At 73.2% G+C, this 56,686-nt stretch carries 47 protein-coding genes, 1 tRNA gene and 4 pseudogenes (1 of these 52 cut by a window edge); 24 read left to right on the plus strand and 28 right to left on the minus strand.

The features are described from left to right. The 5 genes from ACSNOB_RS08725 to ACSNOB_RS08745 form a co-directional block, all read right to left on the minus strand. A partial coding sequence (locus ACSNOB_RS08725) for an FAD:protein FMN transferase (protein WP_436686066.1) occupies positions 1-717 on the minus strand: 717 nt, incomplete at its 3' end. A gap of 76 nt (positions 718-793) precedes the next feature. Next, complete coding sequence (locus ACSNOB_RS08730; protein WP_436686067.1) at positions 794-1,384, minus strand: FMN-binding protein; 591 nt, start codon at positions 1,382-1,384, stop codon at positions 794-796. 9 nt (positions 1,385-1,393) lie between these two features. Next, positions 1,394-2,815 carry a ferredoxin reductase family protein gene (locus ACSNOB_RS08735; protein WP_436686068.1) on the minus strand — a complete coding sequence of 474 codons (1,422 nt, stop codon included), beginning with the start codon at positions 2,813-2,815 and terminating at the stop codon, positions 1,394-1,396. After that, positions 2,812-4,191, minus strand: a complete 1,380-nt coding sequence (locus ACSNOB_RS08740; RefSeq protein ID WP_436686069.1) for a DUF1501 domain-containing protein — start codon at positions 4,189-4,191, stop codon at positions 2,812-2,814. Before ACSNOB_RS08740 ends, ACSNOB_RS08735 begins: the two co-directional genes overlap by 4 nt. Positions 4,192-4,199: 8 nt before the next feature. Beyond that, a complete protein-coding gene (locus ACSNOB_RS08745) occupies positions 4,200-6,260 on the minus strand; it encodes a DUF1800 domain-containing protein (protein ID WP_436686070.1) in 2,061 nt (686 codons plus the stop codon). Between the two features lie 451 nt (positions 6,261-6,711). Between ACSNOB_RS08745 and ACSNOB_RS08750 the strand changes: the two genes are divergently transcribed. Further along, on the plus strand, positions 6,712-6,969 hold the full coding sequence (locus tag ACSNOB_RS08750; protein ID WP_091104431.1) for a DUF3040 domain-containing protein: 258 nt from the start codon (positions 6,712-6,714) through the stop codon (positions 6,967-6,969). 33 nt (positions 6,970-7,002) lie between these two features. Here the strand turns inward: ACSNOB_RS08750 and ACSNOB_RS08755 are convergent, their stop codons facing one another. From ACSNOB_RS08755 to ACSNOB_RS08765, 3 genes and pseudogenes are all read right to left on the minus strand, one after another. Beyond that, positions 7,003-7,974 (minus strand): SWIM zinc finger family protein, encoded by a 972-nt coding sequence (locus ACSNOB_RS08755; protein ID WP_436686071.1) that lies wholly within the window; start codon positions 7,972-7,974, stop codon positions 7,003-7,005. Beyond that, positions 7,971-10,601 (minus strand): annotated as a pseudogene (locus ACSNOB_RS08760) (DEAD/DEAH box helicase); the annotation flags it as partial. The gene ACSNOB_RS08755 and the pseudogene ACSNOB_RS08760, both read right to left, overlap by 4 nt. A 101-nt stretch (positions 10,602-10,702) precedes the next feature. After that, positions 10,703-11,162 (minus strand): annotated as a pseudogene (locus tag ACSNOB_RS08765) (ATP-dependent helicase); the annotation flags it as partial. 227 nt (positions 11,163-11,389) lie between these two features. On the opposite strand from ACSNOB_RS08765, the gene ACSNOB_RS08770 reads away from it, so the two are divergent. Both ACSNOB_RS08770 and ACSNOB_RS08775 read left to right on the plus strand, forming a co-directional pair. Beyond that, positions 11,390-13,573 (plus strand): N,N-dimethylformamidase beta subunit family domain-containing protein, encoded by a 2,184-nt coding sequence (locus ACSNOB_RS08770; protein WP_436686072.1) that lies wholly within the window; start codon positions 11,390-11,392, stop codon positions 13,571-13,573. Positions 13,574-13,631: 58 nt separating this feature from the next. Then, positions 13,632-14,504 carry a carbohydrate kinase family protein gene (locus ACSNOB_RS08775; protein WP_436686073.1) on the plus strand — a complete coding sequence of 291 codons (873 nt, stop codon included), beginning with the start codon at positions 13,632-13,634 and terminating at the stop codon, positions 14,502-14,504. A gap of 66 nt (positions 14,505-14,570) precedes the next feature. Here the strand turns inward: ACSNOB_RS08775 and ACSNOB_RS08780 are convergent, their stop codons facing one another. After that, a complete protein-coding gene (locus ACSNOB_RS08780) occupies positions 14,571-15,092 on the minus strand; it encodes a DinB family protein (protein ID WP_436686074.1) in 522 nt (173 codons plus the stop codon). Positions 15,093-15,176: 84 nt separating this feature from the next. Here ACSNOB_RS08780 and ACSNOB_RS08785 point away from each other — a divergent pair, with 84 nt between their 5' ends. Then, positions 15,177-15,383 (plus strand): hypothetical protein, encoded by a 207-nt coding sequence (locus tag ACSNOB_RS08785; RefSeq protein WP_436686075.1) that lies wholly within the window; start codon positions 15,177-15,179, stop codon positions 15,381-15,383. A gap of 6 nt (positions 15,384-15,389) precedes the next feature. On the opposite strand, the gene ACSNOB_RS08790 is transcribed toward ACSNOB_RS08785, so the two are convergent. Beyond that, positions 15,390-16,535 carry a polysaccharide pyruvyl transferase family protein gene (locus ACSNOB_RS08790; protein ID WP_436686076.1) on the minus strand — a complete coding sequence of 382 codons (1,146 nt, stop codon included), beginning with the start codon at positions 16,533-16,535 and terminating at the stop codon, positions 15,390-15,392. A gap of 292 nt (positions 16,536-16,827) precedes the next feature. On the opposite strand from ACSNOB_RS08790, the gene ACSNOB_RS08795 reads away from it, so the two are divergent. Further along, positions 16,828-17,586, plus strand: a complete 759-nt coding sequence (locus ACSNOB_RS08795) for a hypothetical protein (RefSeq protein ID WP_436686077.1) — start codon at positions 16,828-16,830, stop codon at positions 17,584-17,586. A gap of 161 nt (positions 17,587-17,747) precedes the next feature. Here the strand turns inward: ACSNOB_RS08795 and ACSNOB_RS08800 are convergent, their stop codons facing one another. Beyond that, entirely contained in the window at positions 17,748-18,545 is a 798-nt protein-coding gene (locus ACSNOB_RS08800) for an alpha/beta fold hydrolase (protein ID WP_436686078.1), read from the minus strand. A gap of 97 nt (positions 18,546-18,642) precedes the next feature. After that, positions 18,643-20,460 carry a sigma-70 family RNA polymerase sigma factor gene (locus ACSNOB_RS08805; protein WP_436686079.1) on the minus strand — a complete coding sequence of 606 codons (1,818 nt, stop codon included), beginning with the start codon at positions 20,458-20,460 and terminating at the stop codon, positions 18,643-18,645. 138 nt (positions 20,461-20,598) lie between these two features. Between ACSNOB_RS08805 and ACSNOB_RS08810 the strand changes: the two genes are divergently transcribed. From ACSNOB_RS08810 to ACSNOB_RS08820, 3 genes are all read left to right on the plus strand, one after another. Continuing rightward, entirely contained in the window at positions 20,599-21,471 is an 873-nt protein-coding gene (locus ACSNOB_RS08810) for a hypothetical protein (protein WP_436686080.1), read from the plus strand. 329 nt (positions 21,472-21,800) lie between these two features. Beyond that, positions 21,801-22,352 (plus strand): DoxX family protein, encoded by a 552-nt coding sequence (locus ACSNOB_RS08815; RefSeq protein ID WP_436686081.1) that lies wholly within the window; start codon positions 21,801-21,803, stop codon positions 22,350-22,352. Between the two features lie 284 nt (positions 22,353-22,636). Continuing rightward, entirely contained in the window at positions 22,637-23,527 is an 891-nt protein-coding gene (locus tag ACSNOB_RS08820) for a hypothetical protein (RefSeq protein ID WP_436686082.1), read from the plus strand. Between the two features lie 458 nt (positions 23,528-23,985). Here ACSNOB_RS08820 and ACSNOB_RS08825 read toward each other — a convergent pair whose 3' ends face one another. The 3 genes and pseudogenes from ACSNOB_RS08825 to ACSNOB_RS08835 all read right to left on the minus strand — a co-directional run bounded on the left by ACSNOB_RS08825 (position 23,986) and on the right by ACSNOB_RS08835 (position 26,073). After that, positions 23,986-24,435: a DinB family protein gene (locus ACSNOB_RS08825; RefSeq protein WP_436686126.1), complete on the minus strand. Its 450-nt coding sequence runs from the start codon at positions 24,433-24,435 to the stop codon at positions 23,986-23,988. A gap of 138 nt (positions 24,436-24,573) precedes the next feature. Beyond that, positions 24,574-24,969 (minus strand): annotated as a pseudogene (locus tag ACSNOB_RS08830) (DUF2000 domain-containing protein); the annotation flags it as partial. Between the two features lie 45 nt (positions 24,970-25,014). Then, positions 25,015-26,073, minus strand: coding sequence for a Glu/Leu/Phe/Val dehydrogenase dimerization domain-containing protein (locus tag ACSNOB_RS08835; RefSeq protein ID WP_436686083.1), 1,059 nt, complete (start codon positions 26,071-26,073; stop codon positions 25,015-25,017). Positions 26,074-26,183: 110 nt separating this feature from the next. On the opposite strand from ACSNOB_RS08835, the gene ACSNOB_RS08840 reads away from it, so the two are divergent. Continuing rightward, positions 26,184-26,642, plus strand: coding sequence for an Lrp/AsnC family transcriptional regulator (locus tag ACSNOB_RS08840; RefSeq protein ID WP_436686084.1), 459 nt, complete (start codon positions 26,184-26,186; stop codon positions 26,640-26,642). Between the two features lie 1,482 nt (positions 26,643-28,124). On the opposite strand, the gene ACSNOB_RS08845 is transcribed toward ACSNOB_RS08840, so the two are convergent. Beyond that, positions 28,125-29,423 carry an AAA family ATPase gene (locus tag ACSNOB_RS08845; protein ID WP_436686085.1) on the minus strand — a complete coding sequence of 433 codons (1,299 nt, stop codon included), beginning with the start codon at positions 29,421-29,423 and terminating at the stop codon, positions 28,125-28,127. Positions 29,424-30,018: 595 nt separating this feature from the next. On the opposite strand from ACSNOB_RS08845, the gene ACSNOB_RS08850 reads away from it, so the two are divergent. Then, the gene (locus tag ACSNOB_RS08850; protein ID WP_436686086.1) at positions 30,019-30,429 is read left to right on the plus strand and encodes a tyrosine-type recombinase/integrase; all 411 of its coding nucleotides are present in this window, start codon (positions 30,019-30,021) and stop codon (positions 30,427-30,429) included. 65 nt (positions 30,430-30,494) lie between these two features. Here ACSNOB_RS08850 and ACSNOB_RS08855 read toward each other — a convergent pair. The 5 genes from ACSNOB_RS08855 to ACSNOB_RS08875 form a co-directional block, all read right to left on the minus strand. After that, positions 30,495-30,566 (minus strand) — tRNA-Val (locus ACSNOB_RS08855). Positions 30,567-30,646: 80 nt separating this feature from the next. Beyond that, positions 30,647-31,114, minus strand: coding sequence for a peroxiredoxin (locus tag ACSNOB_RS08860; protein WP_091104391.1), 468 nt, complete (start codon positions 31,112-31,114; stop codon positions 30,647-30,649). 81 nt (positions 31,115-31,195) lie between these two features. Next, positions 31,196-31,633 carry a DUF3052 domain-containing protein gene (locus tag ACSNOB_RS08865; RefSeq protein ID WP_393103134.1) on the minus strand — a complete coding sequence of 146 codons (438 nt, stop codon included), beginning with the start codon at positions 31,631-31,633 and terminating at the stop codon, positions 31,196-31,198. A gap of 110 nt (positions 31,634-31,743) precedes the next feature. Beyond that, positions 31,744-34,218, minus strand: coding sequence for a thiamine pyrophosphate-dependent enzyme (locus ACSNOB_RS08870; RefSeq protein WP_436686087.1), 2,475 nt, complete (start codon positions 34,216-34,218; stop codon positions 31,744-31,746). Between the two features lie 51 nt (positions 34,219-34,269). Beyond that, positions 34,270-34,752 carry a MarR family winged helix-turn-helix transcriptional regulator gene (locus tag ACSNOB_RS08875; RefSeq protein WP_436686088.1) on the minus strand — a complete coding sequence of 161 codons (483 nt, stop codon included), beginning with the start codon at positions 34,750-34,752 and terminating at the stop codon, positions 34,270-34,272. A gap of 93 nt (positions 34,753-34,845) precedes the next feature. Here ACSNOB_RS08875 and ACSNOB_RS08880 point away from each other — a divergent pair, with 93 nt between their 5' ends. From ACSNOB_RS08880 to ACSNOB_RS08900, 5 genes are all read left to right on the plus strand, one after another. After that, on the plus strand, positions 34,846-35,433 hold the full coding sequence (locus tag ACSNOB_RS08880; protein WP_393103128.1) for an NADPH-dependent FMN reductase: 588 nt from the start codon (positions 34,846-34,848) through the stop codon (positions 35,431-35,433). 259 nt (positions 35,434-35,692) lie between these two features. Continuing rightward, positions 35,693-36,172, plus strand: a complete 480-nt coding sequence (locus tag ACSNOB_RS08885; RefSeq protein ID WP_436686089.1) for a GbsR/MarR family transcriptional regulator — start codon at positions 35,693-35,695, stop codon at positions 36,170-36,172. Then, entirely contained in the window at positions 36,165-37,076 is a 912-nt protein-coding gene (locus tag ACSNOB_RS08890; protein WP_393103124.1) for an ABC transporter ATP-binding protein, read from the plus strand. Before ACSNOB_RS08885 ends, ACSNOB_RS08890 begins: the two co-directional genes overlap by 8 nt. Continuing rightward, complete coding sequence (locus ACSNOB_RS08895) at positions 37,063-37,860, plus strand: ABC transporter permease subunit (protein ID WP_436686090.1); 798 nt, start codon at positions 37,063-37,065, stop codon at positions 37,858-37,860. Before ACSNOB_RS08890 ends, ACSNOB_RS08895 begins: the two co-directional genes overlap by 14 nt. A gap of 124 nt (positions 37,861-37,984) precedes the next feature. Further along, positions 37,985-39,664: an alkaline phosphatase D family protein gene (locus ACSNOB_RS08900; protein WP_436686091.1), complete on the plus strand. Its 1,680-nt coding sequence runs from the start codon at positions 37,985-37,987 to the stop codon at positions 39,662-39,664. A 40-nt stretch (positions 39,665-39,704) separates the two neighbouring features. Here the strand turns inward: ACSNOB_RS08900 and ACSNOB_RS08905 are convergent, their stop codons facing one another. Both ACSNOB_RS08905 and ACSNOB_RS08910 read right to left on the minus strand, forming a co-directional pair. Continuing rightward, positions 39,705-40,109 (minus strand): YjbQ family protein, encoded by a 405-nt coding sequence (locus tag ACSNOB_RS08905; RefSeq protein WP_436686092.1) that lies wholly within the window; start codon positions 40,107-40,109, stop codon positions 39,705-39,707. A 23-nt stretch (positions 40,110-40,132) separates the two neighbouring features. After that, complete coding sequence (locus tag ACSNOB_RS08910; RefSeq protein WP_436686093.1) at positions 40,133-40,531, minus strand: hypothetical protein; 399 nt, start codon at positions 40,529-40,531, stop codon at positions 40,133-40,135. A 204-nt stretch (positions 40,532-40,735) separates the two neighbouring features. On the opposite strand from ACSNOB_RS08910, the gene aceE reads away from it, so the two are divergent. After that, complete coding sequence (aceE, locus tag ACSNOB_RS08915) at positions 40,736-43,480, plus strand: pyruvate dehydrogenase (acetyl-transferring), homodimeric type (protein ID WP_436686094.1); 2,745 nt, start codon at positions 40,736-40,738, stop codon at positions 43,478-43,480. Here the strand turns inward: aceE and ACSNOB_RS08920 are convergent. Both ACSNOB_RS08920 and ACSNOB_RS08925 read right to left on the minus strand, forming a co-directional pair. Beyond that, the gene (locus ACSNOB_RS08920; protein ID WP_436686095.1) at positions 43,440-44,192 is read right to left on the minus strand and encodes an MBL fold metallo-hydrolase; all 753 of its coding nucleotides are present in this window, start codon (positions 44,190-44,192) and stop codon (positions 43,440-43,442) included. The two genes, aceE and ACSNOB_RS08920, sit on opposite strands and share 41 nt — an antisense overlap. A 171-nt stretch (positions 44,193-44,363) precedes the next feature. Next, complete coding sequence (locus tag ACSNOB_RS08925) at positions 44,364-44,810, minus strand: SRPBCC family protein (RefSeq protein WP_436686096.1); 447 nt, start codon at positions 44,808-44,810, stop codon at positions 44,364-44,366. 186 nt (positions 44,811-44,996) lie between these two features. Between ACSNOB_RS08925 and ACSNOB_RS08930 the strand changes: the two genes are divergently transcribed. Genes ACSNOB_RS08930 through gltX form a run of 3 tightly spaced genes read left to right on the plus strand, consistent with a single transcriptional unit; the run spans position 44,997 to position 49,060 of the window. Continuing rightward, on the plus strand, positions 44,997-46,328 hold the full coding sequence (locus tag ACSNOB_RS08930) for a GH1 family beta-glucosidase (protein ID WP_436686097.1): 1,332 nt from the start codon (positions 44,997-44,999) through the stop codon (positions 46,326-46,328). Continuing rightward, positions 46,325-47,602: an MFS transporter gene (locus ACSNOB_RS08935; protein WP_436686098.1), complete on the plus strand. Its 1,278-nt coding sequence runs from the start codon at positions 46,325-46,327 to the stop codon at positions 47,600-47,602. The genes ACSNOB_RS08930 and ACSNOB_RS08935 overlap by 4 nt, the downstream gene beginning before the upstream one ends. Positions 47,603-47,650: 48 nt before the next feature. Continuing rightward, on the plus strand, positions 47,651-49,060 hold the full coding sequence (gene gltX, locus ACSNOB_RS08940; protein WP_436686100.1) for a glutamate--tRNA ligase: 1,410 nt from the start codon (positions 47,651-47,653) through the stop codon (positions 49,058-49,060). A 225-nt stretch (positions 49,061-49,285) separates the two neighbouring features. On the opposite strand, the gene ACSNOB_RS08945 is transcribed toward gltX, so the two are convergent. Then, on the minus strand, positions 49,286-49,897 hold the full coding sequence (locus ACSNOB_RS08945) for a copper resistance CopC family protein (RefSeq protein ID WP_436686101.1): 612 nt from the start codon (positions 49,895-49,897) through the stop codon (positions 49,286-49,288). 245 nt (positions 49,898-50,142) lie between these two features. Here ACSNOB_RS08945 and ACSNOB_RS08950 point away from each other — a divergent pair, with 245 nt between their 5' ends. Continuing rightward, entirely contained in the window at positions 50,143-50,793 is a 651-nt protein-coding gene (locus ACSNOB_RS08950; RefSeq protein WP_436686102.1) for a hypothetical protein, read from the plus strand. Positions 50,794-50,815: 22 nt separating this feature from the next. Here ACSNOB_RS08950 and ACSNOB_RS08955 read toward each other — a convergent pair whose 3' ends face one another. Next, entirely contained in the window at positions 50,816-51,742 is a 927-nt protein-coding gene (locus ACSNOB_RS08955) for an NADP-dependent oxidoreductase (RefSeq protein ID WP_436686103.1), read from the minus strand. 36 nt (positions 51,743-51,778) lie between these two features. Beyond that, on the minus strand, positions 51,779-52,120 hold the full coding sequence (locus tag ACSNOB_RS08960) for a hypothetical protein (RefSeq protein WP_436686104.1): 342 nt from the start codon (positions 52,118-52,120) through the stop codon (positions 51,779-51,781). A 238-nt stretch (positions 52,121-52,358) separates the two neighbouring features. Here ACSNOB_RS08960 and ACSNOB_RS08965 point away from each other — a divergent pair, with 238 nt between their 5' ends. The 4 genes and pseudogenes from ACSNOB_RS08965 to ACSNOB_RS08980 form a co-directional block, all read left to right on the plus strand. Then, positions 52,359-53,549 carry a sensor histidine kinase gene (locus ACSNOB_RS08965; protein WP_436686105.1) on the plus strand — a complete coding sequence of 397 codons (1,191 nt, stop codon included), beginning with the start codon at positions 52,359-52,361 and terminating at the stop codon, positions 53,547-53,549. A 16-nt stretch (positions 53,550-53,565) separates the two neighbouring features. Continuing rightward, positions 53,566-54,234: a response regulator gene (locus ACSNOB_RS08970; protein WP_436686106.1), complete on the plus strand. Its 669-nt coding sequence runs from the start codon at positions 53,566-53,568 to the stop codon at positions 54,232-54,234. Between the two features lie 25 nt (positions 54,235-54,259). After that, positions 54,260-55,543, plus strand: a pseudogene (locus tag ACSNOB_RS08975) (PucR family transcriptional regulator); the annotation flags it as partial. 78 nt (positions 55,544-55,621) lie between these two features. Continuing rightward, positions 55,622-56,686: the 5' portion of an acyltransferase domain-containing protein gene (locus ACSNOB_RS08980; RefSeq protein ID WP_436686107.1), read on the plus strand. Its footprint extends 105 nt past the window's final position; the window shows 1,065 of its 1,170 coding nt (coding positions 1-1,065); it begins with the start codon at positions 55,622-55,624; its stop codon lies beyond the right edge, outside the window.

Below are 56,686 nucleotides of genomic sequence, written 5' to 3' on the forward strand. Positions count from 1 at the left end.
GGTCAGGGGGAGGGCGGTGGAGTACAGGCAGCGGGCGTCGTCGGTGATGACCGCGTGCTGGTGGCCGGGGAGCTTGTCGAGCCAACCGATGCCGGCGGCGCCCATCGCCATGGCGGCGGTGGCGTACGCGTCGGCCAGGCCGAGGTCGGCGCCGACCACGGTGACCGAGCGCAGCCCCACGGCCGGCGCGCCCCGGCGCGGGTCCCGTACGTGGTGGCCGCGCTCGTAGACGCCGGAGGTGGCCACGGCCAGGTCGGTGCCGGTGAGCACCAGGCAGGTGGACATCGGGTCCCACGGGTGCCGGACGCCGATCCGCCAGGGCCGCCCGGACGACGAGTGGCCGCGTGCCCGCACGTCGCCGCCGGCGTTGAGGCAGTGGTTCGCCGCCCCGGCGGCGAGCAGTCGGTCCGAGGCGACCTGCGCCGCCCAGCCCTTGACGTAGCCGGACGGGTCGAGCCGGCCGGTGGCGTACGCGTCGAAGAAGCCGTCGGTGGCGCCCCACAGGTCGGCGCAGCGCGCCAGCACGTGACGCAGGTCCGCGCCGGCCGCGGAGAGCGGCAGCTCGCCCCGGTCGAAGCGGCACACCTCGCTGTCGGCCCGGTACGTGCTGAACCGCGCGTCCACCTCGCGCAGCCAGGCGAACACGTCCCCCGCCAGCTCGGCCAGCTCGGCGGCGGGCAGGTCGTCGGCGAGGTCCAGGCTGATCGCCGTACCCATCACGTGCTCGACCCGGCGCAGCCCGGGCCGGGCCGCCGGCGGGCACCGGGGTGGCACCGGGGGCGACGCGGGCACGTCAGTTCGCCCGGTCGATCGCGGCCTGCAGCGACTGCTTGTACGAGTTGCTGGTGGCGGTCGCCCCGGAGACGGTGTCCACGTCGGCGCTCTGCTGCTGCACCACCAGCCCGGAGCTGCCGCTGTAGCGGCCGTCGACCTGCTCGCTGCGCTGGTCGGACTGGGCCGTCTCCTCCGGCAGCTCCAGCGCCACCACGTTGACGATCCGGTTCCCGGAGAGGGTGATCTGCACCTGGACGTTGCCGTACTCGTTCTCCACGACCGGGCCGGTCACGGTGCGGGTGGTCGGCGCCGGCGGCGGCTTGCTGCTGGTCCGCGGGGCGGACGGCGCCCGGGTGGTGGCGCTGGGCCGGCTCGACGGCGCCCGGGTGGCGGTGCGGCCGGGACGGGGAGACGCGGTGGAGCCGGTCGGTGCCGGCGCGGCGGAGGCGTCGCCGCCGGTCGGGGCGGGGCCGGCCGGGGCGGGCACGACCGGCGGGCGCTCGGCCGGCAGGTCCTGGGCGACTCCGGTGGCGCCGGGCGAGCCCTTCAGCACCACCATGACGGTGGTGCTGGCCGCCAGGCCGGTGATCGCGAGCAGTGCGCGGCGCATGGGACCTTCCTACAGCTCGAACGTGGCGAGGTGGATCTGCCGGCGGGGCACACCAGCCTGGCGGAGCACCCGGAGCGACTGCTCGACCAGGCCGGGCGGCCCGCAGAGGTAGACGTCGCGACGGGCGACGTCGGGCACCAGCCGGCGCAGCCCGTCCGGGCTCAGCACCTGGCGGGGGCCGGGGTCGTGGCGGGAGCCGACGACGTACCAGATCGAGGTGTCCCGGGCCTGGGCCAGCCAGTCCAGCTCCCGGTGCAGCAGCACGTCGGCCGGGGTGCGGGCGCGGTAGATCAGCGCCGCGCCGGGCGGCAACTCCTCCAGCATCGCCCGGATCGGCGTGATCCCGCTGCCGCCGGCGATCAGCAGTGCCCGCTCCCGGGTCCGGTGCGCGGCGGTGAAGGTGCCCGACGGCCCCTCCGCCCAGACCCGGGTGCCCGGGTCCAGGTCCCGCAGGTCGGCGGTGTGCGCGCCGACGACCTTGACGGTGAGCCGCAGCCAGCGGCCGTTGGCGGCGGCGGAGACCGAGAACGGGTGCGACTGCCACCAGCAGCCCCGGGTGAGGAAGCGCCAGCGGAAGAACTGCCCGCCGAGCAGGTCCAGCCGCTCCAGCCGGTCCCCCGTCAGGTAGATCGAGACCGTGTCCGGGCTCTCCGCGACCACGTCGGCGACCCGCAGCCGGTGCCGCAGGTTGAACGCCAGCGGCGCGGCCACCCGGCCCCAGAGCAGGGCGGCGACCACCAGCGCGTACATGGCGATCCAGCCGGTGCGCACCGGGCCGGGCCGGAACAGCTGCGCGCCGTTGCTGAACTGGTGGCCGAAGCCGAGCAGCAGCACCGCGTAGGTCGACAGGTGCAGGGCGTGCCACAGCTCGTAGGGCAGCGCGGTCCGGATCGCCCGGACGCTGGTGAGGCCGACCAGCACCAGGATGCCGGCGGCGGCGAACGCGGAGACCATGTCCTCGTGGTCGCGCAGCAGCACCCCGGCCTCGGTGAGCACGGAGTTGTCCTCCAGGTCGGCGTACCCGACCAGGATCAGCGACATGTGCGCGAGCACCGCGACCAGCAGGGTGGCGCCGACGTCGCGGTGCCAGCGGGCGATCCGCTCGCCGCCGACCCACCGCTCCAGCACCCGCAGCCGGCTCATCATCAGCACCTGCACGAGCAGCAGGTAGCCGGCCACCAAACCGCTGATCCGGCCGGCGGCGGTGATCGTCGCGGCGGTGCTCTTCAGCGAACCGGCCGGGGTGTCCAGCCACCAGGGCAGCACGCTGGCGAGCAGGCCGGTGACGAGCAGGCCGGCCAGCAGCCGCCGGCCGCCGGGTCCGCGTCGCGGCGGCACCGGCGGGCGTACGTCCGCAGCCGGCCGGCCGCCGCGCCGGGACGGGGTCGTCCCAGCCCGGCGGCCGGCGGCGTGGGTGCGTGGGTACGTCACGCGTACAGCTTCATCGGGGTGTACTTCTGGCGCGGGAAGATCTTGTCCACCTGCGCGTTGGTGAGCCCGAACCGCCCCTGCGCGACGGCCCCGTAGACGTTGAACATGTTGTTGTACTCGGGCACGTCGCCGGAGTCGAGGTCGTTCAGGCCGTTCCAGGTGCCCAGCAGCGAGCCGGCGAGCTTACGGCCGGAGAGCAGGGTGACCACCCCGCCGTGGCCGTGGTCGGTGCCGCCGCCGTTGGACGCGACCCGGCGGCCGAACTCGCTGGACACCATGATGGTCACGTCGGCGGAACGCTCCCCCAGGTCGGTGAAGAACGCCGCCATCGCGTCGGCCAGCTCGTTGAGCCGCCGGTGCAGCTGGCCGCCCTCCCGGCTGCCCTGGTTCTCGTGGGTGTCGTAGCCCCCCATCCCGACGGTGGCGACGCGCACGTTCGCGCCGCCCTTGATGAGCTGGGCGAGCTGCTGGAAGGCGTAGCCGACGCCGCGGTACTCGACGCCCTCGGCCGGCTGGTACGGCTTCGCGGCGAGGCGCTGCGCGGTGGCCAGCGCGCCCAGGCCGTCCTGCACGGCCTCCTGGACGGGGTGGTTGATCCCGGTGAAGAGCCCCTTGATCGCCTTCTCCGTCGCGGCCCGGTAGCGGTCGTCGCCGTTGAGCCGCAGCGAGCCGACGCTGTTGAGGGAGAGCGCGCCGTTGGTGCCGACCAGCGAGCGGGGCAGCGTGCTGCCGATGCCGACGCTGCGGAAGGCGGTGCCCGTGCCGAGCGTGTCGACGAGGCTGTCCAACCAGCCCCGGCCGCCGGTCTCGCTGGGCAGGCCGCCGAGGTTGCAGGCGTCCGCGGCCTGGAAGTGGCTGCGGGACAGCCGCTCGTCCGAGACCGCCGGGATGAACCCGAGGTTGCCGCTCTTGAGCCACGGCTCCAGCGGCTTGAACGCGCTGGTCAGCTTGAAGCCGCGCCCCACCGCCAGGGAGTCGTCGGCGAGCAGCAGGTCGGGGCGGGCCTTGGCGAGCACCGGGTCGTCCGCCGGGGCGACGAGGCTGAGCCCGTCCAGCCCGCCGTAGAGGAAGACGTGGATCAGGGTGCCGGTCTTCGTTGCGGCGAAGGACGCCGAGGTGGTGACGAACTGGGCGGTGGCCAGGGCGGTCGCGGTGGCCGCGGCGCCGGCGACGAAGGTGCGCCGGGTGACGCCGCGACCGTCCTGCTGGGCCTCCTCCAGGTTCTCCAGCCGCCGGTAGCGGTCGGCCTCGGCGGCGTTCTCGGCGGCGACGATGTCGGCCTCCGCCCGCAGCAGCGCCTCGGCCGGGTTGTCGGCCAGCCGCCGCAGGTCGGGGCATTCGGGGTGCAGGGGGAACGTGTGCACAGTCTTCTCCATCGGGTGCCTCACCGGAGGTGGTGCTGGGGGGAAGCGAGGATCGCCCGCGCGACGGCGGTGACGGCCCCGTTGAACGTGGCGTCGACCTTGGTGCCGGCCGACACGCCGGCCACGCCGAGGATCAGCGACCGTTCCCGGGCGCTCAGCTTCTGGCCCACCAGCCGCAGGGCCAGCGCGTCCACGTACGCCCCGGCGGTCGCCGGCGGCCGGGGCACCAGCTTCTCCGGGCGGGTGTACGTGAAGGTGGTGCGGTTGCCGGCGGCCAGGTCGCCCGCCTCGTTCCAGCCGTTGACCATCGTGCCGGCGGAGGTCCAGGCGACGTAGACGTCCGGGTAGCCGTCCGGGGTGGGCTGGCCCATCGGGTACTGGCCCAGCTCGCGCATCTTGTCGTGGATCTGCCGCAGCCCCCGGGCGTACGGGGTGCGCTTGTTGTCGCCGTTGTCGTGCTTCGGCGAGGCGTCCGGCGCGACGCCCAGGGCGCGGTACGTGGCGACGAGGTACTCCATCGGCCGGCGCACCTTCTGCCCCACCGCGGCCCAGAACTCCGAGGAGCTGAACAGCGTCATCAGCAGCGGCTTGATCATGCCCTTGTTGGTGGTGTACGTCCTGGCCAACCGGTCCACGAGGGACTTCGGCGGGGTGTCCGAGACGAACCGGGTGGCGAGGCTCTGCGCCACGTACTTCGCGGTCGACGGGTGCAGCGCGATGTACGTCAGGTACGCGTCGATGGCCGCCTCGGCCTTCTTCGGGTCCTTCGAGTTGTTCGCGTGCGTGAAGCCGAGGATCTTCACCTTCCCGACGTAGTGCCGCTCGGGGCGGAACACGTACCTGCCGTCGTTGACGCCGCGGCCGGTCTGCAACAGGGCCGCCTGCCGGACGTCCTTCTCGGTGTAGCCGCCGTCGACGCCGACCGAGTACAGCTCCAGGTTCTCGCGGGCCAGGTTCTCGTTGACCGCGTCGGCGCGGGAGTCGTTCTGGTTCAGGTAGAGCAGCAGCGCCGGGTGCCGGTTCGCGGCGAGCAGCATCTCGGGGTAGCTGCCGAGGGCGTGCGCCCGCACGACGTCCCGGTCGAAGGAGGCGCGGTACACCTCGCCGCCGTCGAAGTCCGCGGCGACGTGCAGGAAGTCGTTCCAGAAGTCGACCATCACCTCGAAGAGCTGCCGGTTCGACCAGATCTGCCGGGCGATGGTGGCGTCCACCATCTCCTTCTCCGGCTGCGCGCCGCGCTCGTTGAGCTGGTCGCGCTGCTCGCGCAGCTGGGCCGTGCTCAGCTTCAGCGTCGGCAGCTCGGCGAGCTTCAGCTCGGCCTTGGTCGGGGCGATCTTCTCGGGGTCGAGCTGCCAGCGCAGCCAGCCGTCGATGCCGCGCTCCCTGATGTCGGCGACGACCTGCGGGGTGGCGCCGAAGGTGGCCCGCCGGGCGAGGTGCAGGACCGGGTCCTTGGCGAGCACGGTCCTGACCGTCACCTTGGTCTCCGCGGCGGCGGCGGCCGGCCCGGAGAAGGTGCGGCCACCGGCCGGGTTGTTCTTCTTCAGCGCCTCGCCGGCCCGGGAGCCCATGTAGCTCTCGTTCTGCTCGGTGTACGTGCGCACCGTGCTCGGCTGCTGCCCACCCGGGCGGGCGGGGGTGCCGTCGGTGACCGTGGTGCCGGTGGCGTCGCCGGCCACCACGTCGTCGCCGAAGAGGCCGCGGATCTGCGGGGTCATGGCCAGGGCCGCGCCACCGGCGACCACGGCGGCGGTGCCGCCGAACGCCGCGAGGGCCCTGCGCCGGCCGACCCCGCGGCCCGGCTCGTCGTCGTCCAGGTTGGGCAGTCCGGCGCCGGCCGACGGCACGGCGGGCTGGCGGGCGAAGCCGTCGGGGCCGACCCACTGCGGGCCACGCGGGGCGGGGTGGCCGGCGTGGGCGTACGGCGGCGTCCGCGGGTCGACCGGGCGCTGGGCGGGGGCGTCGTAGCTGCACGGCGTGGGGGGATAGGTGTCGCGGTATCCGTCGGCGGCGGGGTGTGGGCGCCCGTCCCAGCCGCGGTCGTCCCGCGGTCGACGTGGTGGCACATTCTGGTCGGCCATGTACCAAATCCGTTTCTGACGCGCCGCGACGACTGCGACCGGGCAAGGGGGGTGCAGGTGCGGCGACTCGTGCCTGAGGGGGTTTACGGGAAGGTAGCCAAGGCCCCAGGTGCCATCAAGCAGCGTCGAAGGCGGCCACCAGGGCACTTAAGACGGCCCTCAGCGCGGGTCGGCGGGCGCCGATTTCCGCCCGCCACGGCACGGACCTCCCGAGCAGGGCGTACGCGACACGCAGGGGGCCGGACGTAACGTTTTCCGGCCAGCCGACGCTTTCCGCCGCGTTCAGCGGCACAGGCAAATTTAAGGTCCGGATAAGCCTGCGCTGAGGCGTCCGTTCCCCGGTCCGGGTACGCCGCCCCCGGCCCACCGCAAAGTAGCAGCAGGCGGGGAGCGTGAGCCGCCGCCGCAGCGGGTATGCCGCCGAACCGCTGAACACGTGAGGGGAAGGCACATGCTCAGCAAAGAGGATCAGCGCAGGTTCGAGCAGATCACCCGTCAGCTCCGGGAGAGCGACCCGGCGTTCTTCGCCCGACTCGACCACCGGGCCCGGGCCCGCCGCGGCCGGTGGCTGATGCTGTTGACCATCGTGCTGTGGGCCTCGCTCCCGGCGATGACCGTGCTTGCCGGGCGACTGGCCGGGGCCGTCTGCGCGGTGGTCCTGGTGGCCAACGCCGCACTCATGTGGCGGTTCCGCCGCCGCTGGCTGTGACCGGCGCCGACCGGCCCGCCGCGCCGGCTGCCCTCACCGGCCGAGGAGCCGGTACGCCCGGCGCAGCCGCTCGACCAGACCGGGCCCGCCGATGGCGGGGGCCGGCGCGCCGAGCTGTCGCAGCAGCAGGTCCGGTCCGGTCGCGAGGCTGGGTGGCCGGTCGGGCAGTGGGACGGGCGGCAGCCAGAACCGGTCGACCGCCTCGGCCAGGGGTGCCGGTGGCAGGCCGGCGAGTGCCCGCGCGGCCCCGACCGGCGGGACGTCCACACCGTCGCGGCCGTCACTCTCCACGGTGGACGGCGCGTCGCCGGCGTCGCCGTGCCCGATCGTGGACAGACCGCCACCGGGGCCGTCCGCCCGCACCGCGGCCGGGCCCGTCGGCTCGCCGGCCCGCAGGGCGCGCAGCCGGTCGAGCAGCTCGGCGCGGCCCCGGCCCCGCCAGTGCAGCAGCTGGAACGGGTCGGCGTCGAACGCCTCGGCCAGCAGGTAGAAGGTGGCCGCCAGGTGCTTGCACGGGACGGCGAAGTCGGGGCAGCTGCACCGCTGGCGCAGTTCCGCCACCCCGCCGGGGAAGAGCGGCGCGCCGGCCGCCGCGAACATCTCCTCCAGTTCCGGGGGCAGGTCGCCGGCGAGCAGCCGGGCGCTGAAGAACGCCTGCGCCGCCAGCTCCGCCTCGACGCGGGACCAGAGTTCCGGCGGGAACGGGGGCAGCGCGATGCTCACCTCGTAGGGCTGCGCGCGTGAGCCCTGCACCACGGCGGTGACGGTGCCGGGGGTGACGTCCAGGCTGATCACCTGGCCGGCCCGCGCGTACGACCGGCCACGGGTGAGCCGGGTGCCGAGGGCGAAGGACTCCAGCACCTCCAGGAACCGCCGCGACCACCAGGACCGGCCGATGGCGCCCCGGGTGCTGCGGGCCCGCAGCCCGCCGTCGACCCGGCGCGGCCGACCGTAGTCGGCGAACCGGCCGCCCGTCTCGCCGCCGCCCTCGGGCTGCCCGCTCACTCCACCACCGCCCCCGCGTCCAGGGTGAACAGCTCGCGCAGCTGCGCGGTCGACAGCTCGGTGACCCACTGTTCGCCGGTGCCGACGACCGAGGCGGCCAGGCTCCGCTTGTCGGCGATGAGCGCCGCCACCTTCTCCTCCACCGTGCCGGCGCAGACGAACTTGCGGACCTGCACCCGGCGCCGCTGACCGATCCGGAACGCGCGGTCGGTGGCCTGGTCCTCGACGGCCGGGTTCCACCACCGGTCGACGTGCACCACGTGGTTGGCCTCGGTGAGGGTCAGCCCGGTGCCGCCGGCCTTGAGCGACAACACGAAGATCGCCGGCCCCCCGGGGGACTGGAACCGGGTGACCATCGCGTCCCGGTCGGCCTTGCCGACGCCGCCGTGCAGGAAGAGCACCTCCCGGCCGAACCGGGCCGACAGGTGACCACGCAGCATGCCGCCGAACTCGGCGTACTGGGTGAACAGCAGGGCCCGCTCCCCCGCCGCCAGGACCTCGTCCAGGATCTCCTCCAGCCGGGCCAGCTTGCCGGAGCGGCCGTCCAGCGCCGAGCCGTCGCGCAGCAGCTGGGCCGGGTGGTTGCAGACCTGCTTGAGCCGGGTCATGGTGGCCAGCACCAGCCCGCGCCGCTCGATCCCGTCGCTGGACTCGATCCGCGCCAGCATGTCGTCGACCACCGCCCGGTAGAGCGAGGCCTGCTCGGCGGTGAGGTTGCAGAGCACCTCCATCTCCAGCTTCTCCGGCAGGTCGGAGATGATCGAGGAGTCGGTCTTGAGTCGGCGCAGCACGAACGGGCCGGTGATCCGGCGCAGCCGCTCGGCCGCCTCGGCGTCGCCGTGCCGCTCGATCGGCTCGGCGTACTTCTTCTTGAACGTCGCCGCCGGGCCCAGCAGGCCCGGGTTGGCGAACTGCATGATCGACCAGAGGTCGGCCAGGCGGTTCTCCACCGGCGTGCCGGTGACCGCGATCCGGTGCCGGGCGGGCAGCGCGCGGACCGCCTCGGCCTGGCGGGTGGCGGCGTTCTTGATCGCCTGTGCCTCGTCGACGACGACCCGGTGCCAGTCGATGCCGGCCAGGTCCACCGCGTCCCGGGCGGCCACCGAGTAGGTGGTGAGGACGAGGTCCGCGTCGTGCACGGCCGTGGTGAACGCCGCCCCCCGCGCCCGTTCCGCGCCGTGGTGCACGTGTACGCGCAGCTCCGGCGCGAACCGGGCCGCCTCCCGCTGCCAGTTGCCCACCAGCGACATCGGGCAGACCAGCAGCGTCGGGCCGGCGTCCGGCGGGTCCCCGGCGAGCAGGGCGAGCAGTTGCACCGTCTTGCCGAGCCCCATGTCGTCGGCGAGCACCCCGCCCAGCCCCAGGGACTGCAGGAACGCCAGCCAGGCCAGCCCTCGCCGCTGGTACGGCCGCAGCGTGCCGCGGAACGCCGGCGGCGGGTCGAGTGGGGTGAGCCGCCGCTCCACCGCCCCGGCGAGCAGGTCGCCCAGCGCGCCGTCGGCGCTCACCTCCAGCACGGGCAGGGCGTCCGGCTGCCCGCCGTCGGCCAGGCCGAGGCGGAGCAGGTCCGCGACGGTCAGCTCGCCGGAGGAGCGGAGCAGCCGCAGGCCCGCCGCGAGTCGCTTCGGGTCCAGCTCCACCCACCGCCCGCGCAGCCGGACCAGCGGGGTCTTCAGCGCGGCCAGCGACGCCAGTTCCTCGGCGGTCAGCGGCTGGTCGCCGAGGGCCACCTCCCAGCGGTAGTCGACCAGGGCGTCCAGCCCGACCCCGCCGTCGGCGGCGACGGTGCCGGGCGCGGTCCGGCTGCGGGCCTGCAACCGGGCGCCCAGCCGCGACGACGGGCGCCGCCACCAGGACGGCAACAGCACGGCGAACCCGGCGGCGTGCAGCACCGGAGCGCCCTCGCGGAGGAACCGGTGCGCGCCCTCGACGTCCAGCTCCAACGCCTCCGGCGTCGCGGTGCGCAGGGCGGTGTCCAGCTCGGGCCAGAGCCGGCTGGCGCGGCCCAGCTCGGCGAGGAGGGTCTCCTGCGGGTCGGTTCCCCGGCCGGCCAGCCCGGCGACGGTCTCCGGTGCCCGCCACACCTGCCCGGCGTCCACGTGCAGGCTCGGCTCGTCGGCGGCCTGGAGCCCGAACTCGACCCGCCACGAACCGCTCGTCGCGACCGTCGCCGCCGGGTCGGTCGGCACCAGGAGGACCGGCTCGACGATCTCGTCGGCGGGCGGCTCGACCAGGCGGAAGCTCGCCCGCACCGCGCCGCCGGCCGCGTCGCGCTGCCAGGCGTCCAGCTCGGCGCGGAGGGTGTCGAGCGCGGCCGGCTCCGCGGTGAAGTCCCGGACCGGTCCGGTGAGCGCGGCCAGCCACGCCGGCACGGCGCCGTTCGGGCGTACGCCGCGGGCCAGCGCGGTCTCCGCCAGGGCCGCCCGGACCGCGGCGTCGGTGAGCGCGTCGAGCGCGTCGGCGACCAGCGCGCCCGGCCCGGCGTCGGTGCCCGGCCCGGCGTCGGCGGCGCGCGGGTGTCCCGGCTCGGTGGCGGCGGCGCGCGCGGCCGGCGGCAGGGCCAGCGCGAGCGCCCGCGCCCAGGCGGCGTCCGTGCCGGTCAGCAGGGGCCGCCACACCGCCCGGGCGGCGACCCGCACCCGCCGGTCGTCCACGGTGGACCAGTCGTCGTCCCGCGCCGCGCGACGCGGCGTCCCTGCGGCGGAAGGGCCCGTTGACGTCGGGGCGGCGAGGCCGGGCAGGACCCGACCCCGCGCCGCCAGGTCGACCGCGAAGTCGGCCAGCTCGGCGAGATGGCGCAGGGTCGCGCCCGGCACGACGGCCGACCCGTCGAGGCCGCGCAGCAGGGGCAGGGCGGCGTCCGGGGCGTACCGGAGGACGGGAACGCGCCACCCGGCGAGGGTGACGGGCCCGCGGACCGGCTCGGCGACGGCGGTGCGGACCAGCTCCGGGGAGTCCAGCGGCGAGCCGGCCCGGGTGGGGAGGGTGAGCAGCGCCGTGCCCAGATCGGCCGGCTCGCCGGCCCCGGCCAGCGCGGCGGCCAGCGTCGCGTGGTCGGCGGCGAACGGGTGCGGCCGCTCCCGGGGCGCCCGGCCGGGGCGGCGCGGCGCGCGGGCCGGCAGCGTGCTGTCCTCGGCCCAGACGGCGAGCCCGACGCCCCACCGCCACACCCCGTGGACGACCAGCACGCGTCCCCCTCCTCGCGACGACCCGGCGAGGATATCCGGCTGGGCGCGCCGGCCCCGACGAGCACACCGCGCCCGACCGGACGGAGCGCCGGACGGGGGAGGTCATCCGATCGGTCGATCTTCGCCGCTGCGCGAACGGCTTTCGCCTCCCTCCCCGGCCCGGGTCCTCGGGGACCCGCCCCGGCGGCTAGATTTCGCTGGCTCGATCACCGGGAAGGTTCTTCACAATGTCACTGCGCGTCGCCCGCCGGGTCACCCGGCGTCGTGTCCTGGCCTCGGGCGGTGCGCTGGCGGCGGCCACCACCGTGCCCGCGGTCCTCACGTCCCCCGCCCCGCCCGCGCGGGCCGCGGGCCCCGACTACGACCCGGAGCAGCGCTTCATCCAGCTCGTGGGCGGCGGCAACGGGGTCATCTTCGCCGTCCAGGCCGACGGGGCGCTGCTCTGGTACCGGCACTGGGGATGGCAGACCGGCGTGACGGGGTGGGCCAGCGGCTCCGGCCGCAAGATCGGGTCGGGCTGGCACCAGTTCCGCACGGTGCTCGGCAGCGCGGACGGCTCCCTCTACGGGGTGCGCGCGGACGGCACGATCCACTACTACCGCTACGTCTGCACCAACTACACGACCGGGGCCGGCTACTGGAGCGGCAGCAGGCAGATCGGCAGCGGCTTCCAGAAGTTCCCCCGCATCTTCGGCTTCGGCGGCACGGTCTACGGGGTCGACGCCGAGGGCGACCTGTACGGCTACCAGTACACCCCGTCGACGGGGAAGTGGACCGGCGGCAGCCGGATCACCCGAGGCTTCAAGAGCTTCCAGGGCGTGGCCGACGGCTCCGGGGTGATCTACGCGTACCGGCACGGGAACATCTACTGGTACCGGCACCTGGGCGCCGGAAAGTGGGCGACCGGCTCCGGCCTGCGGATCGGCGGCGGCTTCGGCGAGCTGACCATCAACGGGTTGGTCTGCACCGGGCAGGGCACCCTCTACGGCGTGCAGCCGAGCGACCCGACCCGGCGCGCCACCGGCAACCTGGTCACCTACCGGATCATCAACTGGGCCGCGGCGGGCACCGACAAGCGGGCGAGTTGGGCCAACGGCGGCGCCGGCCGCTCGGTCGGCGGCGGCTTCACGCTGCAGAGCCAGGCCGCCCTCCAGGGGTACGCGCGGACGCCGACCGTGACCGCCGGTTCGACCGCGCGGATCGCCGTCTCCACCACCTTCCCGACTTTCACCGCCTCGGTCGTCCGGGTGGCGCCCAGCGAGGGCGCGCCGGAGGTCGTGCAGGCCCCGACCGGCGTGACGGGCAGGCTCCAGGTGCTGCCGAGCGGCTACCTGCAGTCGGGCTGCGACTGGTCGGACACCCTGACGCTGTCGATCCCGGTGAGCTGGCCGTCGGGCCTGTACGCCGCCCGGCTGGAGGGCCCGCAGAAGCTGCGCCGGCACGTGCCGTTCGTGGTGAAGCCGGCGGCGCCCCGGCACGAGATCGCGATGGTGCTGCCCACGAACACGTACCACGCGTACAACACGTGGGGCGGGCACTACCAGTACTGCGGCGACATGGCGGGGTCGCGCACCTTCTCGCTGCGCCGGCCGTCGACCGAGCTGAACGTCGAGGCGACCGGCAACCTGGAGCACACCCTCTGGTCCGACGTGCTGCTGATGCGTTGGATGACGCGGCAGGGGCTGGAGTTCGACTGCTACGACGACACCGACCTGCACGTCTCCGGCAGCTGGCTGACCCGGTACCGGGTGCTGGTGCTCGGCAGCCATCCCGAGTACTTCTCGGAGGAGATGCGCCAGCACCTCGCCGACTACCTCGCCGGCGGCGGCCGGGTCATCTACGCGGGCGGCAACGGGCTCTACGAGCGGGTGCGGTTCAGCGAGGACCGCAGCGCCGTCACGTTCCGCACCCCCGAGGGGCGACGGGACACCTACAACTCGCTGGGCCTGCCGGCCTCGCAACTGGTCGGGGTCAACTACACCAGCGCGAGCTGGTTCACCTTCGCCCCGTACGCCGTCCTGCGCGACCACAAGCTGCTGGCCGGCACCGGCCTGACGGTGGGCAGCCGCTTCGGCCTCACCGGCTACAACGGCGCGGCCAGCGGCTGGGAGACCGACGCCATGCTGGGTCTGGACGGCGAAGCCGAGCAGACCGACATCATCGCCCGGGGGCAGAACACCGGCGGTGGTGCGGCCATGGTGCTGGTGGAGAAGCCCAACGGCGGCTTCGTCTTCAGCGCGTCCTCGATCAGCTTCGCCGGGGCGCTGGCGACCGACGCGGCCATGTCCCGGCTGTTCCGCAACGTCTTCGACCTGGCGTTGGCCGACGGCCCGGCGGTCCGCCGGACGACGGCGCCGCGGCAGCGCACCGCCCCCGCGCCCGAGCAACTCGAACCCCAGCCGCTGGAGTGACCGCCGTCGCACATCGGCGGCGGCGCCGGGCCGACCCCGCACCGGCTAGGGTCGACGCGTGTACGACCTCCTCGTGATTGGCGGCCTCGGCGTCGACGTGCGGGTGCGGGTGCCCGCGATTCCGCTGCCCGCCGCGGACTCCGTCACCGTCGACCCGATCGAGCTGCGGATCGGCAACACCGGCTCCGGGATCGCGCTCGCCGGGCACGCGCTCGGGCTGCGGGTCGCGGTGGTCGACGTCCTCGGCGCGGACCCGGCCGGGGACGTGGTCCGGGCGGCGCTGGCCCGCACCGGTGTGCACAGCGTGCTGGGCGACGCCCCGGCCGGCACCCGACGATCGGTGAACATGGTCGACCCGGCCGGCCGGCGGATGTCGCTCTACGACCCGCGTCCCTGGCGGGGGCCGGCCCCGTTCGCGGCGGCCGAGCTGGCCGCGCTGGTCCGCCGGGCGGCGCACGTGCATCTGTCGATCATGGACTGGGTGCCTCCCCTGCTGCCCGCCCTGCGGGCCGGGCTCGCCGACGGCGCCGCCCTCTCCACCGACCTGCACGACTGGGACGGCGAGAACCCGTACCACCGCCCCTTCGCCGAGGCGGCCGATCTGGTCTTCGTCAGCGGGGTCCGGCTGGGCGGGGGCGCGGGCGCGCTCGCCGCCGCGCTGGCGCCCCGCACGGTGCTGGTGACCCACGGGGCGGACGGCGCCGACCTGCACACCGGCGAGGGCGGCCCGACCCGGGTGCCCGCCGCCGAGGCGCCCGCGCCGGTCGTCGACACCAACGGCGCCGGGGACGCGTTCGCGGCGGGCGTGATCGCCGCCCGGCTGCGCGGTGCGCCGCTGGCCGACGCGGCGGCGTACGCGGCCCGGGTCGCCGCGGCGGCCTGCACCCACGACGGCATGGAGTACCCGCCCGGCCTGCTGCCGCGCGCCTGACGCGACGGGGCGAGCACGACCGGCCTCCGTGCGCCGGGCGACGCGGTCGACGGCCCGGGGCGCCGGTCAGACGGCGCCGGTGGCCCCGTCGGTCAACTCGCGGAGGATGTCGGCGTGCCCGACGTGCCGGGCGGTTTCCTCGATCATGTGCACCAGGATCCAGCGCAGCGACACCTCGCCGAGCTGCGGGTGCGGGACGACGTGGTCGAGGTCGAACCGCCCGGCGACCTCCCGGGACCGGGCGCAGGCCCGCTCGTACGCCCCCGCGAGCCGCTCGACGGTGTCCTCCGCGGTGAGCGCGAAGCTGGCCACCGCGTCCTCCTCGGAGGTGAGGTGGACGTCGCCGGGGCCGGGGGCGAGCAGGCACGGGAACCAGTTCCGCTCCACCAGGGTCAGGTGCTTGACGAGACCGGCGAGGGTGGTGGCCGTGGGCAGCAGCCGGCGCGCCGCGTCGGCGTCGGACAGGCCGCGCAGTTTGCGCAGCAGCACGCCGCGGTGGAAGTCGAGGAACGATTCGAGCACGGCCCGCTCGTCAGCCGCACGAGCCAGCACCGGGCCGAGCGTGGGGTCGATCGGTATCTCCGCCATCCGCGGAACCTAGTCCTCCGGACGCCCCACCCGCTGCCCCGCTATCCGCTGCGGCGCCGGGCCGGGCGGGGCAGGATGGGGCGCATGGCATCAACGGCAGAAATCCCGCTGGTGGGTGGCGCGGCCGACGGCGAGACCGTCACCGTCGAGCTGGACCCGAACGGCCGCCCGCCGCTGACCCACCACCACGTCGGCCCGGAAGGGCTGGCCGGGGCGGAGATCTACGAGCTGGAGTCCGTGGATGCCGGCGCCGACCGGTGGCGCTACTGCTGGCGCGGGCCGGCGGTCTGAGCGTGCTCAGCCCACCCGGCTCAGGCTGCGGGCGCGGAGGCTCTCCAGCACCGCGCGGGTGACCTGCGAGGTCCCCCGGGCCTGTTCGCACACGTCGGCGACCCGTCGGGCGGTGGCCTCGGCCCGCTTCTCCCGCTCGTCCCAGAGCCGGTCGACCTCGGCCAGCAGGGGGCCTTCGACCTCCCGTTCCACGCCGCGCAGCGCCGGCACGCCGAGGCGCTGGGCCAGGTCGAAGACCTTGCCGGCGTACGGCAGCGGCAGGAACGGCGTGCCGACCATCGCGGCGAAGATCAGGAAGTGCAGCCGCATGCCGACGGCCAGGTCGAAGTGGCGCATCAGTCCGAGCACCTGCTGAGGCGAGTAGGTGCCGTGCAGGATCCGGCCCCGCTCGGCGGCGATCATGTGCGACAGCACCCCGTGCGAGTGCCGGATGTCGTCGCGCTCCATCGGGACGAAGAGCACGTACGCGTCGATCCGTTGCACCAGGAAGTCGCCGATCTGGGCCAGCAGACGGTGGTAGCCGTCGACGTCGAGCCGCTCGGCGGCCCGGCCCGGCTCCCGTACGCTCATCCCGACCAGCCGCTTCCCGGCCGGCACCCCCTCCTCGCGGAGCAGTTCCGCCGGGAAGTCCTCGGGTTCGAGCAGGAACGCCGGGTCCGCGGTGACCGTGATCGGGTTCAGCAGCCCCGCCTCCTCCAGCAGCATCCGGGACTCCTGGTCCCGCACGGTCACCTGGGCCGCGCTGGCCAGGGTCTCCCGCACCATGCCGGTGTCGACGCTCTCGCTGAGCGGCCCGACCCCCACCGCGTACGTCAGCAGCGGCAGCCCACGCTCCTGGGCGACCCGGACCACCCGCAGGTAGCGGCGGGCCTCCCGGTCGTAGAGGATGCCGCCGCCGCCCAGGATCAGCACGTCGAGCTGGGCCAGGACCAGCGCGGAGTCGGTGCGGCTGATGCCCTCCCAGGGCACCGCCTCCACGTCCGGGTGGGCGAGTCGGGTGTGTTCCGGGTTGCGGGAGAAGACGATGATCCGCCCGTTCGGCTCCTGCTCCCGCAGGTCGGCCAGGAGACCGGTCAGGATCGCCTCGTCGCCGAGGTTGCGCCCCCCGTACGAGCCGAGCACGCCGATCGTCAGTCCGCCGCCATGCGTCATCCGTCGCTCCTCCCCAGGTGCGTCCGGGGCCGGTTTCCCGCTGCGCCGGGGAACACTCCTGGCCGCGGCTCACCCGGGCGGGGTGAGGCGCCTCGTCGCCAGTGTCGGGGGCGACCTCTCCGGGGCCACCGCCCGTCGGCCGCCGACCAACGGGTCAGAGACCACGACAATCTCGTCGGGGACGAACCCGGCGTAGATGGACAGATTGGGCAATCCAAATGCTGACGCCCCGAACGCCCGAGGGTTCTCAGGGCGGCGAAAATCGGGTGGCGCCACCCGTTAGGGTCCAGGCATGCGTCGACTGATCCCCGCCCTCGTGGTCGCCCTCGCCGTGCTCGTGGCCGGCTGCGGCACCGACTCCAGCCGCTCCACCACGAACGCCTCGGCCCCCGCCGCGACCGCGGCCGATCCGGTCGGCGTCCTCCGGCAGGGCATGGACCGGAGCCTCTCCGGCACGCTGACCATGGAGGCATCGGTCAAGGCCGGCCCCACGTCGATCAAGCTCCGCGGCCAGGTCGACCCTGTCGCCCGCGCGCTGCACATCACCGGCAACGCCCCCGAGCCGATGGAGGCTCGGCTGATCGGCGACGCCGCCTACATCAAGTCCGGCACCCAGGACGGCGGCAAGCCGTGGATGAAGATCGACCTCACCAAGCTGAGGCCGGGCAGCTCGCTGCGCCAGTCCTTCGACTTCAAGTCGCAGACCGGCGTCGTCGGTGGCATCGTCTCCGCCGAGCAGGTGGGCGACGGCCGTTACCGGGGCATCACCGACCTGGAGAAGGCGGCCCAGGCCGCCAGCGCCGAGAGCGGGATGCGCGACGGCATCGAGTCGTCCGCCAAGCTGGCGAAGGACCCGAAGGCCATCCCGTTCGAGGCGACGGTCGACGCCGACGGCCGGGTCACCGCGCTGTCCTACACCATCGCCACGAAGAACCTGGGTGATCTCGTCACCGAGCTGCGGATGAGCGGCTTCGGTGAGCCGGTGTCGGTGACCGCGCCGCCCGCCGGCCAGACCGAGGAGGCCAGCGAAGAGGCGTACGCCATCCTCTGACGGACGACGTCACCGTCGCTGCCGGGGCCGCGTCTCCGATCGTCGGGACGGCGTCGCGCGGGTGGGGGGCGGCAGGGCCCGAACCGCGCGTGGCCGAGCCGCGCCCCGCCGCGCCCCGGCCCCGTCCGGCACCCGGACGCGCCCCGGTCCGCCGTCCCGCGTCAGCCGGGCGCCCGCGCCGGGTGGGTCAGGAACGGCAGGACCGCGGCCGGCAGCGCCGGCGACGCCACGATGTCGTAGTGGGTGAGCCCCGGCAGCACGGCCAGTCGGGAGGCCGGACGGTCGGTGCCGTCCCAGCCGGCGTCCCGGTGGCCGCCGCCGAGCAGCCCGAAGAACTCCACCATGTGCGCGGTGGTGACCGAGTCACCGTCGGCGAAGGCGAGCAGGGTGGGTGTCGCGAGGGCGGCCACCTCGGCCGACCAGTCGTAGTCGCGCCGCAGCAACTCGCCCGTCTTCGCCCAGAGCGTCGGCCAGCCCTCGGGCCGGGGCGCGACGCGGGCGTAGAGCTCGTACGGCGGGGTGCCGCGCATCCGCTCGCCCGCCTCCTCGTCGGGCTCCGGCATCCCCGCCAGCACCTCGGGATACCAGCCCCGCCGCCGGCACGGCGCGGAGACCACGACCAGCCGGCGCACCAGCGCCGGATGCTGGATGGCGGTACGCAGCGCCACGCCGCCGCCGAGCGAGTAGCCCAGGACGTCGGCCTCCACCAGGCCGAGCCGGGTGATCAGCGCCGCGACGTCGTCGGCCATCGACTCGTAGCGCAGCGGCCGGTCGACGTCGGCCGTGCGCCCGTGCCCCTGGAGGTCGACCGCGACCACCCGCCGCCGCGCGGCCAGCGCCGGCAGGATGGCCCCGAACATCTCCACCGCGCCGAAGCCACCGTGCAGCAGCACCAGGGGGCGGCCCGTGCCGTGCTCCTCGTACCACAGGCGCAGCCCGTTGACCTCCGCGTAGCTCACCCTCTCATCCAACCCCGGCGGCACGGCCTTCGCCGCTCCCTCGGGGGACGAGGCGCGCTGCCGCCGCCCGGGGTGGATCGGAGCGCGCTCCGTCTCGCTATCCCGGCCGGACGCACGGGTCGGTGATCGGGTAGGTCGCGCTCTGCGCCGTGCGGCCGTCCGCTGCGGTCGCCCGTACCGACCAGGTCAGCGCCGCCGCGCGCAGCCGCCCGACGGTCGCCCGGGCCGCCGATCCGTCCGCCGTCATGGCCCGGACCGACGTCCTGCCCCCGGTGGGTGTCCAGCGGACCTCGGCGGCACGGAGCGTGGCACTGCCGGTGGCCCGCACCACGAGGCTGTACGTCTCCGCGCCGCACCGGACCCGTGCCGTGGCGGAGACCGTGAACGGCGCGGCGACCTGCGGTGTGGCGGTCGGCCGGGGAACCGTCGGTGGCCTGGAGGTCGTCGGCGCGGCGCCTCCCGGCACGGCACCGGATGCCTCCGGCGCGGCCGGCGCACCGGTCCGGGCGACCCCGTCGCCGCCCGCCGGGACGGCTGCGGTCCCGGACGTCGGGTCGGTGGCGCCGGGCGGCACCGGCGCGGCGGTGGTGCGGGAGCCGGCTTCCGTGGCGGTGACGGACGGCAGCGGCGCGGCGGCGGGTGCCGCCGGATCGCCGGCCGGTGCTCCACGCGTCTCGGACACCGGTCGGCCGGAGCCGTCCCGCGCGGCGGTCTGGCGGCCGGGGGACAGTGCCCAGGTGCCGAGCACGGCGAGAAGGACCAGCAGAGCCGCAGTCGCGCCCATCCGCCGACGCCGCCGGTCGCGGGCCACCGCCGAGGTGGTCCGCACGCCGTGCGGCGCACGGCCCGATGCCACCGCCGCACCGCCTCGCATCGCCGCCCCACGCCGCATCGCCGCGCCGCCCGGGGCCGCCGCCCCGTCCGGGGCCGCCGATTCGCCCAGGGCCGCCGCGCCGTCCGGGGGCACCGATTCGCCGGCCGCTGTGGACCCGCCGACCGGGTTGTCCGCCGGGCTGGCATCCGCCGAGCCTGGCGATTCGTCGGCCGCTGCCACAGGGCCAGCCGTGACCGCGCCCGCCGGATCGGCCGCCGGGTCGGCCGTGACCGCGCCCGCCGGGTCGGCCAGGACGTCGGTCGCCCAGACCTCGGCCAGTCTCGGCCACACCGTGTCGGCGACGACCAGGAAAGCCGGCGCCGGGTACGCCGACAGCAGCGCGGACGGGCTGAGCTGTTCCCGCCGGAGCAGCCCGCACACCGCGCAACTCTCGATGTGCCGCGAGACCCGCTTGCGCAGGGTCGGCGTGAGCCGGCCCTGCCAGCCGTCGACCAGGCCGGCGAGGGTGGGGCAGTCCCGGGCCCCGGTGCGGGCCACCAGCAGCGCCCCCAGCGCCCGTTCGAGCTGCGAACGCGCGCGCGACAGCCGGGCGTGCGCGTGGTTCGTGGGCACCCCGAGGGCCGCGCCGATGTCGGCGGACGACAGGTCGTGGCGGATGGCCAGGTGGACCACCTCACGGTCGCCCGGGTTCAGCGCGGCGACCGCCGCGTGCACCAGGTCGCGTACCTGCTCGGCGTTGACGGCCGTGGCCGGGTCGGCGGTGTCGGCCACCGGCTCGCCGGCCTCCTCCAGCGGCAGGGAGCGGGACCGCTCGCGGAGCTGGCGGAGGCATTCGTTGCGCACGATGGCGTACAACCAGGAGCGCAGCCGATCGGGCTCCCGGAGCTGGTGGATGCGCTGACCGGCGGTGAGGAACGCGTCGTGGACGGCGTCCGCGGCGGCGTCCGGCTCGCGCAGCATGGTCCGGGCGTACGTGTACAGCCGGTCGGCGTACCGCCGGTACATGCCCTCCAGCCCGACCCGCTCGCCGCGACGCAGCGCCTCGACCAGTGTGGTGTCGTCCTGTCCCGCCGTGTCCATCCGTGTCCCTCGCTGCTCGTCGACCGGTCCAGTAAAACGGCGGAATTTTTTTTCCTCGGGCTTTCTGTTGGCATCCCGACCCGACCGCGCTCCTACCGGTGTCATCGCAACGAGCAACCCCCAGGAAGGGAAGACACCATGCGAGAAGGATCGAGGGGCACCCGGTGGTCGCGTCGGACGGCCGCCGTGGGCGGGGCCACGCTGAGCGCGCTCGTGCTCGGCCAGCTGGCCCTCGCCGGGCCGGTGGCGGCGGTGCCCGGCCTGAGCATCAAGACCACGACCGGCCCCAGCAACAGCAGCGCGAAGTCGCAGAACGCGACCTGCCCGGCCGGCACCAAGGTCATCGGCGGTGGCGGCGCGATCACCGGTTCCGGCCTCGGGCAGGTCGGCATGGACATCATGCGGCCGCTGATCGGTGGGGACGCGTACTCGGTCACCGGACGCGAGGACGAGAACGGCGTCGCCGGCAACTGGGCGGTCACGGCGAACGCGATCTGCGCGACGCCGCCGGCCGGCCTGGTGATGGTGTCCGGCAGTTCGGCGCCGAGCTTCGGCACCTCGAACTGGTTCGAGAAGTCATGCCCGGTGGGCAAGCACGCCATCGGGGTCGGCGGCGCGGTCGTCGGGGCGCCGAACAGCGAGGTCGTCCTGGAGGACCTGCGCATCCACCAGAACAGCGTCGTGGTGGCGGGTGCCGAGGACGGCACCGGCTTCGACGACACGTGGTGGCTGGACGCCACCGCGATCTGCGCCGACCCGCTCCCCGGTGAGCAGCGCGTGATCGACGACAGCGTCTACAGCTCCGCCGCCACCCGCTCGATCACGGCCAGCTGCCCGACCGGCACGCGCGTGCACGGCGTGGGCGGCGAGATCCTCGGCGGCGACGGGGAGGTGCGCCTGACCCAGATGCGGGCCACCACGTCGACCACCGTGACCGTCTCCGCCGCGGAGGACGAGGACGGCTTCAGCAGCAACTGGAAGGTGCGCGCGTACGCCGTCTGCGCGAGCTGACCCGCCGGCCCGGCCAGCGGCACGACGAACGCGGACGCGGGGGGCGCCGATCGACCGGCGCCCGCCGGCGCGTGCTGGTCCGGCTCCGCTCCGCGGCGGTGTGGGCCGCTGGTGTCCTCGGTGGGAGTGTTCGCGGCAGGGGCGACCCCATGACCTGTCCCAGCCCGCGACAACGGAACGGAAGCACGTTTGCGCAGGTGTGCCGCGTCTCCCGTGTCCCGCGGTGTCCCAGGGACGGCGCACGCCTCCACGCGCCGATGGTCGACTGACTCCCGTCAGCAGGCAGGACGGAAGAAAGGCAGTCGCAGGACATGAACTCTCACGTCGAGGTGAACCTGGTCGAGCACAGGGAGCGGCGGGCGCGGGCTCGTGGAGCGAGGTTCACCCTCAACGGCATCCTCTGGCTGGTGCAGGTGCTTGCCGGCTTCTTCTTCGCCGGCAGCGGTTTCGGCAAGGTGCTGATGTACGACGAGGCCCTGTATGCGGCGGCTCCCCAGGCCGTGGCTTGGTACGCGGCGGTGCCGCAGGTGCTCATCGTCCTCGTCGGAGCCTGTGAGGTCCTCGGGGGCGTCGGCCTGATCCTGCCGACGATGACGCGGGTCAAGCCGAAGCTGACGCCGCTCGCCGCCGCCGGCCTGACGTTGACGATGGTCCTCGCAGCCGGCTTCCACCTCACGCGCGACGAGTACGCGCTGGTGCCCGCCAATCTCGTGCTGGGCGGGGTTGCGGCGTTCATCGCGGTCGGGCGGTGGAACCGCAGGCCCGTCGCACCCGCGCCCGTCACCACCTCGGGGATTCTCGGGTCGGCGGCGGTCCTGGGCGTGCTGGCCGTCACGGTGTTCGCGCCGACCTGGTACACGATGACGAACGTGCGGTTCTGACCGCACGGGCCCGCGCGCCAACGGGCGAGGCGATCGGTTCGCCTGCCCGATTCGAGCCGACCTCACGCGACTGTTCCAGGCCACGATCATGTGCGACGACGACACCCCGGACATGGCGGGCCGCCGGTCATCCGGCGGCCCGCTCGCGTACCCGCCACGTTGGTGCCGATGGCGGCCGAAGCGGGCGCCGTCCGTCCACGCGGCGTCGCCGCCTGACCGTGCGTACGGTGGTCGTCGTCGAATCGCTCTCGCCTGTCGCCGCGCTGGTTGGCAGAATCGTGGCGGTGCGCGAGCGGGTCGAGGCCAATCTGCCGTTCCGCTGGGACCTGGCGACGCCCGACCAACTCGGCTCGATGCTGGCGGGGACGGCCGAGCCGAACCTGTGGTTCGTCGATGACCTGGTGGAGTGCGGCGGCAAGACTCTGGCCCGCAGCGGCAACGGCGACCTGTTGTTCGTCGGCAGGTCTCTGGACTCGATGTTCGACCTTCTCAGCGGCGCGTTGGCGGGTGTCTCCACCGAGCAGCGCCTGGCGCGGCTACCGTTCTCGTTCGCGCGGCGGCCGATCGGGACAGGACGGCACAGGTGGCGGCTCCCGGCTCTGACAGCCGGGCAGCGAGCGGCGGCACGTCGTGTCCTGACGGAGCTGGGTGTGACGCCGCAGGCCCTGGCCCGTCGCACCCGTCCCGTGGTCTTCGTGGACGTGGTCTGGGAGGGCTCGACGTTCACGGAGTTGTTCAACCTGCTGCACGAATGGATCACCGAGGCTCGCGAGCCCTGGGACGTCGTCCGGCGCAAGCTCCGCTTCATCGGTGTCACCCAGCGTCTCCACACGAGCCCCAAGACCTGGCGGTGGCAGCAGCACGCCGGATGGACCCGCTGCCTCCCGGCCAGGGCGGTGGTGAACGTCTCCCTCGACCGCATCGTGTGGTCGTATCTCGGCGACCACCAGACGAAGCTCACCCGATCCTTCCGGCCCGACCGCTGGCACCTGCCCGACGACGGCCCGGACCGTGCGGCCGGGACGCGCCAGGCACTTGCCGAGGCGGTCGCCCTGGTGAGGTACGGCCGCAGCCCTCTCGGACGTCGCGCTCTCGCCCGAGCGATCGACGGCGAGCCCGCGCTGGCCGAGCCCTGGCTGCGCTCCCTGGCCCGCCAACTGAACACCCCGACCTGACGGATGACCGCCGTCCCCGCGCGACCGCGGCGCGATCGTCCTCCGACATTCCGGGCGCCCGACACCTCTCGCCACCCGGTCGACGCGGTGATCGGCGACCCTCCTCAGGGGACTTCTCCACTGCCGAGGCGGTCGTAGCCCCCGCGCATGGATCTTGAGAGGACCGTCGATCTCGGCGACGCGACCGTCCTGTCCACATGTCTCGACGACCACGCGGACGCCGTCGAGCGAGAGCTGCACATCACCGTCCAGCGGGGTCGTCTCGGCCTGCTCGAATGCGTCCTGCGCCACGATCCCGGGCAGTGCAGCCCGGACCGCTGTTCGACTGGTTGTCGAGCGGGGACGTGCCGTTGGAGGCACGCATGGTGTCGGCCATCCGTTGGTCGGTACTCGGCGTACGGACCAGCACGGCGCGGAAAATCATCGGTCAGGCCAGCGCGCCGATCGTGATGGAGCGGCTACATGCCGATGGTTCCGTCGATGCGTTCGCGGAGCAGGTCGGCGTGTCCGTTGTGGCGGGCGTACTCCTCGATCAGGTGGACGAGGACCCAGCGCAGCGAGACGGTACCGCGCCAGCTGTCGTGGCCCTCGACGTCGAGACTGTCGGCGTTGGCGATGAACGTGTCGGCGAATGTGATCTCGTCGTGCCAGGCCCGACGGGCCGCCGCGACGACGGCGGGATCGGCTACGGCGTTGTCGAAGTCGCCGTCGGGGTGGGTTGGGGACGAGAACAGCGGGGGTGCGTGCTGCCCGGCCAGGACCTGGCGGAACCAGCGGCGCTCCACGTCGGCGAGGTGGCGGATCAGACCCAGCAGCGACAGCGTCGATGGTGGCACCGTTCGGCGAGCCAGGTCATCCCCGACGTCCGAGCACTTCAACTTCAGCGTATTGCGCTGGGCTCGCAGCATGTCGTGCAGCAGCTGCCGTTCACTGCCGTTGGCGGGTGCGCTGAACCGGCGGTCATCGGCGGTGGGGAACAGCCCGGCTCTCCTGTGGGTGGCGTCCGGCTGTGCGGTGACCGGCGCGTCGGCGGCGTAGAGGGAGAATCGCTTCGTCAGGGCGGTGATTCGGTTGCGTGGGCCGAACACCGCGACGGCGAGGTAGTGGATCTCGTCCGCGGGTGTCGCGGCGAGCGCGGCCAGGTAGTCGTCGTGCGTGCGGGCCCGTCGGGCGACCTCGTTGAAGGCCACGGTGATCAGGTCGCCGTCGGCGCGCACCGTTCGATGCAGTTCGCGGAGCTGGTCGGCGGTGGCGCTCAGGATCGGCACCGGGTGGGGGTTCAGCCCGGCGTGCGGCTCGCCGGAGCCGTCCTTGGCCTCGGCCGCCGGGGGACGGGGCAGCCGGCCGCCGAGGCTCAACGCGAGCACTGCCGCGGCGTTGGCCGCCCATGCGGCTGGTAGGTCGGCACGGATGACGATCACGAGTTTGGTTGCCGGGGTCATGTGGGGGGGTGCTCCAGGGGGATCGGAGGTCGGTGGTGGCTGTGGTCAGTGGTGGGCGCTACAGATGCGTTGGCGGGCCTGGGAGCGGGCGGCGTCGGCCGGGGTCGTGCCGGTGACGCCGGCGGTGCGCAGGATGTCGGTGAGGCTGTCGGCGATGCCGTGGACCCGGACGGTGGCCTGGGTGGAGGTCTCGTGATGTAGTTCGACGGCGGTGGCGTGGATGATGCCGCCGGCACTCACGATGATGTCCGGGGCCCAGAGGATGCCACGCTGGTGCAGCAGGTCAGCGGTGGCCGGGGTGTCGAGTTGGTTGTTGGCCGGTCCGGCGATCGCGGCGCAGCGCAGTTCCGACACCGTGTGCGGGGTGAGCAGGCCGCCGAGGGCGGCGGGGACGAGCACATCCACGTCGGCGGTCAGGCAGTCCCGCGGGCTGGCCCAGGCCGCGCCGGCGGCGCCGGCGAGCGCACGTCGACTGTCGTCGACGTCGCTTGCCACCAGCGTCGCGCGGGCGTCGGCGAGCATCCGCAGCACGTGGCCGCCGACGCGGCCAAGGCCGAGCACGGCGAAGCTGCGTGTGGACAGATCGGACGATCCGAACCGCTCGGCGCACAGCGCGTGCAGTGCGGCGAGGACGCCGACGGCGGTGTGCTCGGAGGAGTCGCCGCTGCCACCGGCGCCAACCGGTCGGCAGAACGCGTACGGCGTCCGCTCGGCGATCGTCACCATGTCGTCCGGGCCGGTGCCCACGTCCGGGCCCGTCGCGTAGGTGCCGGTCAGGCCGGCGATGACGTCGCCCACATCGTGCAGTACCGCCCGACGGGCGGCGCCGTCCAGTGTCACGCCGGGGGGCAGTGCGACGACGGTCTTACCGCCACCGTTGGGCAGCCCGGCCAGCGCGCACTTGTCCGACATCGCGGCCGAGAGCCGTAGCGCGTCGTCCAGGCCGTCGCGCCAGTGTGGGTAGTGCGCCAGCCGGCATCCGCCGATGGCCTGGCCGAGCGCGGTGGAGTGCACCGCGACGACGATCGGCAGGCCGGATCGTGCGCCCCGCCTGACGACGACGTGTTCGTGCATGGACTCGGTGTCGATGTTGGTCGCGGCCATGATGGCTTCCCCTTCGCCTGCCCGTCAGATCGGGACCGAGATTAGACACCTGAGCGGCAGCGACTGACTCTCACCGAACGTCGTTCGGGGAAAATGGCAAGATCTTGGCCATGGACGAACTTGATGCGGCGATCATCCAGCATCTGCAGACACATGCGCGGCAGACCAACCGCGAACTGGCCCGCGCCGTCGGCATCGCGCCGTCGACCTGCCTCGAGCGTGTGCGGGCGCTGAGGGATCGAGGCGTGATCACCGGCTACCATGCCGAGATCAGCCTGACCGCCCTCAACCGAGGCGTTCAGGCACTACTGCACGTGCAGGTCCGGCCGCTGAGCCGCACCGTCATCGACGGCTTCAAGAAGTACGCGATGGGGCTGCCCGAGGTGCTGTCGGTGTTCGTGGTCGCGGGCGGCGACGACTTCCTCGTCCACGTCGCCGTGCCCGGCGTGGACAGCCTGCACACCTTCCTCATGGACAAGTTCAGCGGACGCCGCGAGATCGTCGGCTTCCGCAGCTCGGTGATCTATCAACACGTCCGGAAACAGGTCGTCGAACCACTCGATCCGTGAGCAACGAAGCGCAATCCCGACCAGCGGATCTGCCTGTTCAGGTGGTGGTGGGCGCGGCAGGTTTCGAACCTGCGACCCCTCGCTTGTAAGTTCCATGACGCTCTGTCCAGAGAGGTCCACTGGCATCCATCACCAGGAGAGATCGACACCTACCACCGCTCCCGACCCGCCCTAAACGTCAGTGAACGGGACGAGAACTGAGACGGATGCCCAGCGAGCTACGAGAGCGGCTAGGCAGCGAGGAACCGACGCCCAACACGGCGAGCGCAGGCGCAGTGCAGTAACGGGCTGGTAGCACGCCGCTGTGACCGTCGATCGTCATGGAGGCTGCCTCTACGCTGCCACGAAGTGTGAGCCAACGATCAACGGAGGACCATGAGCGGCCTCTACGTAGACCCTGACGGCTTGAACGGCCTCTACAACCTGCTTCACCGCGCGTCCGGCGATGCCGCTGCCACTCTGGGCTACGCTACCCGGCTGGTTGGCGCACATTGGTAGCTACCAACCACCGGGGAAGCTACCGCCGATGTCAAGCGGATAACCGGCAACGCCAGCGCCAGCAGGGTCACCACGATGACGGGGGACTGCCAGCCGGCTGCGCGTAGGGCAATCAAGTAGCAGACGTTGCGGGAGCTAGCAAGTCTCTTAACTCCCGAGCCCAGGAGTTTGCCCGAACATCGTGCGGCATTGCCGCACGAAGAGCGCCCTCAAGAATCGTCACATCAGTTGCTGCTTTGGCGCACGTTCCCACGACGTGTCTAAGTGCCACCCCGGCCGCTGCCAGAAGGTCCCGTCCGCGGTAATACGGTGAGGATCCGCGAGGACAAGTCGGCGGCGACTTCAGACGAGTGGCGCCAGTCGCGTACGCCACCAGGACGGACTGTGGCGGATCATGGGAGGCCGTGGCACTTAGAGCGGCGCAGTAGCCGTTAAGGTTCAGTTCAAGGCTCCGCTGATTGATCTTTGACGCTAGATCAACCTGGTCGAAAGCAAGACCCCACGAATAGCAGTAGTTGGCAGCTCGCAGCCGGGACACTGGCTCCACAATGGCGAACAACTTCGCCGTCAGGGCCGAGATTCCTCCAAAATCCTCGATCTTGGTCTGGCTTCCAAGTTCTGTCATCAGCCGACGGAAAGCATCGGTCTGGGATGCCATAGCTTCCAGGTCTGCATTCTCATAAGCGAAGAGCGGAAGGCCTTCGGCCTCCCGGGCGGCAACTTCATCGTCGAAGTCCCGGTCGACCACACAAACGAAGCGAGGAGTTCTCCAGTTGTGAAGTTGCCTTGCGACCTCTATCGCCTGCCTACGACTGCCAGCCGGGAAGTAGGAAAACGTGGACTCGAAAATATTTTCTAGCGACTGCCTATCGCTTGGCCCTTCAACAACTACCACTGGCCGTCGGTCCGCTTGGCGGTGAAGACGAATCCTATCCGCTAGTCGGTCATAGCTCTGCAGGGAGCGCTGTGCGGGAATTGCCATTCTCACACCCCCAACTCCCTGACCAGATCCCATCTCCCATTCACAATTCCTGATGAGTGAGTAGCAAATACGACCTGAAGGTCTGCGATCTTCGCGACCTCCGATATGTCGGTCAGGAAGGCATGTTTCCAGGCCGCATGTAGAGAGATTTCGGGTTCGTCAATAAGCACCATCGAGCCTGGCTGGGCAGAAAACAATAGCATTGTGAACAAGGCAAGGATATGCTGCTCACCGGAAGAAAGTGAAGTTACTGGAATATGAGAGCCGTCCACCGTGGAAGAGAAAGCAAGGGCGCCAGATTTATCCAGGCTTAGCTTTTTATCCAAGAATTTGTCATTAACGATCCGCCTAAGCGCCGTCAACTTATCATTCACTTCACGGAACGGTTCTAGCTTGCGCGCCCAGTCGTTGAGGAATACCGTCAGGATGCGCCGTTCTGTTGCGTCCGTGCCACTGGAAGGGAACTCGACCTCGACGGCCCCTCCCGAAAGCCCACTTCTATGCAGCTCGGCGTGTCGTTCCGCGATTTCTTCGTACCGCTTCTTGAGTTCGACCTCTGGAATGGTCTTTCTCGATCGCTTCAGCACTCGAGCCGCAAAGCTTTGGTCTGCCGCCTGTGACTCCAGCAGCGAAGCGCGCCTCGCGTCGGATACCTGCAGCTTTACCTGTTCTATATACTCGTTGATTCGCGACGGCGCTTGCGGCGGAGGTTCTTCGGCACGATTTTGAACGGGCAGGGTATCCAACCGCTTGGTATCAATCAGGATTGGATTGCGATCACCAATAAGCGACTTGAGCCAGTCGATGTCGCCCAGTTCATCATCCAGGTTGAATGGTGTATCGTCAGAGAGATACCTCAAATTTCGGCCAGGATTGAGGTGTGAAGGTAGCCGTTCACCCGTCCTTCGGTTTATCCAGCCCGAAGCGGTGCGGAACCAGTAGCGGGGGTGGTCGAACGGCTCCGTCCGGTAAAAGATGAGGGGTATTGCGATCTTGCCGATCCTGCCGCCTTTCGGGCCCAACCCTTCTAGGAGGATCTGCTCTTGACCCTCGTCATCGTCCTCCTTGCTGATTGCAAGTCGTCGCTGATTCGAGAATGTAATCTCTAGGCTCTCGAAAGGCATTGCCTTCAAGGTGTGAAAATTCGGCGTAAGCGCGGCTTGCAATAGCCGAAGAATGTGAGTTTTTCCGACGCCGTTAGGCCCCGCAATGATGGTTACCGGACCATCTGAACAGAAGTCAATTACGTGGCTGGCTTTATGAAAAAGGCCCTCGACTGCAAATTTCGTTATGTGCCCCACGCCGCTCCCTGCCTGACGCAATGGAAGGGTTAGGTTACACGGAATTGCCAGTAGGTGGGAGTCGTAAATCCGACACAACATTCGTACCTACAGCTGTTTCCATCCCGTTTGCCACCAACCCACACACCGTTGGAGCGGGCCAGGGCCAGGGCCAGGGCCGAGCGTCCTACTGGACGTACGACCTTGCCGCCCTGGCCCTGGTCTGCTCGGCTTGCCTGGGTCGGTGGCGGTAGGGATGCATCCCATCCCTACCGTCCGCGGACCGGGCTCTCCGACAGGCGCCCGCACTCACGGGTGCACAGGGGCGATCGATACCTCAACTGAGACCAGCCCGCCCCGCCCGCCTGGCCGCCTCGTCCCTCGGGCGCCGGCCCTCTGCCCCATCGTGCCGCCATGGCTTTCTGCAGGGCACGGCGAGATCCTGCACGGGTGCGACGACCCGCATGCCTGCGGCGCTCGCCTGCACAAGACCGCGCCGTGCCCGCCAGGCTGCAAGCGGCACCAGCGAGCCTGCCCACCGCCGTGCCCACCGAGCTGCACCCGGCACGCCAGCAAGTGTCCTCAGCGCCACGGTGGCGGCCTGAAGGAGGTTGACGTGAAGTCTCGGGCCGGGCGGCGCGCCATCGGCATCCCGACGCCCCTGCTCGAAGCGCTCAAGCAGCACAAGGCGACACAGGAGAAGGAACGTGAGACAGCCGCGCAACTCTGGGAGGAAGGCGGTTGGGTCTTCACGCAGCCCAACGGCAGGCCGATCGACCCGCGCGCCGATCACGACGCATGGAAAGCGCTGCTGAAGGAAGCGCACGTGCGGGACGCCCGGTTGCACGACGCCCGACACACCGCCGCGACCATGCTCCTGGTCCTCGGCGTGCCAACCCGCGCCGTCATGGAGGTCATGGGCTGGTCCCAGATGGCCATGACGACGCGCTACCAGCACTTAGCCCCTGAGATTACGGCAGGCATCGCCGAGCAGGTCGCCGGGCTGCTCTGGAACAGGACGAACTGAGACGACAACTGAGACGAAGCGGGGCGCCGGTCATCCGGCGCCCCGCTCGCATGCTGTTCAGAGTGTGGGCGCGGCAGGTTTCGAACCTGCGACCCCTCGCTTGTAAGGCGAGTGCTCTCCCACTGAGCTACGCGCCCGGAACGCCCGTACGGCGGGCCGGAGGCTGGCTAGCTTACCCTGCCACCCCTCGACCCGGTCGTACGGCGTGCCCGGTTGGTCAGGCCGCGACGGCCTCGGCCAGCGCCTTGCGCCAGCCCTGCTGGTCGCGGGCCTCCCCCGGCATGTTCATCTCGGCGAAGCGCACCACGCCCGCCTTGTCGATGACGAAGGTGCCCCGGTTGGCGATGCCGGCGACGTCGTTGAAGACGCCGTACGCCTGGGCGACCGCGCCGTGCGGCCAGAAGTCGGCCAGCAGCGGGAACTGGTAGCCCTCCCGGTCGGCCCAGATCTTGTGGGCGTAGACCGAGTCGACGCTGACGGTCAGCACCTGGACGTCGTCGTTGACGTACTCGTTGAGGTTGTCCCGCACCTCGCACAGCTCACCCTGACAGATGCCGGTGAAGGCCAGCGGGTAGAAGACCAGCAGCACGGTGCGCTTGCCACGGAAGTCCGAGAGCCGGACCTCCTGGTTGTTCTGGTCCTTGAGCACGAAGTCCGGCGCCTCGGCGCCAACCTCGATCGGCATGCGAGCTCCTCAGGAATGGGATCAGGTGGGCATCAGCCTGCCACACCCGGCGGCGGGCGCCGCCAGGTGCCGCCGGACGGCCTACTTCTTGCCCTTGGCCCCGCGACGCAGGACGAGGCGGGCGCCGCTCCAGTCCCGGCCGGCGTTGACGGTCGAGGTCTGCTGGAGGCCCGCGGTGGGCGCGGACTCGGCGATGTCGCTCGGCTCGACGTGCCCCTCGCGCCCGGCCTTGGGCGTGAGCAGCCACACGACACCGTTGTCGGCCAGCGGGCCGAGGGCGTCGACGAGGAGCTCGAAGAGATCACCGTCGCCGTCGCGGTACCAGACCAGCACCGCGTCGACCACCTCGTCGGTGTCCTCGTCGACCAGCTCTCCACAGCGGTCGGTCAGGGCGTCCCGGAGATCCTGGTCGACGTCGTCGTCGTACCCCATCTCCATGACGACCATCCCCGGCTCGATCCCGAACCGGTCCGCCAGGCTGCGTACCCCGTCGGCGGCCTGACCAGCGGTCGCGCTCACTGTCGCGTGCCTCCTCATCTCATCCCTGCCGGCGGCGTCGTGCGACGCCGTCAGGCAAGTCCACACAGTTGTGGCTCCCCGCGCAAGTGGCGCACCGGGTGGAACGGAATTTACCGTGCCAGGAGCGTACGGGCACCCTGGGTAATTGCTTCCTCGGAGACCAGAACCTGACGCGCCGCCGGGCCTAATGGTACAAACGAGTCAACTCCGGCCACTCGCCGCGCGGCGCCGACATATCCGGCGTCGACCAGGGCGGCGATCACGCCCTCGCCGACCCCGCCCGACCTGCGGGTCTCGTCCACCACCAGCACCCGGCCGGTCGCCGCGGCCTCCCGGATGATGTCGGCCACCGGCAGCGGGGCGAGCCAGCGCAGGTCCACCACGCGGGTGCCGATCCCCTCGTCGGCGAGGGCCGCCGCCGCGCGGAGGGACATCCGCACCCCGTTACCGAACGTGATGATCGTGACGTCCTCGGCGGAGCCGACCCCGTAGACCCGGGCCCGGCCGATCGGCACGTGCCCGCCGGTCCACGCGCCGGGCTCGGCGTAGGGGGCCAGCCACTCGCCGTCACCGTCGGCGTAGAGGTCACGGGTGTGGTAGAGCGCGATCGGCTCCAGGAAGACACAGACGCTGCCGTCCACCGCCGCGCTGGCCAGGCAGGTGCGCAGCATGGGCGCCGCGTCGTCCGGCCGTGCCGGCACCGCGATCACCAGGCCGGGCACGTCCCGGAGCACGGCCACCGAGTTGTCGTTGTGGAAGTGCCCGCCGAAGCCCTCCTGGTACGCCAGCCCGGCCACCCGCACCACCATCGGGTTGCGGAACGCCCCCTGCGAGAAGAACTGCATGGTGGCCGCCTCGCCACGCACCTGGTCCTCGGCGTTGTGCAGGTACGCCAGGTACTGGATCTCCGGCACCGGCAGCATCCCGGCCAGCCCGGCACCGAGCCCGAGCCCGAGGATCGAGGTCTCGTCGAGCAGGGTGTCGAAGACCCGGGCGGCGCCGAACCGGTCCCGCAGCCCCTTGGTCACCCCGTACACGCCGCCCTTCACCCCGACGTCCTCGCCGAACACGGCCATCTGCGGGTGGTCGAGCATCCCGTCGGCGAGCGCGGCGTTGATGCTCTGCGCCAGGGTCAGCGGGCCGGTCAGCTCGGGCGGCTTCCCGCCGAACGCCTCCGCCCGGGCGCCGGCGCCGGGGCCGCTGGCCCGGGCCGCCGCGTCGGCCACCGCCCGGGCGACCCGCACCGGCCGCCGCGGGGCCAGCGGCGCCACCACCTCGGCCGGGGCGGCCAGCTTCGGCTCGTCCAGCACCTCCTCGGCGATCCGGCGCACCTGCCAGCCGACCTCGTCGTAACGGGCCAGCAACTCCTCGCCGGTGGCGACGCCCGCCCCGACCAGCAGCCGCGCGGTGCCGACCAGCGGGTCCCGGTCCAGGTCGGCGGCGATCTCCCCGGCGCCGCGGTACGCGGTCTCGGCGTCCGCGCCGGCGTGCCCCATCAGCCGCACCGTCGACAGGTGCAGCACGGCGGGGCGCCGGTGCCGGCGCACCCAGGCCGCCGCCTCGGCCGCCACCTCGTACACCCGCACCAGGTCGCCGCCGTCGGCGGCGAAGTAGCGGATCCCCGGCTTCGCCCGCAGCGTGGTCTCCACCCACCCCTGCGGGGAGCGGACGCTGATGCCCAGGCCGTTGTCCTCGCAGACGAAGAGCACCGGGATGCGCAGGCCGGTGTGGTCGTACCAGCCGGCGGTGTTGAACGCCGCGGTGGCGCTGGCGTGGTTGACGGAGGCGTCGCCGAACGAGCAGACCACGATGGCGTCCGGCGGCCAGGACGCGTGCGCCGCGCCCCCACCGCTGCCGGCGCGCACGCCGTCGCCGGCCCGCCGGCCGGCGGTGTCCAACCGGCGCAGCCGTTCCACCGCCAGCCCCATCCCGACGGCGCGGGGCAGGTGCGAGGCGATGGTGGAGGTGGTCGGGACGACCGCCAGGTCGGCCCGGCCGAAGACCTTGTGCCGCCCGCCGGCGATCGGCTCCCGGCTGGACGCGACCATCCCCCGCAGCACGTCGCGGGCCGCCTCGGCGTACCCCGGCGGGAGCGGCCGGTCCGCGGCGGGGCCGGTCGGCTCGTCCGCCCGGACGGCGTCGCCGGGAGCGGGTGGGCCGGCGGCGGGCCCGGCGTCGACGGGGTGGTCGGCGGGGACGGACGTGGTGGCCTGGCCGGCCGGCTCCGGCCCGGTCGCCTCGGCGGCCTGACCGGCCCGGACGCAGTAGAAGGCGCCCGAGCGGTAGTGCAGCAGGGCCGGGTCGCCGGCGCGCAGGGCGGCGGCGACCGCGGCGTTGCCCTCGTGGCCGGCGGAGCCGATCGTGTAGAACCCCTCGCCGAAGCTGCGCAGCCAGCGCCCGGCGAGGTCTAGCTGGCGGCTGGTCAGCTGGGCGTCGAAGAGGTCCAGCACCCGCGCGCCGGTGAGCGTCGCGTCGTCGGTGACCGGCCGCGCCGGGTCACGCCGCTGCTGCGGGGCGGCCAGCGCGGCCAGCGCCTCCCGGAACCGGTCGTCGAGATCTTGCGGGGTGGTCACGTCGGACAGCATTACCGACGAGCGCCCGGCTCGCCCACTCGGACACGAACCACGCGGGGCGGGTCAGTCCTCGCCGCACGACTCGGGGCAGCCGCCGTCGGAGACCTTCCACACCAGCTCGCGCAGGCTGCCCAGCTCCTCGTCGGTGAGCCCGGCGAGCAGTCGGGAGTCCGACATGACCTCGCGGACCCTCGCCCGGACCCGCCGGCCCTCCTCGGTCACCACCAGCGTCTTCTGCCGCCGGTCCGCCGGGTCGATGCGCCGCTCCACCAGCCCGGCATGCTCCAGCTTGTCGACCAGGGCGGTCACGTTGGACCGGTCGCAGTTCAGCACCTCGGCGAGATCCCGGGCCGGCAGCGGTCGGTCCGGGTCCAGCTCGTGCAGGGCCCGGGCGGCCGCGGGGGTGAGCCCCAACTGGCCGATCTCCAGGCCCTGGTGGTGCCGCATCGCCGAGGCGATGTGCATGATCCGGCGCACCACGTCGCCCGCCAGCCCGGAGCGGTCGCCCGGGTCGAGCCGGGCGGAGGAAACAGTGCGCTGCGCCATGACGTACATCCTACTTGCGGTTCAATAGTTGATAAGCTCTACTATTGAGCAGCTCACGCAAGTAGCGGTGGGCATCCGACGGAGGAGATCCACATGTCCGACCTTTCGGTCCTCGCCATCTCGGGCAGCCTGCGCGACGCGTCGTTCAACACGGCGCTGATCCGGGCCGCGCAGCGCCTCGCCCCCGAAGGGCTGACCATCGAGCAGTACGACGGCCTCGGCGCCATCCCGCCGTTCAGCGAGGACATCGAGGCCGAGCCGCCGGCGGCCGTGGTCGACCTCCGCGAGCGGATCGCGGCGGTGGACGCGCTGCTGATCGCCACCCCGGAGTACAACTACGGCGTGCCGGGCGTGCTGAAGAACGCCCTCGACTGGGCGTCCCGGCCGAGCTTCCCGATCACCTCGTGGGTGTCGCCCCTGGCGCACAAGCCGGTGGCCATCATGGGCGCGGCGCCGACCGGCATGGGCACCGTGCGGGCCCAGCTCCAGCTCCGGCAGCTCTTCCTCTGGACCGACTCGGCCGTGCTCAGCAAGCCGGAGGTCATCGTGACGAACGCGCACGAGAAGCTCGCTCTCGACGGCACCGTCCGGGACGAGACCACGGAGACGCTGCTGCGCGGCCTGCTCGACGCCCTGGCCACCAAGGTTCGGGTGACCCAACTCGCCCTCGCCACCCCCTGACCCTCGGCCGACCGGGCGATCGTGGGGTGGGCGGCGCCGGTCGCGCCGGTGCCCCCGGCGGGGCGTCGCTCCGCCCGACCCCACGATCGCCGAGGGCTCACCTCCCCACCAGCCCACGGCACCACCGGCCAGGGCCGGGGATACCGCGCGGCCCCGAGCACCACCGGCCAACGCGGATGTCGCTCCCCGGGCTTTCCATCCGCCGTCGACGCGCGTACTCTTCGTTCAGAACTTACTGAACGTTCGAAACGAGGAGCTGATGACGGAACTCTCCGCCCAGCGCCGCTACGCCGAGGACGCCGCCGTCGTGCTGAGCGGGCTCGGCCTGCCGCCGGCGTACGGGAAGCTGCTCGGCTGGCTGCTGATCTGCGACCCGCCGGGCCAGACCAGCAGCCAGCTCGCCGAGGGGCTCGGGCTGTCCAAGGGCTCGGTCAGCACCGGCATGCGGCTGCTGGAGAGCAGCGGCCTGGCCCGGCGGGTGCCGGCGCCGGGCCATCGGGGCCACGCGTACGAGGTCAGGCCCGACGCGATCATCCGGATCGCCGCCGACGCCGCCAAGTTCCGGGTGTTCCGCGAACTGATGGAGCAGGGGCTCGCCGTCATCGGCGGCGAGGAAGCGCCCGGCAGCGAGCGGCTGCGGGTGATGCGCGACTTCTACGCGTTCATCGAACGCGAGATGCCCAGGCTCGTCGAACGCTTCGAGTCCGAGTACACGGGGAAGGGAGAGGGCGATGGCTGACGCTGCCATCGAGACGGCGGACCTGGTCAAGACGTACGGCCGCAACCGGGGCCTGACCGGGCTGGACCTGCGGGTCGAGCGCGGCGAGGTGTACGGGTTCCTCGGCCCCAACGGGGCCGGCAAGTCCACCACGATCCGGCTGCTGCTCGACCTGATCCGCCCGACCAGCGGCCGGATCAGCGTGCTCGGCGCCGACCCCCGCCGCGACGGGGTCGCGCTGCGCCGCCGGGTCGGCTACCTGGCCGGCGACTTCGTGGTCGACGGCCGGCAGACCGCCGGCGAGCTGCTCACCTACCTGGGCAACCTGCGCGGCGGGGTGCCGCGGGCCCGGATCGACGAGCTGGCCGCCCGGCTCGACCTGGACCTCGGCCGGCGGATCAAGGGGCTCAGCAAGGGCAACCGGCAGAAGGTCGGCGTCGTGCAGGCGTTCATGCACGACCCGGAACTGCTCGTCCTCGACGAGCCGACCAGCGGCCTGGACCCGTTCCTCCAGCAGGAGTTCCTCGCCATGGTCCGGGAGGCGCGGGCCGACGGGCGGACGGTCTTCATGTCCTCGCACGTGATGAGCGAGGTGCAGCAGACCGCCGACCGGGTCGGCATCATCCGCGAGGGCCGGCTGGTCACCGTGGCCCGGGTCGAGGAGCTGCGCGAACAGGCCGTCCGCCGGGTCGAGATCAGCTTCGCGGACCCGGTCACGGCGGCGGAGTTCGCCGCCCTGCCCGGCGTCAGCGAGGTCGCCGTCACCGGGACCACGCTGCGGTGCCGGCTGGACGGGCGGGCCGACGCGCTGGTCAAGGCCGCCGCCGGGCACACCGTGGTCGGGCTGCTCTCCGAGGAGCCCGACCTGGAGGAGTTGTTCTTCGGCTACTACTCGCGGGAGGAGTCCGTCCGTGCTGCTGCGTGACCCGTTCACCAAGGCGCTGCACGACGCGCGCCGGTCGCTGATCGGCTGGACCGTGGCGATCGTCGCCGTCGGCGCGATGTACGCCTCGTTCTGGCCGACGATGCAGACCCCCGAGATGACCAAGGCGCTGGAGGCGTATCCGGAGGGGGTGCTGGAGGCGTTCAACTACAGCGACCTGACCAGCGCCGCCGGCTACCTCGGCAGCGCCGTCTACGGGCTGCTGGTGCCGCTGCTGGTCGCCGTCTTCGCCATCGCGGCGGGAGCCCGGGCGGTGGCCGGCGACGAGGAGGCCGGCACGCTGGACCTGGTGCTCGCCCACCCGGTCGGCCGGGCACGGCTCGCCCTGCTGCGCTTCGCCGCGGTGGCGGCCGGCATCGTCGCGATCGCCGTCCTGCTCGGCCTGGCCATGGTGGGGCTGAGCGGACCCGCCGAGTTCGACGGGATCGGCGCCGACGGATTCGCCGCGATGACCCTGCACCTCGCCCTGTTCGGGCTGGCCTTCGCCGCACTCGCCTTCGCGGTCGGGGCGGCCACCGGCCGGCGGGCCGCCGCGCTCGGCGCCGGGGCCGGCGTCGCCGTGCTCGGCTACCTGGCCAACTCGGTCTTCCCCCAGGTCGAGGGGCTCACCTGGGCGCGGGAGCTCTCCCCGTTCCACTGGTACCTGGGGGGCTCGCCGCTGGTCGACGGCGTGCAGCCGGTCGGCGCGCTGCTGCTGCTCGGCGTCACCGCCCTGCTCGTCGCGGTCGGCACCGCCGCGTTCACCCGGCGGGATCTCGCCGTCTGAGTGCTGCGGAGGGGCCCCTTGTTCGGCTGTTGGCGGCGGCGAGGGGCCCTTCCCGTCATCTGGCGGTCACCCACGCTCGGGACGCTCCCCAGGTCGGCGAGAACCGGACTCTGGGGAGGATTTCGTGGCACTGTCCCGACGCACCATCCTGTTCACCGGCGCGGCCGTCGGCGCCGCCGGTGCCGTCGCCGCGCTGCCGGCGGCGGCCGGCGCCGAGCCCCTCGGCCCGGCGCCGACGTCGTCCGCCGGCACCCGGCGGCTGCCGTACCCGTTCACCCTCGGGGTGGCCTCCGGCGACCCGGACCACGACGGCTTCGTGCTCTGGACCCGACTGGCGCCGCAGCCGCTGGCCGAGGACGGCCTCGGCGGGATGCCCGACCGGGTCGTCCCGGTGCAGTGGCAGCTCGCCGCCGACGAGCGGTTCCGGCACGTCGTCCGGCGGGGCGTGGCGTGGGCCCGGCCGGGGTCGGCACACAGCGTGCACGTCGAACTGGACGGGCTGCTGCCCGGCCGGGAGTACTTCTACCGCTTCCGCGCCGAGGGTCACCTGTCGCCGGTGGGCCGCACCCGCACCGCGCCCGCGCCGTGGAGCCTGCCGGCCACCCTCGCCATGGGCTTCGCCTCCTGCTCCCAGTACGAGCACGGTTGGTTCACCGCCTACCGCCGGCTGGCCGAGACCGAGCCGGAGCTGATCCTGCACCTCGGCGACTACCAGTACGAGTACGCGAAGGACACGTACAACGTCCCGGGCGGCAACCCCCGCGACCACGAGGGCCCGGAGACCCGGACGCTGGCCAACTACCGGCAGCGGCACGCGCAGTACAAGACCGACGCGGACCTGCAGGCCGCGCACGCCGTCGCGCCGTGGGTGGTGGTCTTCGACGACCACGAGGTGGAGAACAACTGGGCCGACGAGACGCCCGAGGCGCCGGACCCGGACTTCGCCGCGCGGCGGGCGGCGGCGTTTCAGGCGTACTACGAGAACATGCCGCTGCGACGGACCTCGGTCCCGCGCGGCGTCGACATGCAGCTCTACCGGCGGGTGCGCTGGGGCCGGCTGGCCACCTTCCACATGCTCGACACCCGGCAGTACCGCGACGACCAGGCCTGCGGCGACGGCTACCGCAACTGCGCGGCGGCCGCCGACCCGGCCCGGTCGATCACCGGCGCCGAGCAGGAGGCGTGGCTGCTGGACGGCTTCCGCCGCTCCGACGCCCGCTGGGACATCCTCGGCCAGCAGGTGTTCTTCGCCCAGCGGGACAACAACTCCGGGCCGCTGACCGTCACCAGCATGGACGCCTGGGACGGGTACGTCGCCTCCCGGGACCGGATCACCCGGGGCTGGCTGGCCGCCGGGGTGCGCAACCCGGTGGTGCTCACCGGCGACGTGCACGCGCACTGGGCCAGCGACCTGAAGCTGGACTACGCCGACCCGACCTCCCGGACGGTCGGCAGCGAACTGGTCTGCTCCTCGATCACGTCCGGCGGGGACGGCGCGGACTCGGCGACCGGCTCGCACCCCTGGCTGGCGTTCAACCCGCACCTGCGGTTCCAGAACAACCTGCGCGGCTACGTCCGCACCACGATCACCCCGGGCCGGCTCACCGCCGACTTCGACGTGCTGCCGTACGTCAGCCGGCCGGGCGCACCGGCGCACACCCGGGCCACCTTCGTGATCGAGGACCGGGTGCCCGGCCTGCACCTGACGGCGGACAATCCGCTGCCGGCGGCCGCCGCGCGAAGCGCCGCCCCGGGGACCGACCCGGGCCGCCGGACGGTCGAGGCGGAGACCGTCCGCCCCTGACCCCGCCCGACCGCTCCCGCCCCGACCCGGGCGGGGGCGGTCAGCCGGGCAGGAACGAGAGGCGGACCCTGCGGGTGGGGTTGTCGCCGTTGGGGTCGACCAGGCAGAGCGACTGCCAGGTGCCCAGCGCCAGCCGCCCGTCGATCACGGGCAGCGTCGCGTACGGGGGCACGAACGCCGGCAGCACGTGGTCGCGCCCGTGCCCGCGCGAACCGTGCCGGTGCCGCCAGCGGTCGTCGGTGGGCAGCAGGTCGTCCAGCGCGGCGAGCAGGTCGTCGTCGGAGCCGGAGCCGGTCTCGATGAGCGCGAGCCCGGCCGTGGCGTGGGGGACGAAGACGTGCAGCAGGCCGTCGCCCTGCCCGGCGACGAACCGCTCGGCCTCGGCCGTGATGTCCCGGACGGTCGGCCGGGAGCCGGTCTGGACCGTGATCACCTCACTGCGCATACGACGCATTCTGCCCGAGCGGGTCAGCAGCCGCCGCCGGAGTCACCGCCGCCACCGCCGGAGTCCCCGCCACCGGACCAGCCGCCGCCGGAGTCCCCGCCGCTCCACCAGCGGGAGCCGGAACGCTCGGTGTCCGAGTCGTGGTCGCGGCCGCCGTAGCCGGCCCCCACGTCCCCGGTGACTCCCACCGTCGCCGCCTCCGCCCGCGCGGACCCGACGCCCACTCTCCGTGACCGGTCGCGGGCCGACGCCTGCCGGGCCCCGCGCAGCACCGCACCGCCGAGCACGGCCAGCAGAGCCCCGGACAGAAGGATCGTGAGGAGGGCGGCACGCCCCTCGCGCATTCCGAGCCCGCCGCCGGCCATCCCGGCGAATCCGGCCACCACCATGGCCGCGCCGACCAGCGCCATCCGCCTGTTCATGGCGGCAGCCTAGAAGGGCGGGGCAAGGGGGTGTCCGCCCGCCGTCCGGCCCACCGGGGACTGGCCGGATCACCGGTCGCAGAAAGTTACTGACGGGTACCTGTGTTCAGCGTCGCGTCTCGGGGCGGTGGGCGTGACGGGGGATGCCACCAGGGGGCAGGATGGCGCTAGAGACCTATCCCACACAGAACCGAGGGAACGCCTGTGGCTACGGAACGCAAGCGCCCGGTGATCACCGCTGGTCTGCCGAGCCAGCTTCCGGACATCGACCCTGAAGAGACCAGCGAATGGGTCGAGTCACTCGACGGTGTCATCGACGAGCGCGGGAACAAGCGCGCCCGCTACGTCATGCTGCGCCTGCTGGAGCGGGCCCGCGAGCGCCAGGTCGGGGTGCCGTCCCTGACCACCACCGACTACATCAACACCATCCCGCCGGAGCGCGAGCCGTGGTTCCCGGGTGACGAGCACGTGGAGCGGCGGATCCGGGCGTACGTCCGGTGGAACGCGGCCATGCTGGTGCACCGGGCGCAGCGCCCCGAGATCGGCGTCGGCGGGCACATCTCCACCTTCGCCAGCTCGGCCTCCCTCTACGAGGTGGGCTTCAACCACTTCTTCCGGGGCAAGGACCACCCGGGCGGCGGCGACCACATCTTCTACCAGGGCCACGCCTCCCCCGGCATGTACGCGCGGGCGTTCCTCGAGGGTCGGCTGACCGAGCACCAGCTCGACGGGTTCCGCCAGGAGCTGTCCCACCCGGGCGGCGGCCTGCCGTCGTACCCGCACCCGCGGCTGATGCCGGACTTCTGGGAGTTTCCCACCGTCTCGATGGGGCTGGGCGGGCTCAACGCGATCTACCAGGCGCGGTTCAACCGTTACCTGCACCACCGGGGCATCAAGGACACCTCGGACCAGCACGTGTGGGCGTACCTCGGCGACGGCGAGATGGACGAGCCGGAGACGCTCGGCGCGATCGGCGTGGCCGCCCGCGAGGAGCTGGACAACCTCACCTTCGTGATCAACTGCAACCTCCAGCGGCTCGACGGGCCGGTGCGCGGCAACGGCAAGGTCATGCAGGAGCTGGAGGCGTTCTTCCGGGGCGCCGGCTGGAACGTCATCAAGGTGGTCTGGGGCCGTGAGTGGGACCCGCTGCTGGCGGCGGACACCGACGGCGCGCTGGTCAACCTGATGAACACCACGCCCGACGGCGACTACCAGACCTACAAGGCGGAGTCCGGGGCGTACGTCCGGGAGCACTTCTTCGGCCGCGACCCGCGGACCCGCAAGATGGTCGAGCACCTCAGCGACGACGAGATCTGGAACCTCAAGCGGGGCGGGCACGACTACCGCAAGCTCTACGCGGCCTACAAGGCGGCGATGGAGCACACCGGCCAGCCGACCGTGATCCTGGCCAAGACGATCAAGGGCTGGACGCTGGGCTCGCACTTCGAGGGCCGCAACGCCACGCACCAGATGAAGAAGCTGACGCTGGAGGACCTGAAGACCTTCCGCGACCGGCTCTTCCTGGACATCCCGGACAAGGTGCTGGAGGACAACCCCTACCTGCCGCCGTACTACACGCCGGGCGAGAAGTCCGACGAGATCGCCTACCTCAAGGAGCGGCGTCAGCAGCTCGGCGGCTACCTGCCGTCGCGCCGGCCGGGCAGCAAGCGGCTGACCATCCCGGGCCCGGAGCGCTTCGCCGACGTCAAGCGCGGCTCGGGCAAGCAGAAGGTGGCCACCACCATGGCCTTCGTCCGCCTGCTCAAGGACGTGATGAAGGACAAGGAGTTCGGCAAGCGCTGGGTGCCGATCATCCCGGACGAGGCCCGCACCTTCGGCATGGACTCGCTCTTCCCGACGCAGAAGATCTACTCGCCGCACGGCCAGCGCTACACCGCCGTCGACCGGGAGCTGTTCCTGTCGTACAAGGAGGCCATCGGCGGGCAGATCCTGCACGAGGGCATCAACGAGGCCGGCTCGGTCGCCTCGTTCACCGCGGCCGGCTCCTCGTACGCCACGCACGACGAGCCGATGATCCCGATGTACATCTTCTATTCGATGTTCGGGTTCCAGCGCACCGCCGACGGGCTGTGGGCCGCCGCCGACCAGATGGCGCGGGGCTTCCTGCTGGGCGCGACCGCCGGCCGGACCACGCTCAACGGCGAGGGGCTCCAGCACGAGGACGGCCACTCGCACCTGATCGCCGCCACCAACCCGGCGGTGGTCGCGTACGACCCGGCGTTCGCCTTCGAGATCGCGCACATCCTCGAGGACGGCCTGCACCGGATGTACGGCGACAAGCAGGAGAACGTCTTCTACTACCTGACCGTCTACAACGAGCCGATCCTGCAGCCGGCCGAGCCGGAGGGCGTGGACGTCGAAGGGCTGCTCAAGGGCATCTACCGCTACTCCCCCGCCCCGTCGGTGGGCGGCGACGCCCCGAAGGCCAACCTGCTCGCCTCGGGCACCGGCATGCAGTGGGCGCTCAAGGCCCAGCAGTTGCTGGCCCAGGACTGGGGCGTGGCGGCCGACGTCTGGTCGGTGACCTCGTGGACCGAGCTGCGCCGCGACGCGGTGGAGTGCGAGGAGCACAACCTGCTCAACCCGGGCGCGGAGCAGCGGGTGCCGTACATCCAGCGGAAGCTGGCCGACGCCGACGGGCCGAAGGTCGCGGTCAGCGACTGGATGCGCGCGGTGCCGGACCTGATCGCCCGCTGGGTGCCCGGGGACTACACCTCGCTCGGCACGGACGGGTTCGGCATGTCCGACACCCGGCACGCCCTGCGCCGGCACTTCCACGTCGACGCCGAGTCGGTGGTGGTCGCGACGCTGCGGCAGCTCGCCCTGCGCGGCGCGGTGCCGGCGAACGTCCCCGCCGAGGCGGCCAAGAAGTACGCCATCGAGGACGTCAACGCCGCCCCGGTCGGCGAGACCGGCGGCGACAGCTAGGTCGCGTCCGGGACGCAACGGCGAGGGTGTCGGCGGTGGCCCGTAGCCGGTCCCCGGCGCCGGACAGCACCGGCTCGCCGTGCCCGAAGCAGGCCACGTCGGAGTCGAGCGCGGCGAGCCGACGAAACGCCGCGGCGGTGCGGGCCCGGTCGAGGTGGAACACGCCGAAGATGACCTCACCGCCGTACTCGGCGGCCACGTCGCCGGTGAACAGGACGCGGTGGCGGGGCAGGTACAACGCGATGCTGCCATCGGTGTGCCCGGGCACGGCGAGCACCTGCGCGCCGTCGCCGAAGTCCAGTACGTCACCGTCGGAGACCTCCCGGTCCACCCGCACTGGCGGGGCCGGCGGGAGTCCGGCGGCGACCTGAGCGTGCAGGCCGCGTTCGAATTCGGTGAAGTTCGGCGGCGGGCCGGGCCGCTCGCCGCGCAGCACCGGCGCGTCCTGTCTGTGCGCGACGACCTCCACGTCACCCCACGCGGCCACCTCCGCCGCCGCGCCGGCGTGGTCGTCGTGGAAGTGGGTGAGGACCAGGCGGCGCAGGTCGGTCGGGGCGAGGCCGAGGCCGCGCAGGGCCGCCTCGATCGCCGGCCCGGACCCGGCGGGGCCGGCATCGACCAGGGTCACGCCGTCCTCGCCGGTCCAGAGGTACGCCTGGTAGCGGCCGAGCATGAGTCGGTACAGGCGGCGACGGAGTCGTTCACTGCTCATCGAAGCAGCGTAGGGAACACGGGAGGCGACCTCGACGATCGTCTGCCGACGGCAGAACGCTGGCACCCCGGCGGTGAGCCGGCGTGCGGCGGCGAGTCGGTGGTGGCCCGGAGTCCCTGGCGGGGACACCGGGCCACCACCGTCGCGCGGGCGACGCCAGGACCGGCCCGGTCAGCCGACGGCGGCCAGGTCGGTCAGCCGGGCGAGCGAGTCCTCCAGGTCGGCGCCGACCCTGCGCAGGCCGAGGCGGAGCAGGGCGGCCTTCACCGGACCGGCGGGCCAGCGCACGACGATGAGCCGCACGATCGTCCCGCCCTCCCCCTCGTCCGCGGTGAGCTGGACGTAGATCTCGGTGCGCGCCTCCGCCCGGGCACCGGCGCCCTTCGCGCGTTCGCGCCAACCGATCAGGGTCGGCTCCTGGTAGGCGATCACCTCGGCCTCATGCGCCGCGCCACGTCCGGCCTGGACCAGTTGTCGGCGCCCGAAGCCCTCTCCCGAGAGCACCTCGGCCGCACGGACCCCCGCCAGCCAGGCCGGCAACTGCTCGGCCCGCTGCACGACGTCCCAGACCGCTTCCACTGGCGCCATCACGTGCGCACTGCGTTCCACGAGGATCATTTCCGTCTTTCCTCCAGTGAGGACATCCCACGATATCGGCACTCTATGCGCAAATTCGGACGTACCAGGACGGGTTTGGAAAAGACACGCCGAAATCCATTGCGCCGCGGCGTCGTACGGCCTATGGCGCATCGCCCCACCGACCCCTAGAGTCGCGAGCACGATTCGCGTACGCCGGGAGGGCGCATGTCGACCGCAGCGATGCCCGAGTTCCCCGCCGGATTCCGCTGGGGAGTGTCCACCTCCGCCTACCAGATCGAGGGCGGCACCGACGCCGACGGGCGTGGACCGTCCATCTGGGACACCTTCGCCCACGCCCCCGGCCGGATCGCCGACGGCAGCACCGGCGACGTGGCCTGCGACCACTACCACCGACACGCCGAGGACGTCGCGCTGCTGGCCGGGCTGGGCGTCTCGGCGTACCGCTTCTCGATCGCCTGGCCGAGGGTGCGGCCCACCGGCGACGGTCCGGTCAACGCCGCCGGGCTGGACTTCTACGACCGGCTGGTAGACGACCTGCTCGCCCACGGAGTCGACCCGGTCGCCACCCTCTTCCACTGGGACCTGCCCCAGCCCCTCGAGGACGCCGGCGGCTGGCTGAACCGGGACACCGCCCACCGCTTCGCCGAGTACGCCGACGCCACCGCGGCCCGCCTCGGCGACCGGGTCAAGCTCTGGATCACCCTGAACGAGCCGTTCATCCACATGAGCCTCGGCCACGCCACGGGCGAGCACGCCCCCGGCCGGACGCTGCTCTTCGACGCCTTCCCGGTCGCCCACCACCAGCTCCTCGGCCACGGCCTCGCCGTCGCCGCGCTGCGGGCGCGCGGCACGAGCCCGGTCGCGATCGCGAACAACTACTCGCCCGTGCGGCTCGCGGGGGACACCGACGCCGACCGGGCGGCGGGCGCGGCGTACGAGGCGCTGCACAACCGGCTCTTCACCGATCCGCTGCTCGGCCGGGGCTACCCCGCCGGGCTCGGCTTCGACGAGGCCGTGGTGCGCGCCGGCGACCTGGACCTCGTCGCCGCCCCGATCGACGTGCTGGGGGTCAACTACTACAACCCGACCGGCGTACGCGCCCCGGCGGAGGGCTCGCCCCTGCCGTTCGAGCTGGTGCCGCTGGAGGGATACCCGCGCACCGCCTTCGACTGGCCGGTCGCCCCGGACGGGCTGCGGGAGCTGCTCGGCTGGCTGCGCCGCACGTACGGCGACGACCTGCCGCCGATCCAGGTCACCGAGAGCGGCTGCGCGTACGACGACGTGCCCGACGCCGACGGCCGGGTGCACGACCCGGAGCGCGTCGCCTACCTCGACGGGCACCTGCGCGCCGTGCGCGCCGCCATCGACGACGGGGTGGACGTGACCGGCTACTTCGTCTGGTCGCTGCTGGACAACTGGGAGTGGGCCGAGGGCTTCACCAAGCGCTTCGGCCTGGTGCACGTCGACTTCGACACGCAAACCCGTACCCCCAAGTCCTCGTACGCCTGGTTCCGTGACCTAATCAACCGGTCGTGACCACCGTCGACCCGACGCCCGCGTCGCTGCCGGCGGCGCTCGCCGAACCGACCGTGCCGGTCCGGCGGAGCTGGATCGCGCTGGTCTTCGCCGCGAACCTCGGGGTGTGGATGGCGTTCTTCACGCCGATCCAGGTGCTGCTGCCGCAGCAGGTGGAGCGGATCGCGCCGGCCGACAAGGAGGCCATGCTCGCCGTGGTCACCGGCCTCGGCGCGCTCGCCGCGGTGCTCGCCAATCCCCTGGCCGGGGCGCTGTCGGACCGGACCTGCCCGCGGCTGGGCGGGCGGGAGTTCGGCCGGCGGCACGTCTGGACCGCGGGCGGGGCGGTGCTCGGCGCGGCGGCCCTGGTGCTGCTGGCGCAGCAGCGGAGCGTCGCCGGGGTCGCGCTCGGCTGGGTCGCCGCACAGGTCTGCTTCAACGCGATGCTGGCCAGCCTCACCGCCGCCGTGCCGGACCGGGTGCCGGTCGCCCAGCGGGGCGGCGTCTCCGGCTGGGTCGGCATCCCCCAGGCCCTGGGGCTCGTGCTCGGCGTGGTGCTGGTGACCGCCGTGGTGCGCGGCACCGCCGCCGGCTACGCCACGGTGGCGCTGGCGGTGCTGCTGCTGGCCCTGCCGTTCGCGCTGCTCACCGCCGACGACCCGCTGCCCCGGGTGCACCGGCCGGCGCTGCGGCCGCGCGCCCTGCTCGCCTCGATGTGGGTGTCGCCGCGCCGCCACCCCGACTTCGGCTGGGCCTGGATCACCCGGTTCCTGGTCCAGCTCGGCAACGCGCTCGGCACGCTCTACCTGCTCTACTTCCTCACCGACGAGGTGCGCCACGCCGACCCCGAGGGCGGCCTGCTGGTGCTGATCCTGCTCTACACGGCCGGCCTGGCGGGCACCGCCGTGGTGGCCGGGCGGCTGTCGGACCGCACCGGCCGGCGGAAGGTCTTCGTGATCACCGCCGGCGGGATCATGGCGGTCGCCGCGCTGCTGCTCGCCGTCGCGCCGCTCTGGCCGGTGGCCGTGGCCGCCGCGCTCCTGCTCGGCGCCGGCTACGGGGTCTACCTGTCGGTCGACGCCGCGCTGATCACCCAGGTGCTGCCGGCCGCGGCGGACCGGGCGAAGGACCTCGGCGTCATCAACATCGCCAACTCCGCCCCGCAGGTGCTCGGGCCGGCCCTCTCCGCCCCGCTCGTGGTGCACCTGGGCGGCTATCCCGCGCTCTACGCGGTCACCGCGGCGGTCACCGTGCTCGGCAGCGTCCTGGTGCTGAAGATCCGCTCGGTGCCCTGAGCCGCACCCCTGGCGGAATCCGGTCGCGGGCCGCCGTAGGCTGGAGGCGTGACGGTACGTGTACGCTTCGCCCCTTCCCCGACCGGTATGTTCCACGTCGGCGGCGCCCGCTCGGCGCTGCAGAACTGGATCTACGCCAAGCAGCAGGGCGGGGTGTTCGTGCTCCGCATCGAGGACACCGACGCGGCGCGCAACAAGCCGGAGTGGACCGAGGGCATCCTCTCGGCGCTCGACTGGATCGGCATCGAACGCGGCAGCTACGAGGGCCCGCACTTCCAGTCGCAGTACGCCGGCGAGCACCGCGCCGCCGCCGCGCGGCTGCACGAGTCCGGCCGGGCGTACTACTGCGACTGCACCCGGGAGGCCGTGCAGGCCCGCACCGGCTCGCAGTACCAGGGCTACGACGGCTTCTGCCGGGACCGGGGCCTGGAGCCCGGCGAGGGCCGCGCCCTGCGCTTCCGCACGCCGGACGAGGGCGAGACCGTGGTCGTCGACCTGATCCGCGGCGAGCCGACCTTCGAGAACAAGCTGATCGAGGACTTCGTCATCGCCCGGGGCGACGGCTCGCCGGTCTTCCTGCTGGCCAACGTGGTCGACGACATGACCATGGGGATCACCCACGTGATCCGGGCCGAGGAGCACCTGCCCAACACCCCCAAGCAGCAGCTGCTGTGGGACGCCCTCGGGGTCAAGCCGCCCGTCTGGGCGCACGTGCCGGTGGTGGTCAACGAGAAGCGGCAGAAGCTCTCCAAGCGCCGCGACAAGGTCGCCCTGGAGGCGTACCGGGACGAGGGCTACCTCGCCGCGGCGATGCGCAACTACCTGATGCTGCTCGGCTGGGCGCCCTCGGGCGACCGGGAGATCGTGCCGTGGTCGGTGATCGAGGAGGAGTTCCGGCTGGCCGAGGTCAACCCCTCGCCGGCGTTCTTCGACGAGAAGAAGCTGCGCGCGTTCAACGGCGAGTACATCCGGGCGCTGCCGGTGGAGGAGTTCGTCGAGGTCTGCCGGCCGTGGCTGACCGGCACCGGCACGATCGCCCCGCCGCCGTGGCAGCCGGAGGAGTTCGACGCGGACGCCTTCGCGGCCGTGGCCCCGCTGGCGCAGACCCGCATCGCGGTGCTCAGCGAGATCGTGCCGAACGTCGACTTCCTCTTCCTCGCCTCGCCGCTGATCGACGAGGCCGCCTGGGCCAAGGCGATGAAGGAGGGCTCGGCGGAGCTGCTGGACGCCGCCACGGCGGCGTTCGAGGCGCTGGAGTCCTGGGACGCGGAGACGCTGAAGTCGACGCTGGAGGCGGTCGGCGCCGAGCGCGGCCTCAAGCTCGGCAAGGCCCAGGCGCCGGTCCGCGTCGCGGTCACCGGCCGCACCGTCGGCCTGCCGCTGTTCGAGTCGCTGGAGGTGCTCGGTCGCGAGCGCACGCTCAGCCGGCTGCGCGCCGCCCGGGTCCGGCTGGTCTGAGCAGGATCGGGTGGGACGATCCGGCGGCGCCCGGATCGGCCCGACCGGTCCGGGCGCCCGCCCCGCCGGCTTGACCGGGCCGGGCGCATCGACCCCGCTGGCTTGACCGGGCCGGGCGCATCGACCCCGCCGGCTGACCGGACCGGGGCTCGCTCCGTCACGGACCGAGCCGGGCCGGCGCGGCCGGGCTCGGCCGCCCGCCCCCGGCCGGGCCGGGCGCGCCGGTCAGCGCCGGGCGGAGCGGCGGCGGAGCAGCAGGCCCGCCGCGAGGGCGGCCAGGGCCACCACGCCACCGAGCGCCCACAGCCAGCCCCGCCCGGCCGAGCCCTCGCTCCGCCCGGCCGCCGGGACCGCGGCCGCCGTCGTGCCACCGCCCGTCGGCGCGGGCGCGGCGGAGGTGGGCCCGACGGAGCCGGACGGCGACGGCGGCGGCGTGGTCGGACCGGTCGACGGGGGCGGTTCGGCGGGGGTGCCGGTGGTCAGGGTGAACCGCACCTCGCCGGAGACCGGGTGCCCGTCGCTGGACGCCAACCGGTAGCCGACGACGTACAGCCCCGCCCGGCCCGGCTTGAACGGGACGCTCACCCGGGAGCCGGAGAAGGTCGGCGCGCCGCCGAGCGCGACCACGTTGTCCGGCCCGGTGACTGTGATCTTCGTCGTGCCCGGATCCGGCTTCGCCAGGAACCGGAGCTCGATCCGGGCCGGCGCCTGGGCCACTCGGGCGCCGTTGCGCGGATCGCTGCCGGTCAGCGAGTTGTGCGCGGCGGCCGGCGCGGCCGGCAGCGCCAACGACACACCGAGCGCCACGCCGACCACCACTGGCCAGGTACGCGCCACGCGTGGGACCCTGCCCCCCATGAACCCCTCCGTAAAGGTACGATCCGCCCGCTGATCAACGGCTGCCGCTCATTAGTCGGGCCGGGATCGCAGATAGTTCCAATTACTGTTCCACGAGCTGCAACCGATCGACGTTCTGCGGAGTCTTGAGAGTGGCACCCGGTGTGCGGGTTCGGTCACTCCGTCGGCCAATCAACGCGTGACCTGCAGCAAAGCCATCCATCGAACGGGGCGAGGAGGCGGCGATGGTCCGGACGATGCGGCGACTGGTCGCGGTGCTGACGGGCGGGCTCGCGGCGACGGTCCTGTCGCTCGGCCTCACGACAGCGGCGAAGGCGGCGCCGAAGCCGCCGCCGGCGGGTGTGGAGATCACCGGCGAAGGGCTGGCCGAGCCGCTGCGGTTGCGCGCCGACGCCCATCCGGCCCACGTGCTGGCGATCATCGACCAGGTCAACTTCCTCGGCCGCACCGGGCAGGCCAGCGGACCGAAGGCGGCCGACCTCGGTCCGAAGTACACGGTCGTGGTGTTCGCCGGGGACGTCCCGAAGCAGACGTACGACCTCTACCCGAAGGCGGTCGGCGGGCCGCGGGTCTACCGGCCGGCCAAGCAGCCGGACGCCCGCAGGACCGCGGCCGGGTGGTTCCTCGGCCGGCTCACCATGTCCGAGACGCTCCGCACCGCGGGCGTGCCGCTGGAGCGGCAGTTCGACACGGTCAGCGGCGGCGTCGGCGGCGGCGAGCGGGTCATCCCGGAGGACGCGCTCAACCCGGCGAAGGACATCGACGAGGCCCTCGGCGAGCTGCAGCGGCTGCTGCTGCTCAACGTGGCGGTGGTGCTGGTGATCACGTCCGGTCTCGCCGGGATCGCGCTGCTGGTCCGCCGCCGCACCCGCTGACGGGCCGTCCGGGACCGCCCGGTCAGATCTCCAGGACGACCTTGCCGCGCACGTGCCCCGCCGCCACCAGGCGGTGCGCGTCGGCGGCCTGCGCCAGCGGGAACGTCCGTGCCACGTGGACGGTCAGCCGCCCGGCGTCGACCAGCCCGCCGAGCACGCTCAGGTCCGCCGTCGACGGCTTGACGAACACGTAGCTGCCGCCCAGCCGGGAGACGTGCTCGGGGTCGGCTGTGGAGATCAGCCGGGCGGGCCGGGTCAGCAGCTCGGCCGAGACGTCGAGCGACTCGCCGCCGAAGAGGTCGAGCGCGACGTCGATCCCGTGCGGCGCGAGTGCGCGGACGCGGTCGGCCAGGCCGTCGCCGTACGCGACCGGCTCGGCGCCCAGGGCGCGGACGAAGTCGTGGTTGTCCGGGCCGGCGGTGCCGATCACGCGGTCGGCGCCGAGCGCGCGGGCGATCTGGACGGCGAGGTGGCCCACCCCGCCGGACGCGCCGTGCACCAGCACCGTGTCGCCGGCGCCCGTGCGGGCCAACTGGAGCGCCTGGTACGCGGTGAGCCCGGCCAGCGGCAGGCCGCCCGCCTCCGCCCAGGACGCCTGCACCGGCTTGTCCGCCAGCGCCCGCTCCGGCGCCGGCACGAACTCGGCGTACGTGCCGTGCTGGATGTGGTCGCGCCGGACGTAGCCGATGACCTCGTCGCCCACCACGAACCCGCTCACCGCCGGGCCGACCGCCGCCACCACCCCGGCGGCGTCCCAGCCGGGGACGAGCGGGAAGTGGCTCGGGAAGGCGCCGGCCAGGTGCCCCTCGCGCACCTTCCAGTCGACCGGGTTGACCCCGGCCGCCCGGACCCGCACCAGGACCGTGTCCGGGCCGACGGGCGGGGTGGGAAGATCCCGGAGAGTCAGCAGGTCGGCCGGGCCGTACGCGTCGATCGCGATCGCCTTCACACCGACCACGCTAGCGGCCCGAGGGCGCGCCCGTGGTCAGCACCAGCGGCGTGGCGGTCGCTCCCGGCGGACGGCACGCTGCCGGGGGCGGACCGGGCCGTGCCGGTGCGCGCCGGCCCAGCCGGGCAGGTCGCTGCGGCAGCCCTGCGTCTCCGCCGGCTCGGCCTCGCCGGGCAGGGCCTCCTCGGCGGCGCGCTGCCGGGGCACCGGGACGTCCTCGTCGGCGCGCTCCGGCACGCGACCGGAGGGCTCCGGCGCGTGCGCCGGGAACCCGCCGGGCAGTCGACGGTGGTGCTTGGCGGCCGCCTGCTGCTCGTGGTGGCCCGTCCGGCAGGGCTCACCCTGGGCGCAGCCGTGCTCGGCCTCCCCGTGCGCCATCCGGTCTCCTCACGCTCGCCACGCCCGCCGGGGTCGCCCCGACGTGCCCTGCCACCGTACTGGCCGGCACCGACGGGCCGTGCAGCCGGACCCGGGGTCGGCGCCACGCCCGGCGCGACAAGATCGTCACCCGGGCCGGCGGAGCGGGGCGGCGTACATCTTTCGGCGGGGGTGGGGCGGGCCGGGGTCATCCACGGGTCGGAGCCCGGCCACCGGCGGGTGTGGTGGGATCGGGGCCATGCGAGCGCCGACGTGGCTCGGGCCCGGCACCGCCGGCCGGGACCTGCTGCTCGCCGCCGCGTCCCTGGCCGGCGGCGTGGTGATGTACGGCCTGGGCACGCAGCCGCAGCTGTCCTGGCAGCCGGGGGCGCCCGAGCCGCTGTTCCTGCTGCCGCTCGCGGCGACCTGCGTGGCGGTGGGCCTGCGCCGGGTGGCCACCCGGACCAGCCTGGCGCTCGGCACGGTGGCGGTGGTCGCCGACCTCGCGATGGGCGGCTCGCTGGCCACCGTGCTCGTCTACACGCAGGTGCTCTACGACGCGTGCGTGTTCGGTTCGGCGCGGACCTGGCGGTGGCTGCTGCGGGTCATGGTCGGGCTGAGCGTGCTCGGCACGGCGGCGGGGATGCTGCTGACCGGTGACTGGCGGGGCGTCGGTTTCGGGGCGCCGGTGGTGCTGGCCGGGGTGCTGCCGGTGCTGACCGGGATCAGCGTGCGGCAGTACCGGGACCAGGCGGCGGCCGAGCGGGCCCGGGCCGAGCAGACCGCGCGGCTGGTGGAGCTGGACCGGCGGCAGGCGGTGAGCGCGGAACGGGCCCGCATGGCCCGGGAGCTGCACGACGTGATCGCCAACCACCTGAGCGCGGTGGCCATCCACGCCACGGCCGCGCTCTCCGTGCCGGGCCTCGACCGGGCCCAGGTCCAGTCGGCGCTGCGGGTGATCCGGGAGAACAGCGTGCAGGGCCTGGCCGAGATGCGGCAGATGATCGGCCTGCTGCGGGAGCCGGCGGAGGGCGGGGAGGTCGTCGACGCGACGGACGAGTCGACCCGGGCGCGGTTGAGCGAGGTGGACGGGCTGGTCGACCGGGCCCGCGCCGCCGGGCTGGCGGTCCGGGTGACCCGGCGCGGCGAGCCCCGCTCCCTGCCGGTGGGGGTGGACCTGGCCGCGTACCGCATCGTGCAGGAGTCGCTGACCAACGCGCTCAAGCACGGCGCCGGCGAGGCCGACCTGCTGGTCGCGTACGAGCCGGCGGGGGTGGTGGTGGGCGTGGAGAACCCGGTGGGCACCGGCGGTGGCGCGCCGACCGGCGCGGGCGCCGGCCTGATCGGGATGCGGGAGCGGGCGGTGCTGCTCGACGGCCGGTTCTCCGCCGGCCCGGCACAGGGCCGCTGGCGGGTACGGGTGGAGCTGCCGACGCGGCAGGCGACGTGAGGCGACGGGACGTGTCATGGCCGAGGTGATCCGGGTGCTGCTCGCCGACGACCAGCCGGCGGTGCGGGCGGGGCTGGCGCTGATCCTGGCCGGCGCGCCCGGCGTGGCCGTGGTGGGCGAGGCCGACGACGGCGCGGAGGCCGTCCGGCTCTGCCGCGAGCTGCGGCCGGACGTGGCGGTCATGGACGTGCGGATGCCCCGGCTGGACGGCATCTCGGCCACCCGGGAGATCGTCGCCGACCGGCTCGCCGACGTGCTGGTGCTCACCACCTTCGACCTCGACGAATACGTCTTCGGGGCACTGCGGGCCGGCGCGGCCGGCTTCGTGCTGAAGGACACCGACGCCGAGGGGCTGGTGGCGGCGGTGCGGACGGTGGCCCGGGGCGAGGGGTTCATCGCCCCGGCGGTCACCCGCCGCCTGATCACCGCGTTCGCGGCGACCGCGCCGGCCGCCTCCGGGGTGACCCGGGCGGCGGTGGCGGCGCTGACCCCCCGCGAGCGCGACGTGCTGGCCTGTCTCGGGCTCGGGCTGTCCAACCAGCAGATCGCCGACCGGCTGGCGATGGCGGAGAGCACCACCAAGACGCACGTCAGCCGGATCCTCGCCAAGCTCGACCTGCGCAGCCGGGTGCAGGCCGCCATCCTGGCCCAGGAGCTGGGGCTGCCCGCTCCCCCGCCCGCCTGATCCGACCCCGCCCGGCGTGAAGGTCCAGGTCGCGGCGTGTCAGGCTGGAGCGGTGAGCGAGCCGGGCGGTACGGAGCTGTCGGCCACGCTGCGCCGGATCGAGCGGGCGGCGGGGGCGCTGGCCACCGCCAGCGTGGCCCGGATGGACGAGACCCTGCCCTGGTTCCGCGACCTGCCGGCCGACCACCGCTCCTGGGTGATGCTGGTGGCCCAGGCCGGCGCCCGGTCGCTGGTGCAGTGGCTGCGCGACGGCGGCGGCACGGCGGACAGCACCCAGGAGGTCTCCGACGAGGTCTTCGCCACCGCGCCGCAGGCGCTGGCCCGCTCGATCAGCCTCCAGCAGACGGTGGCGCTGATCAAGGTGATGATCGACGTCGTCGAGGAGCAGGTCGCCCACCTGGCCGCGCCGGGCGAGGAGCAGCAGTTGCGCGAGGCGGTGCTGCGGTTCTCCCGGGAGATCGCCTTCGCCGCCGCGCGGGTGTACGCGCGGGCCGCCGAGTCCCGCGGCTCGTGGGACGCCCGGTTGCAGGCGTTGCTGGTGGACGCGCTGCTGCGGGGCGACTCACCGGACGTGCTGGCCAGCCGGGCGGCGGCGCTCGGCTGGGCGGACGCCCCGCCGGTGGCGGTGGCGGTGGGCCGCTCCCCCGGCGGCGAGGTATCCGCCGTGCTGCACACCGTGCACCGGCAGGCCCGGCGCATCGGCACGGAGGTGATCGGCGGGGTGCACGGCGACCGGCTGGTCATCGTGCTCGGGGGCGCGGCCGATCCCGTCGCGGCCACCGGCAAGCTGCTGGGCGCGTTCGGGGACGGGCCGGTGGTGGTCGGCCCGGCCGTGCCGAGCCTGGACGAGGCGACCGAGTCGGCGCGGGCCGCGCTGGCCGGTTTCCGGGCCGCGCCCGCCTGGCCGACCGCGCCCCGGCCGGTGCCGGCGGGCGAGCTGCTGCCGGAGCGGGCCCTGGCCGGTGACGCGGAGGCGCGCCGGCGGCTGCGGCACGACGTCTACGCGGCGCTCGTGCGGGCCGGCGGGGAGCTGCTGGAGACCCTGGACGCGTTCTTCGCGGCCGGCGGCACGCTGGAGAGCGCCGCGCGCTCCCTCTTCGTGCACCCGAACACGGTGCGCTACCGGCTGCGGCGGGTCGCGGACGTGACCGGCTTCTCGCCGCTCGCCGCGCGCGACGCGTTCGCGCTCCAGGTGGCGCTCACCGTCGGCCGGCTCGACCCGGTGGTCCCGGTGGTCCCAACCCAGACATTGGCCCCAGCAGTCCGGAAAACATCACAGTCAGGTGACGATCACCGCCGATTTTTGTAGGATCCCTCCAAAGGTTCTAGTGCGGTTTGGTTGAGCGCGGCACAGCGCTACCCACGCGTATCCGGGAGAGTCATAGACGTGCTCGCCGTACTCTCTCCCGGCCAGGGTTCCCAGAAACCCGGCTTCCTGACTCCCTGGCTCGACCTGACCGGCGCCGAGGCGCGGCTGCGCTGGTGGTCGGCGCTGGCCGGGGTCGACCTGGTGCACCTCGGCACCGCGGCCGACGCCGACGAGATCCGGGACACCGCCCGCACCCAGCCGCTGCTGGTCGCGGCGGCGCTGCTCGCCGCCGAGCACCTGCCGATGCACGACGTCACGCTCACGGCCGGCCACAGCGTCGGCGAGCTGGGCGCGGCGGCGCTCGCCGGGGTGCTCCCGGCCGAGGCCGCGATCACCCTCGCCGGCGTACGCGGCCGCGAGATGGCCGCCGCCTGCGCGCTGGAGCCGACCGGGATGGCCGCCGTGCTGGGCGGGGACCCGGACGAGGTGCTCGCCACGATCTCCGCGCACGGGCTGCACCCGGCCAACCGCAACGGCGCCGGCCAGTTCGTCGCCGCCGGCGCGGTCGCGGGGCTGGAGAAGCTCGCCGCCGAGCCGCCGGCCAGGGCCCGGGTGATCCGCCTCAAGGTGGCCGGCGCCTTCCACACCCCGTACATGGCCCCCGCCGAGGCCGCGCTCGCCGCCGTCGCGGCGGGGATCACCCCCGCCGACCCGGCCCGGATCCTGCTGTCCAACATCGACGGCGCCGCGGTCGACCACGGGCGCGAGATGGTGCAGCGCCTGGTCCGGCAGGTCACCGCGCCGGTGCGCTGGGACCTCTGCATGCGCACGCTGGCCGATCTCGGGGTGACCGGCGTGATCGAGCTGCCCCCGGCCGGCACCCTCGCGGGCCTGGTCAAGCGGGAGCTCAAGGACGCCGGCCTGCCGGAGATCGTCACCCTGAACACCCCGGACGACCTGCCCGCCGCGCGGGACCTGATCGCCCGGCACGGCATGGCGCCGAGCCACGAGCCGACCATGCAGTTCCGCGTGGTGGTGGCCCCGTCGGCCGGCACCTTCGAGCCGGCGGAGGGCCTCGCCGAGGGCGAGACGCTCGACGCGGGGCAGGTCGTCGGTCACATCGTCACCCGGCAGGGCCCGGTC

The organism is Micromonospora sp. URMC 106, from assembly GCF_051386395.1.
In the GTDB taxonomy this organism is placed as follows: Bacteria; Actinomycetota; Actinomycetes; order Mycobacteriales; family Micromonosporaceae; genus Micromonospora.

What these genes read in the sequence shown, in the direction of transcription:
- ACSNOB_RS08730 (WP_436686067.1), bottom strand. Translation starts at nt 1,384, where the DNA reads ATGCGCCGCGCACTGCTCGCGATCACCGGCCTGGCGGCCAGCACCACC.
- ACSNOB_RS08740 (WP_436686069.1), bottom strand. Translation starts at nt 4,191, where the DNA reads ATGGAGAAGACTGTGCACACGTTCCCCCTGCACCCCGAATGCCCCGAC.
- ACSNOB_RS08745 (WP_436686070.1), bottom strand. Translation starts at nt 6,260, where the DNA reads ATGGCCGACCAGAATGTGCCACCACGTCGACCGCGGGACGACCGCGGC.
- ACSNOB_RS08750 (WP_091104431.1), top strand. Translation starts at nt 6,712, where the DNA reads ATGCTCAGCAAAGAGGATCAGCGCAGGTTCGAGCAGATCACCCGTCAG.
- ACSNOB_RS08770 (WP_436686072.1), top strand. Translation starts at nt 11,390, where the DNA reads ATGTCACTGCGCGTCGCCCGCCGGGTCACCCGGCGTCGTGTCCTGGCC.
- ACSNOB_RS08780 (WP_436686074.1), bottom strand. Translation starts at nt 15,092, where the DNA reads ATGGCGGAGATACCGATCGACCCCACGCTCGGCCCGGTGCTGGCTCGT.
- ACSNOB_RS08785 (WP_436686075.1), top strand. Translation starts at nt 15,177, where the DNA reads ATGGCATCAACGGCAGAAATCCCGCTGGTGGGTGGCGCGGCCGACGGC.
- ACSNOB_RS08790 (WP_436686076.1), bottom strand. Translation starts at nt 16,535, where the DNA reads ATGACGCATGGCGGCGGACTGACGATCGGCGTGCTCGGCTCGTACGGG.
- ACSNOB_RS08795 (WP_436686077.1), top strand. Translation starts at nt 16,828, where the DNA reads ATGCGTCGACTGATCCCCGCCCTCGTGGTCGCCCTCGCCGTGCTCGTG.
- ACSNOB_RS08805 (WP_436686079.1), bottom strand. Translation starts at nt 20,460, where the DNA reads ATGGACACGGCGGGACAGGACGACACCACACTGGTCGAGGCGCTGCGT.
- ACSNOB_RS08810 (WP_436686080.1), top strand. Translation starts at nt 20,599, where the DNA reads ATGCGAGAAGGATCGAGGGGCACCCGGTGGTCGCGTCGGACGGCCGCC.
- ACSNOB_RS08825 (WP_436686126.1), bottom strand. Translation starts at nt 24,435, where the DNA reads ATGCTGCGAGCCCAGCGCAATACGCTGAAGTTGAAGTGCTCGGACGTC.
- ACSNOB_RS08835 (WP_436686083.1), bottom strand. Translation starts at nt 26,073, where the DNA reads ATGGCCGCGACCAACATCGACACCGAGTCCATGCACGAACACGTCGTC.
- ACSNOB_RS08840 (WP_436686084.1), top strand. Translation starts at nt 26,184, where the DNA reads ATGGACGAACTTGATGCGGCGATCATCCAGCATCTGCAGACACATGCG.
- ACSNOB_RS08860 (WP_091104391.1), bottom strand. Translation starts at nt 31,114, where the DNA reads ATGCCGATCGAGGTTGGCGCCGAGGCGCCGGACTTCGTGCTCAAGGAC.
- ACSNOB_RS08870 (WP_436686087.1), bottom strand. Translation starts at nt 34,218, where the DNA reads ATGCTGTCCGACGTGACCACCCCGCAAGATCTCGACGACCGGTTCCGG.
- ACSNOB_RS08875 (WP_436686088.1), bottom strand. Translation starts at nt 34,752, where the DNA reads ATGGCGCAGCGCACTGTTTCCTCCGCCCGGCTCGACCCGGGCGACCGC.
- ACSNOB_RS08880 (WP_393103128.1), top strand. Translation starts at nt 34,846, where the DNA reads ATGTCCGACCTTTCGGTCCTCGCCATCTCGGGCAGCCTGCGCGACGCG.
- ACSNOB_RS08885 (WP_436686089.1), top strand. Translation starts at nt 35,693, where the DNA reads ATGACGGAACTCTCCGCCCAGCGCCGCTACGCCGAGGACGCCGCCGTC.
- ACSNOB_RS08890 (WP_393103124.1), top strand. Translation starts at nt 36,165, where the DNA reads ATGGCTGACGCTGCCATCGAGACGGCGGACCTGGTCAAGACGTACGGC.
- ACSNOB_RS08905 (WP_436686092.1), bottom strand. Translation starts at nt 40,109, where the DNA reads ATGCGCAGTGAGGTGATCACGGTCCAGACCGGCTCCCGGCCGACCGTC.
- ACSNOB_RS08910 (WP_436686093.1), bottom strand. Translation starts at nt 40,531, where the DNA reads ATGAACAGGCGGATGGCGCTGGTCGGCGCGGCCATGGTGGTGGCCGGA.
- ACSNOB_RS08920 (WP_436686095.1), bottom strand. Translation starts at nt 44,192, where the DNA reads ATGAGCAGTGAACGACTCCGTCGCCGCCTGTACCGACTCATGCTCGGC.
- ACSNOB_RS08925 (WP_436686096.1), bottom strand. Translation starts at nt 44,810, where the DNA reads ATGATCCTCGTGGAACGCAGTGCGCACGTGATGGCGCCAGTGGAAGCG.
- ACSNOB_RS08930 (WP_436686097.1), top strand. Translation starts at nt 44,997, where the DNA reads ATGTCGACCGCAGCGATGCCCGAGTTCCCCGCCGGATTCCGCTGGGGA.
- ACSNOB_RS08950 (WP_436686102.1), top strand. Translation starts at nt 50,143, where the DNA reads ATGGTCCGGACGATGCGGCGACTGGTCGCGGTGCTGACGGGCGGGCTC.
- ACSNOB_RS08960 (WP_436686104.1), bottom strand. Translation starts at nt 52,120, where the DNA reads ATGGCGCACGGGGAGGCCGAGCACGGCTGCGCCCAGGGTGAGCCCTGC.
- ACSNOB_RS08965 (WP_436686105.1), top strand. Translation starts at nt 52,359, where the DNA reads ATGCGAGCGCCGACGTGGCTCGGGCCCGGCACCGCCGGCCGGGACCTG.
- ACSNOB_RS08970 (WP_436686106.1), top strand. Translation starts at nt 53,566, where the DNA reads ATGGCCGAGGTGATCCGGGTGCTGCTCGCCGACGACCAGCCGGCGGTG.